Source organism: Spirosoma pomorum, from assembly GCF_054776615.1.
This window is the reverse complement of the sequence record NZ_BAAHBP010000023.1, coordinates 57672-115342: the sequence shown is the minus strand read 5'-3', so window position 1 is coordinate 115342 and position 57671 is coordinate 57672. Positions and strand designations below refer to the sequence as shown.

The window sequence follows — 57671 nt, the reverse complement described above, 5'->3', positions numbered from 1 at the left end:
AGTACATTGTTGACCTATTGCGCTTTGTTGTATTATGAAGAGCAACAGGCATCCTAACCAACTTACAGTCAACAATCTGTTCCAAAGCCAGGACTCGTTCTGGGATAATTTGCGAAACAGCGTTGTCATAATTGATTGTTTGGACGCCATATCTCCCAATTCGTCACGCTGAAAGTATCTGGTATCCTCACTTGAAGTAACTTATCGTTTGCTCTTGATTACTAATCCAATAGTTTTGTGTACTAAGTTAATTCTTCCATGACCCAAACGACGATAAACTGTTTTATTCATACTCAGGTTAACTGGTTACCCGAAAAGCTCGATTGGTCAACGAGTGAACTAGCCGTTTTTCGGTGTTATTTGCCCGACTTCGTCGCTTCCGATTCGTTCTTATTAGCTCAGTTACAGCCCGATGAATATGACCGCTCTCAGCGCTACCATCGTCCCAACGACCGACGTCGATTTGCCTATACCCGCGCGATTTTGCGTTTATTAATTGCTCGCTATAGCCAGTTGCAGCCAACATCTATTCCCCTACACATTGGCCAGCATGGTAAACCCATGCTTCCTCCCGAGCTGGGTAAGCACGTCAACGTGGCTCATTCGGGAGATTGGTCGTTGCTGGCAATCAGCCCATCAGCGGTAGGCGTTGATCTGGAGAATGCGGCAACCGAACTGACATTTAAGGACATAGCGACTCTTAGTTTCAGCCCGACGGAGCAGCATTCGCTGGACAAGGCTGTCGACCCACGAGCGACTTTTTTTCGACTCTGGACCCGTAAAGAAGCGCTAATCAAAGCGACCGGCCAGGGCATTAGTGACGCACTGGCTGACATCCCCGCCCTGGATGGTCATCATCACGTCGACTTGTCCCTACTCGGCGAGCCGGGTCCCTGGAGTATATCCAGTTTCGACGTAGCGCCCGATTATCCAGCGGGCCTTGCCTACCAGACAACAACGGCTCCTGTTCAGTTTTACACCCTTTCCGCATCCTGGCTATCCGCTCAGTAGCGCAAAAAGTTTACGAACACTCATTTTAGTAAACAAAACTGGTGACCTACCTTATCTGATTGGGTCAAATAGGATAATTGGTCCCGACAACGTATTCGTTGCGTTTTGTTTCCATTTTCCTGTTTGTTTGCCCATGCAGCGTTTCTTGCTGAAATCTCTTTACGTCGTAGCCGCTTTAAAGTACCCCCGCATCCGTCGCGATCTGCGGTACTTTGTGCGGGATAATTATTTTAGTCGCCTTAATCAGCTTCGCTTTCTGACCGACGACTACATCAGCCGGAAGCCCTATAAAGTCATTGATTATCACGGTGAGTTTGATCAGGAGCTACGTTACGTATTACCTTTTGCGTACTGGCATCACCTGAACGGGACCCTCCGCCAGACCATTTCCTGCTCGGATACTCAACCCTTTTATTTCTTCAGTCAGGATCACGTCGAAAAGTACCCGAAGCGAGTCTGGCAGGCGGGTTACGATTATTACGACGTGCCTAATATGACACACAGCCCTACGTTTGACTATAGCAAGTGGGCGCGAGTACCGCTGAAAAGCCATTACAAGAATGATTGGTTTGTGTATAACAAACCGTTGTTGATCATTGCCAATAAATACAATATCGAATGGGATCGCCCTCCCATCAACTTTCTGGACATCCCGACGCTGGACGCGATCATTTCTACCTACAAGGACCAGTATCAGATCGTTTATAATCGTCCTCTTTCGTCGCAGATTGTTCTGGACAACAGTGAAATCATGGATCTGAATGAGCATGCCTGGCTGCGGGAGCGTCATCCCGATGTACTGCTCATGCATGATCTACATGATCAGTACCGGGACCGGGTCACGAATTTCAACCACCTGCAATTGCTCGTATACGCTAACTGCGATCGGTTTATTTCGATGCATGGCGGAACAGCCGCACTAGCTAGTTACTTTGGTGGGATTAATATAGTCCTTTCTCACCCCTCGGGTGGCATGGAGCATCCGTTCAACGAATATACCACCATTTTCCCGGCCTTGTCCGGTGCGACCATTCTACACGCCAGCACCCGCGACGAGATTATGCCGTATCTGGCACAGCATTATGCCAATCCCCCAGCCACGCCGTCTGACTATTCGCCCGTAACTTCTTCCGAAGTATGATTATTACCCGAATCACGAGTGGTCTGGGCAATCAGCTCTTTCAGTATGCACTCGGACGGAGCTTGTCGTTACGGTACGGTACGGCCCTCTATTTCGACCTAAGTTATTATTTACAGACGTACGAAACGGATACGGCAAGAGCCTTTAAGCTGGATCGTTTTTCGATTGATTATCAGGTACTGAATACGTCCCCTTATTTATACGTATCAAAGTTCACCCGCTTATTACCCAATCGGAGTCTGAAGCCTGTTTTCGCTTTTGTTCAGGAGCAACAGTTTCATTATAACCCATTGGTAAGTCAGACGCAATCCCGGTTTATTACGCTGGATGGCTTCTGGCAGTCGGAGAAGTACTTTGCCGAGCATGCAGACACGATTCGTCAGGAGTTGACCTTTAAACGGACTCCCGGTCCCGCCTTCGAGGGCTATCAGGCGTCGATTGCCCAAACCCGAACGCCAATTTCTTTGCACATTCGGCGGGGAGACTACGTAAATCACCCGGAGTTCAGTCAGTCTTTTGGCTTCGTCGGTCTCGACTATTATCGCCGGGCCACGGAAAAGATGTTGGATCAGTATCCAGACGGACATTTTTTTGTCTTTAGCGACGATCCGGCCTGGGTCCAGGAAAACCTAAATCTGACGACGGCGCACACGTTCGTCAAAAACACTGGTCCAGATGCTGATGTGGATGATTTACAGCTTATGAGCCAGTGTCGGCATCATATTATTGCGAACAGCTCATTCAGTTGGTGGGGCGCCTGGTTGAATCCGGATCCGGCCAAAACGGTGCTGGCCCCCCAATCCTGGTTCCGAAATAAACCAGATTGGAACACAATCGACCTTATTCCAGCGACATGGATTCGTATGTGAGTGTTACCAAATAGCTATTTTACATTCTAAAAGGAAGTTGTAGACTGATCCTTTGTAGCCCGGGCAATTTCATTAAGCAACATGTTTTCGCCTGGGCTCCTATAGTCACTATTCACGCCTTTTTTGTTTATGGCTCCTCTTAAAAACATACTTGCTAATCCTGGTTGGCTACAGCAGCACGAACTGGCGTTTACGTCCATTGACGCTATCCCCCAATCTATTTTCGACGAGATCAACGAACGGCTGGATCAGAAGATCAGCCAACAACCGTTGGTGTCGATTATGGTCATTTCCTACAACGAAGAGATTAACGTTCTTCGCTGCATCAGTACGTTGTCAAAGTTGAAGACGACGATTCCGTTTGAGATCGTAGCTGTTAATAACAACTCCACCGATCGGACGCAGGAAACGCTGGATCGATTACATATCCGTAAATTTTTCCAGCCAATTCAGGGATGTGGCCCGGCCCGGCAGATGGGCCAGGAGATGGCCCATGGAAAATATATGCTGCTGGCGGATGCGGATTGTTTCTATCCAACCAACTGGCTGGACGAAATGATGAACGTCCTGCAGCGGCCGGGTGTAGTTTGCGTATATGGTCGGTATTCTTTTATCGCTACTCCCCAGATTCCGCGCTGGCAGTTAACGATGCACGAAACGATGAAGGACGTCATCGCGGAGTTCCGGCATTACAAGCGCCCTTACCTCAATGCATACGGCATCAGCATGGGTTATGTCCGGGAAGCGGGCCTGAAAGCAGGTTACATGATGCATAACCGAACATGGGGAGAAGATGGTCGACTCTGCTTCGATATGATGCCCTATGGGAAAGTGCGTCAGATGAAGATCTCATCGGCACGCGTCTGGACTGGTACCCGAACGTTGGCAAAAGACGGTACTTTGTGGCAGGCCATACGTAAACGGGCCAAGAAAGAATTTCGTCGGGCTTTCTCGTATTTAACTCCGCTAGCTCCCCACGACACCAAAACTTCCGCGGACTAGTTGTCTGCGTCTCTAAACCCTATTTTCTCGGCAAGGTTTGCTCGATTGATTTGGCTAGTGCCTACCACCAATCAGTTGAGCAAGCCTTGCCGTGCGGATAGATTTCTGACAAAAACGTCTTTTTTTCATATGTAACTCATCCATCAGAACGAGGACTTGCTGCTCTATTTTTATTACTTTTTTACAGATAAAGAACTGATTAGTAACCGAAAAAACCAGGCTAACTCATCTACCTAATTCTACTTACTGTCTTTTAAGTAAAAAAACTTATATAATACCAGTTATACTCTTCCATTTATGTGACGACGGCCGTAAGGCAGCGTATAAACGATAACATTGCTCACTACAGCCGTGTTATTTACCTACGCTCACCACTGACTCACGACTATGAGAGTAACTGCTTACCTCAACGCGAATCCATCTCTGAAACGTTTTGTGCATCACTTGCTCATTCCTCAGAATCAGGCTCGCCCCCGGCGTTGGGTCAATTGGTTCCTTAATCCTTTTATTCATAAACGGCATCAGTCGGCCGCTGTCAGATCCTCGGCTAGACTCGATGTATTGCCCTTCAACGATTTTTCCATTGGCGCCCGTAGTGCCATTGAAGACTTCTGCGTAATCAACAACGGCGTAGGTGACGTGCAGATTGGCAGCGATAGTTTGATCGGAATAGGTTCTGTGGTGATTGGCCCTGTCAGTATCGGCTCCGACGTGATCATTGCTCAGCACGTCGTTATCTCCGGCTTAAATCATGGCTATCAGATTAACGATACGCTCATCCGGAAGCAGCCGGTTAGCCGGAAGCAGATTGTCATCGAAGATGACTGCTGGATAGGCGCCAACGTAACGATAACGGCGGGTGTTCGGATAGGCCGCCACTCGGTCGTTGCGGGCGGAAGTGTCGTTACGCGTGATGTGCAGCCTTACTCCGTTGTCGGCGGAAACCCAGCGCGAGTCCTCAAATATTATGACGAAACAATGAATCAGTGGATTAGTACCAGCTCGACAAGTTCGATCGAAGCTGATTCAATTAAATAAGCCGGCAGTTAAGCGTTCCGGCTTATCTGTTTGGCTGGTCGACGCTTTTTACCAAGTGTGTCAATTACTTCTTCAAACTCCTGCGCCCGGTGTGCCCAGGAGTTATTTTTTGCCGTAGCCACCCGATCTTCCCGACGCTGCGGATCATCGTCAGCCAACGCCCGTTGAAGTGCCTGCGCGAACTCTTCTGGTTCTTTAGCCAGCTCAATCACTCCCTGAAAATCGTCCAGAATAGCAAATGGTGTTGATACCACTGGTAATCCGGCTGCCAGATACTCGTTTATTTTTAACGGATAAATAGTGTAGGTGTGATCGTTACGCACATAGGGAATTATAGCCGCCTTCATGCGAGCTAGTAAAGGAGGAAGCGCGTGCGGCTGGTGGGGCGGGGTAAACGTAACATTGGGGTAAGCCGACAGCTGCTGTTTAAGAGTAGGCTCGTGAACCTCACCCACAAATTGAAACAGAACGTCGGGCATCGTGCGTACGCAATGCTCAACTAAAGGTAAATCGATTCGGTCATCGGCCGTCCCTAGATAGCCCACGATTGGCTTCACGCTCGGCTTTTTTTCGAGCATCTGGTTCGCCTGGTTAAACAACTCGAAATTGACGCCATTCTTAACGCAGAAAGCGTTGGGTTGAATCCGTGACTTCGTCTGAAGCAGTGCTGTTGAGGTTGTTACTACGGCATCAACCCGGCGCAAATAATCTATCTCGTAGCGGCCACCGTGTCGCCCCATCCAACGCCCGATCGTTATTTCGTCAAAACAATAATAGATGGTAGCCCATTCGTTGAGTTTGCCCAGCATGGGTAAGCCAAAGACCGGGTTCATCCCATTGATCACCAGCGGACGTCGCATACCCAGACTGTGCATTACCTCCCGTAATTGACGCGTTAGCCGCCCTACGTTCTGTTTTAACAGCGTATCGTAAGGCGAGGCTGATAGCCAGTTGATCGGCAACATGACGGGCGGTGTCCAGACATAAACCTCTCCCCCATTCGCCATTTTTTTCGTTATCAGCGGCTGGGATCTCGACAACGTTCGGCCGGGAAGTGGTCGTCTACCCAGCAGATGCATGGCATAATCCTTCAGCGTATACTGGTAATCGACGTAAAGGACCCGATGCCGTACAGACAGCTCCGTCATGAGTTGTACAACTGCCTTCTGGAAGTCACCTTCCCAGGCAGTCTGCCCTACGCAGATAATGCAGTCAAAATTTTCCATGGACTCTTTTTCTTATCGCCCCGATTCTTCGTCTTCTACCTGACCAGGAGCCATATCCCAACGATAGCACGTAGTAAACAGAACCGCATTAATGGCCAGCATCGTGCTGGTCGGGAACTGACCTAGTGTCGGGTTCGAGTAACTCATCACCGATATACCCACGAACTCTGCGAGTATAGCCAGCATAATCGTTGTCAGCCAGGGGTCTTTAAGCTGCCATACTTTCAGCGTTCCGAGCCCAATAATAGCCAGAAGCATCAGTATATACAGCACCATACCGACGATTCCGGTTTCAATCCAGAGTTCTACGTACCAACTGTCGGGGGGAATCTGAGCAGCGCCGTGGTTGGGGGAGAAACGCGCTCCCATACCGCCCGATGTCCCTAAGCCAGCCCCAAAAGGTAGATCTTTCATGTAATTCCGTAGACGCGCCTGATTTTCCATCCGCACCATGAACGATGCATCCTCCGATGGACGTAACGCCGTACGAATCCGGTAAATCTGGTAGACCGAGTCACCAATGTGCGTGAACAGCAGAATAGCCATTATTGGCGCGGCAACAAGAGCACCTTTGATAAGCGTTGCCGAATTACGCCGGAGAACCAGATACGTCGGAAAACCTCCGAGCACGACAAACAAAGCGCTACGGGTCCCTGATACGGCGAATCCCCAGAAAAAAACAAGGGCCAGTACAAGAAAGAAGAGCTTACTCCACCAATTTTTGAATGACATCATGAATATCAGACAAATCAGCGTTACGCCGGCCATTTCCCCCCCGAATTGCGAGGCATCGCTGTAGAACGAAAAGCTACGCAACTGTCCCCAGAGCACGTGCGTTTTGGCGTTGCCCAGCGCAAACAGCCAGTGGGCTTCGGCATCGGCCAGACCAAGGTATTGCTGCTTGAACGCCCAGAGCGCGCTCATGAACGACCAGAAGAGCCAGAGTCCTAACAGCCAGCGGATTTCCCGTCGGGATATGGGTAGAACCAGAACAATGATAGTCACTAGTAGCCAGTTCACCGAGAACGAGCGTACCTTATAAAACCAGGCTTCATGATTGGGCACTTCGGGATTGAAGTACTCTAGCACCGTATAAAAAAACCAGGTCAGCAGCAGATAGAAGATTGGACTATTCAGCCGCTTCCAGACCATTCGCTTGCCATTCAGAAAAACGCTCAATAACGTCATCCATAGCAAAGCGTCCAGCGCTAGCCCTAATGGGGCCTCCGTTGGAATAAAGCGGGTAAAACCCAGAGCAAAACCCAGGGTGATAAAAACAAACAAGCCTATTTTAGGCTCGATCAGTATTCCCATCAGTATAATCAGAGCGACGGGTCCACCAATCGTAACGACTCCTCCCAGGGCGCCAAAGTTACCGATCAGCCACCCGGACGCTAAGGCCAGTACGATTCCAATCCCGCCAAGCACCCAGCCACTCAGGCGGGGCTCATCAAGACTATATGTATCCCGATCAAATACATCCATAAGTTAGAGCCTCAGTCAGCACGCCGGGATTTTTCCCAGACTCCCGATATATTCCCCCGGTTAAAACGAACAAAACCAGCCAGCACGCATCCGTTCATAAACACGAAGTAAAATGGTACGAACGTCAGTTTCCAGCGCGTCTGCCGGCTTTCCAGTATGTACCCCACGTATGCAGCGCCGTAGAACAGCACCTGACCAACTAACAATGCCCACCACAATCCAGCTTCCTCGACGGGTTGGGTGACCATGATTAGATTCAGCAAGACCAGCAGTGGTAAACAGAACGGCGTAACTGCCCACCGTAGTACCCGGTGCGATACGTACTGAAAACTTAGCCAGCCATATTTAACGATGTTCAATAGGTATGCCAATCGTTGCATCGACTGAAAGCCCCCCGTCGCGATGCGGACTTTGCGCTTGGTTTCCTCCGCCACCGAGTGCGAAGGACGTTCCAGCGCATAGGCATCCGGTGCGTAATCAACTCGATACCCCCGACCGGCAATACGTAATGAGATAATAAAATCGTCGAGTAGCGTATCTGGTTCAACGGGTTCGTATAAATCCGTACGTACCGCAAACAATTCACCGGCAGCTCCTACAATGGTATGGAGCTTGGCATCCAGTTTTTTCAGAAACGACTCATATTTCCAGTACAACCCTTCGCCACTTCCGGCCGCCGATTCTTTGCCTTGTAGACTAATGCGTTTTTCGCCCGTCACAGCGCCAACGGCTTTATCATCAAAACGTCGGGCCAGTCGCCGGACGGCTTCCTCGTTTAGCTGCGTGTTGGCATCCGTAAAAATGGTGATGGGGGTTGCTACCTGCTGCATGGCCCGGTTCATAGCCGACACTTTCCCCAGCCGCTGCGTTCCCGAGAGCATTTGCAGGCCTGGTAACTCCGCCTGACGCTGCCGAAGGTATTCTTCCGATCCATCCGTCGATCCTTCAATAACGAACAGCAAATGAAGCTTCTCGGCCGGATAGTCCTGATCTAGACAGTTCTGAAGCTTTTCAGCCAGGTAAGCCCGTTCGTTATACGCGGGCACAACCATTGTGACGTGCGGCAGCGAATCGTCGGAAAGAATTGACTGGTGTGCTGGCCCCTTTTTTCGCAGCAGTTTGACCAGAAACCAGGCAACAAGGCCGTAGCCCAGATACGTGTATAAGACGAGAAAGCTCAGCAGAAAAAATAAAAAACCAATCAGATAGTACACGGAGTCAATACGTTATCCGCCTATCGGGAATTATACCGTCGACGTACTCGTCGACGTAAAATTCCAGAAGACGCCTTTTGCAAATGCGCGAGCATGCGTCAACTTTCCCTGGAGCAGATACGAAGCCATATGCTTTGGGAAAACGCAGCCCGCAAAAAATAGATAAAAAATCAGACGCTGCGTGGGTGAACAGTGTCGTCGCATGTACAGAATCCGGTTCCGGGTCAGATAATACGTCTTCATCGGATTCTGGGGGCCGACAGACACAGATTCTTTGTGCAAAATGTAGGCCGAAGGTTGATAATAAATTAGGTAGCCTGCGTCTTTTATCCGTTGCGACCAGTCTAGCTCTTCGTAATACAGAAAAAACCGCTCGGCAAAACGGCCCACCTGGTTGATCACTTCCCGGCGAACCATCATGGCACAGCCGTGTGCGAAGTTCGTCACCCCAGGGTTATCATATTGTCCGGTATCCGGCTGATTCAGACCAACCGGCGTTGCCGTTCCGGTATACATATTCATCGAATTGTAGCCAGCATACTGGAGTACATCCGGCGAATCGTAGAACTTGATTTTGGGACAGGTAACGCCAATACGCGGATCCAGCTGAAAGGGCTCCAGTAACTTGTCGAGCAGAGTCGGCGTCAGCTCAGTATCATTATTGACAATGAAGATAAAATCGCCTTTTGCGGCTTCGATTCCCAGATTATTCCCCCCCGTGAATCCCAGATTACGTTCACTGCGAATCAGATGCAGATTATCATACTGATCAGGATCGATGCAGGTATGCAGCGCGGGTTCCGACGCATTGTCGACAACAATAATTTCGACCTCTGCATACGTCAGGGCTCGACTTGACTCCAGAAATTGACGGGTAACTTCAGCCTGATTATAGTTGATCGTAACAATCGACACCAGGGCGGGCGCATTACACACCGGACTGTCGACCATTGAGGTATTGGACACCGGAGCGCCAGCCGGTCGATCTACTTCGGCTACACGTTCTCCTTTTGCCATACACTAAAGATTGTGTTCCAGATAATGTACATATCTGTTTTGAAGGAGAAGGTTCTGGCGTATTCGATATCGAGCGCAATCCGCTCTTCATCCGACACGGGTCCTTTTCCTTTGGCCCGTTTCTTAACCTGCCACAGTCCCGTTAGCCCAGCAGGTCCCGCAAAACGCTCGGCAGCCTGACTGGTAGTCAATTGCTCAGCTTCGTAAGGGGGTAACGGCCGGTTGCCCACCAGCGACATATCACCGAAGAAGATATTGAACAACTGAGGTAGTTCGTCAATGCTGCTATTCCGCAGGAATCCACCCAGGCGAGTAATCCGTGGGTCGTTCCGAAACTTCATGAACTTGGCATTATCGTCAAGTTTAGCCTGGTAAACTTTCTCACAGATGGCTTTATCCTTGTCAAACAGTGGTTGCTGGCAAAGCACTCCTTTCAGCTTGCAATCGTCGCAACGTGTGTCTTCATCCGCTACTTCCTGAGCAGGCCGTTTGGCGTAAATATTCTGATCGCTCATCTGCGAAATCAGCTTGTCAGCCTGCACCTTCATCGTGCGAAACTTGTACATGCTGATTTCTTTATAGTTAGCCCCGATACGTACTGATTTATACAGGATCGGGCCTTTGGAATCCAGTTTAATAAAAATAGCCGCCAGAATCATGATTGGCGAGGCAAGAAGCAGCGCCGTTAATGAAACGGCCACATCAATTGAGCGTTTCCAGAGAGGCATCGTAAAGACGACAGCTGCTGAATGTTTCAACGCAGGCGGTGCCGAAAGTACGCGCTTGTTTAAATCCAGATAGTTGTTGATGGTAACGCGGATGTCCTGATCATTCTCGGTAAGCACCAGCAAGTCAGTAACCCGTGCTTTGATGGCAGCCGCAATCAGCTGTTTGTTAAGGGAGAAGCAAGCTACCAGTACAGGAACATGCTGCCAGGTAGAATTGCTGCGTACTTTAGGTAGCAGCACATTGAAGGCATTTTCTTCGACAATGATAAGGTCTACCTGTTTGGTATCACTCAGCCATCGACCAGCGTCTTTTACGTTGTTGAAGCGTACTACAGAGGTATCGCTTGGAACGAGCGCACTGAACCGGCCAGCGATTAAGGTGTCTTTCTCTACAAGCAGGATACAAAATGCGGGAGTATCGTTCACAAAACTAGGCAGGTTTACGCTTTTTCTAGCTCCGCTTTGGTACAACTCATTGGCACGCATTTTGCAACTATTTGGGTGTCTATTGAATAATAATAGGCTAAACCAAGACTGATTTGCCCCATTCATTGTAGTTATTAGGCACTCTGCCCTAACGAGTACCCTTTAAGTACCATAAATAGAATGCGTGATTTGTTTTGCCAAAACGATTCAACCTCGGGCAATAATCGGGCCGAAACTGGTCGTTCAGGTAATTCTTCTGCAACCGGCATATCGGACCGGCGTACGGTTGCCAGAAGCCGTACCTTTACTTCAGTAGGGTTAAATGGCTTGGGGATAAAGTTATCAACGCCCAATTCCAAGCATTGGATACGGGTATTGCTATCGGATTTAGCAGACAGCACAACGATAGGAGTCTGACAAAGCAACCGGTTAGACCGGATGAACTTAATCAGATCAAAACCATTGAATACGTCTAGGTCTAAGTCGGTTAGCACGCAGTCAAAGCGGTTTCCTTGGGTGAGCAATTGAGCGGCCTCCTGTCCGTTAGTGGCAACCGTTACGTCAAAATCCTTTTTCAGTGTTTGAAGAAGAATCCCAGCTACGTATGGGCTACCGTCCACTATAAGTAGGTGACGTTTCGAATTCATTATTTAAAAGCGTTTAGTAATCTCTTAACTAGCATCAATCTGAATTTTAGACTACTGGATAATCATTCGGTTACTCCCCTTTTTGTAAAAACTAATGGCACTCTTTTTGCAGAGCGGACCGTGTTCAACCCAGAAAAGCCAAGCCAATTTTACTACAGTACGAGTTTCATATGTTATCAAGTATCTAATTTACAGATAAATACGTTTTTATTAATTTTTTCTATAAGATTATAATTTCTATTACTATACCTTATGATCACCGTGTAAAATGAAAAATTAAAAACAAATTAACCTTATTTATTCATAGCAATAATTAAAATAGTCATACGATTTTATATACACAACAAACCAATTTGACTAATAAATGAGAGTTTTTTTGTCAAAAAAGGTAAATAGTTGCCTATAGGTTTATTAACAACTTAGTTAAATTGAAAAAAAATACCTGTTACTGATTCATCCTACCGGATTTGTACAATTCGCAGATAGGCTCATCCTTCCTGTCACTGTTCTTTCATCCCCCTACGTCGATACAAAACCAAGCGTTGAACTTTATACTGTATTCCACCTTCCCGGCAACGGATGGTTACAGGTTGTTTTGTATTTTTACTGTACCAATGCGTAGGCTAGCCTGTATAAACTAGCCTGCGGACGTTGTCATCCTTCTTTACTTGCTACGTATTGAGCGCATCCCTAAGCCTTCCCGCCGACCATATTCGCCTTTTATTTGGGCTGAAAATGCGACAACTTCGCCTTGACAAAGGCCTATCGGTCAGCGAATTAGCTAATAGATCAGGCTTGTCGGTTTCTTACGTTACTGAAATTGAAAAGGGGCGTAAGTATCCGAAAGCCGACAAAATATCTGCGCTGGCTACGGCAATGGATGTTGATTACGATACACTGGTATCGCTGAAACTCAGCAAAAAGCTGGAGCCAATATCAGACCTTTTACGCTCTAAGTTTTTGACCGAAATTCCACTGGAGCTGTTCGGTATCGATCCGTCTGACCTTCTCGAATTGTTAGCGGAAGCCCCCGCCAAAGTCAGTGCTATGATCCGTACGTTTATGGATATTGCCTTGAGCTACAACATGAGCGTTGAGCGGCTTTACCAAACAATGCTGCGGTCTTATCAGGAAATGCATGATAATTATTTCCCAGAAATCGAAGCTGACGCGGATCGTTTTCTGACTGCCTTTGCGGGACAGGGTCAAGCAGTTACGGAAACGTTGCTGATTAATTTACTGAAGACCCAGTATGGCACAAAAATTGACAACTTCGACCCGCTCACTCAGCCCGAGTTGATGTCACTTCGATCGGTTTACCGGCCGGAGAGTGCCACTTTGTACCTGAACGCGGGTTTATCGGCAGAGCAACGCGTGTTCATTCTGGCTCGCGAAGTTGGTTTCCAGTATCTGTCGATCAAAAGCCGGCCTTATACGTATTCCTGGGTGGAGGTAGAATCCTTCGAACAGATTTTAAACAATTACAAGGCGTCTTACTTCGCCGGTGCCATCCTGATCCGACGCGACGTTCTCATTGAAAAAATCACTGTCTTATTTGAGCAGGAAAGCTGGGATAACGATCGGTTCCTCGCCTTGATTCATGAGTTTGGCGCTACACCTGAGCGTTTCTTCTACCGACTCAGTAACATTCTACCGAGTCACTTCGGGATTGACCAGCTATTCTTCTATCGATTTAATCATACCACTGGGAAGACAACATTTCAGCTTACCAAAGAAATGCACCTGTCACGGCAACAGGGGCCTCGTCGTATCGCCGACGAACACTTTTGCCGTCGGTGGGTTGCGCTCACCATTCTACAGGAATTATCTGCTCTGCAACAAAGCAACGCAACAAACGAAACCCTTTGCCGAGCTCAGCTCTCCGAATACGCCGATTCGGGCTTGCAGTATCTGATTATCTCCGTCGCTCATCCTTTCCAAGCCGCAACGCAGCAAAATATGAGTGTGTCGATGTGCTTCGCGATGAATGACACATTGAAGAGCAAGGTGAAATTTCTGCGGACCAATCCGGCTAGCGCGCCCTTCCGCGTTGTGAATGACGCCTGCGAACGCTGCTCCCTGTTTGACTGCCGCGAACGCGTTGCCGCTCCTACGGTTCTCCAGAAAAAGCGTCAGTTTGCCAGCATGAAGCAGGTCATGGAGAAACTCCGATAAAGACGTATGGTACCAAAACAAGCAGGGCGCTCAACCAGTCTGGTCAAGCGCCCTGCTTGTTTTATCTACTATGAACCGCTTACGCGTTCTGCTTCATCCGGATGATGTTCAGCGCAGCGCCTGCCTTGAACCACTCGATCTGACCTTCGTTGTACGTATGGTTCACGGGGAATTCTTCCGTCGTGCCGTCAGCGTGCGTTAATTCGATGGTCAGTGGTTTGCCAGGGGCAAACTCCGTCAATCCTTTGATCGCGATCGTGTCGTCTTCCTGAATCTTGTCGTAGTCGGCAGGATTGGCAAACGTCAGACCCAGCATACCTTGCTTTTTCAGGTTGGTTTCGTGAATCCGGGCGAATGAACGTACCAGGATAGCCCGAACGCCCAGGAAACGAGGCTCCATGGCCGCGTGCTCACGCGACGACCCTTCGCCGTAGTTTTCGTCACCCACGACAATCGAACCGACACCAGCCGCTTTGTACGCCCGCTGTACGGCTGGTACTTCACCGTACTCACCCGTCAGCTGGTTTTTCACCGTGTTGGTTTTGTCATTGAAGTAGTTCACCGCACCGATCAACATGTTATTCGAGATGTTGTCGAGGTGACCACGGTATTTCAGCCAAGGACCGGCCATTGAGATATGGTCAGTCGTGCACTTTCCTTTCGCTTTGATCAGGAGTTTCAGACCGGTCAGATCCGTACCTTCCCAAGCTGCGAACGGTGCCAGCAATTGCAGACGATCCGACGTTGGGCTAACGATTACCTGAACGCCCGATCCATCTTCGGCGGGAGCCTGGTAACCAGCATCGTCAACGGCGTAGCCTTTAAGGGGCTGTTCGATACCCTGTGGCTCGTCGAGCATTACTTGCTCACCGGCTTCGTTGGTCAGCGTATCAGTCATTGGGTTGAACGTCAGGTCACCGGCGATAGCGAACGCCGTTACGATTTCGGGCGAAGCCACGAACGCGTGAGTGCTGGCGTTACCGTCGTTCCGCTTCGCGAAGTTCCGGTTGAACGACGTAATGATCGAGTTTTTGCGGCTTGGGTCATCCATGTGCCGCGCCCACTGGCCGATGCAGGGACCACAGGCGTTAGCCAGCACCACACCACCAATTTCTTCGAACGTATTGAGGATACCATCACGCTCAGCGGTGAACCGTACTAGTTCCGAACCCGGCGTTACGGTGAATTCAGCTTTCGCTTTCAGATTTTTTGCCGTAGCCTGCGCTGCCACCGAAGCCGACCGGGTCATGTCTTCGTAGCTGGAGTTAGTGCAGGAACCGATCAGACCAACTTCCAGTTTTTCGGGCCAGTTGTTTTCTTTAACGGCTTTAGCAAAGTTCGACAGCGGCCACGCCAGATCGGGAGTGAACGGACCGTTGATGTGCGGCTCCAATTCCGACAGATTGATTTCGATCAGTTGATCGTAGTACGTAGCTGGATCAGCGTACACTTCGTCATCCGAGCGCAGGTTTGCTTTTACAGATTCAGCTGCATCGGCGATTTCAGCGCGGCTGGTTGCCCGCAGGTAATCGCCCATTTTTTCGTCATAAGCGAAGATCGAGGTGGTTGCACCGATCTCAGCACCCATGTTACAAATGGTCCCTTTACCCGTTGCTGATAAGCTTTCAGCACCTTCGCCGAAGTATTCAACGATGCAGCCGGTACCGCCTTTTACGGTCAGGATACCCGCAACACGCAGGATAACGTCTTTTGCCGATGCCCAGCCGCTCAGTTTACCCGTCAGCTTAACACCGATCAGTTTTGGCATTTTCAGCTCCCAGGCCAGTCCCGCCATGACGTCGCAGGCATCTGCACCACCTACACCGATGGCGATCATACCCAGACCACCCGCGTTTGGCGTGTGCGAATCAGTACCGATCATCATACCGCCGGGGAAAGCGTAGTTTTCGATGACAACTTGGTGAATGATACCAGCCCCTGGCTTCCAGAAACCAATACCGTATTTATCCGAGATCGACGACAGGAAGTCGTATACCTCCTTGTTTTTATTTTTAGCCACGGTCAGGTCCGTTTCCGCACCAACCTCGGCCTGGATCAGGTGATCACAGTGAACCGTTGATGGAACAGCTACCTGGGGCCGACCAGCCTGCATGAACTGTAACAAAGCCATTTGTGCCGTTGCATCCTGCATGGCAACCCGGTCGGGTGCAAAATCTACGTACGTTTTGCCCCGCTCGAATGCCTCGGTTGGCACACCGGCAAAAAGGTGACTATACAGAATTTTTTCCGACAGGGTGAGAGGTTTTCCCACGACCCGACGGGCAGCTTCGACGCGTTCGCCCATGTTGGCATACACGCGTTGAATCATATCGACATCAAAAGCCATAATAAAACAAAATAACGGTTCTTTGTAAAAAGGTATCTATTCCTACTTAGACAACCACCCGAGCGCCGAAATGGATTCCGGATGGCGACTCAAAATTAGAAGATTCTCCTCGTTTTAGAAACAATCCTGCGAACGTACGTGTGATCCAGCGTTATTCAGAACCATTCAATCTAATTTTGCGCTCTTTCTCAACAAAAGCACCCCAAAATGGCTTACCGTTTAAGCAACTTTTATAGATTGCCTTTTCTTCTCTAAAAGAAGGCTAACACCCAACACAAACCATGATCAAGAGAAACGTATTTCTATCAGCACTTGTACTTGTACTTTTCGGAATTACCCTGACATCCTGCTGGGATGAAGAAAATCCAACGACGGTGCCTTTGACGACAACAACAATGTACACCGCGACCTTGAACGGGGCCAACGAGAAACCATCGTCTACAACCTCTCCAGCAACGGGTACGTTTATGGGTTCTTTAAATTCAACGAGCCGAGTATTGAGCTATACCGTAACGTATTCGGGCTTCCCATCATCGTCAACCGTTACTGGCGGACACCTGCACCGCGTAACGAACTCGGATGGTACTGGCCCAGTTAATATAGGATTCCCTTCGCTAACGTCGCCGATCGTGTCAACGGTAACGCTGCGGCAAACTCAGGTCGATTCGCTTAACGCTGGTCAGATGTACGCCAACATTCACACGAACAACTACCCGAACGGTGCCATTCGTGGTGATGTCAAAAGACAGTAGTTGTTGTTCTATCTTAACAAAAAGGTCCGCCTGACATCAGGCGGACCTTTTTGTTAAGGACTTCTGGTACAACTCAGTTGATACCAACCCATCCAGCTTCGGTTGAAATGCCCGTAACCGCAGCCCAAGTGCCGACATTAGTTTTTGCCAGTCAGCGAGCCCACGGGTTTCAATACCCGCCGTTACCCGGAAAAACCGGATCATCGTCCAGAGCAACATTTCCTGCCACCAGACGCCGGTTCGAACAAAGTCAGTAACCAGCCAGTAGCCCCCCTCTGCCAGTACACTATCCAACTTGGGCAGCAGTTCGTTCCTGAGCGTAGTTTCGGTAAATAAATCCAGTAGAAATGGGGTGATCACGACGTCAAAACGCTCACCTGGGCGTAACGCCGTTTCATCCCCCAGCCGAAATTCGACCGTGCCCAGCAACGCGGTTTCGGCCATGCGCCGACTGGCTCGCGCCAACATCCGGGCCGACTTCTCCAGATAGACTACCCGATCGGGCTGACAGTTCTGCATTAATGGCTCCAGAATTCTCCCGGTACCGCCCCCCACTACCAATACTGATGCACCTTTTGAAATCGATAACCGGGCATTCGGACGTAAAAAAACAGCTTGGGCTCGCTCTAACCGCCGACCGAATATTAAAAAGGCCAGTGCATCATACAAAGGAGCAACCCCGTTAAAGTTTCCCCCGGCAGCACGTAAGGAATTCATCCGATCAACGTAAAAACAACAACGGGCGCAGTCCACTAAAAAGCGCTGCGCCCGTTGTTCCTATATAAAATAAAACAAGTCGGTCATTCTAGACTGGCTGGGTTAGGGCCGCGACCGTTTGCTGGCTGTTACCAGATACCGTTACAGATTGCCCGTGGACCAGCAATGTAATGGGCGTAGTCGATGCGTTGGTAACCGTTACGTCTTGTTGCGTAGTTGTCACCTGCAACAAAGCGCCCCGGAAGCGAACTTTGAACGACAGCCCCTGCCAATGCTCAGGGCAATACGGATTCAGTACCAATTGGTTATTCTCCACGCGTAGCCCGCCAAATCCTTTCACAACCGCCAGCCAGGTACCAGCCATGGACGTAATGTGACAGCCATCTTCGGTATCATTGTTGTAGTCATCCAGGTCGAGTCGGGCCGTCCGCAGGTACATTTCGTAGGCTTTCTCTTTCATACCCAGCTTCGACGCCTGGATGCTGTGCACGCAGGGCGATAGCGACGATTCATGCACCGTCATGGGTTCGTAGAAATCAAAATTGCGCCGGAGAGTATCTGTATCAAACTCATTTTCAAAGAAGTACAACCCCTGCAACACATCAGCCTGCTTGATAAAGCACGATCGCAGAATCCGGTCCCACGACCAGTTCTGGTTAATGGGCCGCTGCCCTTCGGGAATGTCCGTTACGGGCATCAGGTCCTTGTCCAGGAACCCCTCCTGCTGGAGAAAAACAGCTTTGTCTTCGTCGTAGGGCAGGTAAATTTTTTCAACAATCTGCTCGGCCAGTGTCAGCTCTTCCGGACGAATCTGAATCCGATCCACCAGTTCGACGTACCGGTCAGCGTTCATCGCTTTCACCTTATCGATGGCTTCGAGGGTATAGCGCAACGTCCAGGCAGCAATGTAGTTGGTATACCAGTTGTTGTTGACGTTATTCTCGTATTCGTTCGGTCCCGTAACGCCCAGCATAACGTATTGCTGCTTCTCCTTCGACCAGTTAACGCGCTGGCTCCAGAAGCGGCTGATGGCCAGCAGTACTTCCAGTCCATACTCGGCCAGGTATTGCTCATCGCCCGTATACCGGACGTAATCATAAATGGCATAAGCAATTGCCCCGTTCCGGTGGATTTCCTCGAAAGTAATTTCCCATTCGTTATGGCATTCCTCGCCGTTCATGGTTACCATCGGGTACAACGCGGCCCCGTTGGTGAAGCCAAGCTTCTGGGCGTTTTCGATGGCTTTTCCGAGTTGCTTATAGCGATAGACCAGCAGGTTCTTTGCTACTTTCTGATCGGCGGTGGCCAGGTAGAATGGCAGGCAGTACGCTTCGGTATCCCAGTAGGTCGAGCCGCCGTATTTCTCGCCGGTGAAACCTTTAGGACCAATGTTCAGCCGCTCGTCCTCACCAGTATACGTCTGGTTTAACTGGAAGATATTGAACCGGATGCCCTGTTGTGCTTCGACATCGCCGTCGATAGTGATATCGTTGGTTTTCCATTTATCCGCCCAGGCCTGCTTTTGCTCATACAGCATCTTTTCAAACCCCTTGCGCGTGATACGCTGGATGTACTTGTGTGCATCCTGGATAATGGTATCGGGATCGTAATTCAGCGACGATAAGTTAACCGCGTACTTGAAGATCGCAGTTTCCTGCCCCTGGTGGCAATCGAGGCTAATCCGGTTGGCTACGTACTTCTCGTACTTGATCGGTTGCGACTGATAATCGACGCGTTGCCCGTCCTGTTCGATGGCCACGCACATGCCTGTTGCGACGTGAAAACCGGTTTTACGGGTTCGCATCTCGATGTATGCTTCGCCGTAAGCCGTTTCTTTACGTACCTCATCCCAGAACGTTTCGTCGTAGTTAGCGTCCCGGTTACGGATGGCGCCGTCTAGGTAAGGCGTAATCGTGATTTTGGCATCGAAGTTCAGGGGCGTAATGGCATACCGAATGGCGCCCGACTCGTCGTCCACGATCGAACAGAACCGCTTGGCGTTGACCCGGAGTTCTTTGCCGCTTTTCAAAACGGCTACGAATGAACGTTCGAGGTACCCCTCTTCCATGTTCAATTCCCGCCGAAAATCGCGCACCTCACAGTGATTCAGGTCCAGCGATTCGTAGTCAATATCGATATCGATGCCGATCCAGTTGGCGGCATTCAGTACTTTAGCGAAGTATTCCGGGTAGCCGTTCTTCCACCAGCCGACGCGGGTTTTATCCGGATAATAGACGCCGGCAACGTAATTTCCCTGCAGGCTTTTTCCGGTGAATTTCTCTTCAAAATTACCCCGTTGCCCCATTCGGCCGTTCCCGAGCGACATCAGACTTTCGGTAATTTCGTTGTATTCCCGGTGAAAGTCAGTCTCGACAATTCGCCAGGGATCGTTTTCTAAATAATGCTTCATTGGATAAGTGGTAACTGTGTGCTACCTCTTTTTAAACGCCGTTTTAGACAATTAGTCACCTTGGTAACATGGGTGCTCTGGCGTTGTTTACGGAGTAACCACCCTTGTGCTAGGCAGTAAAGGTACTCATTTCACTCTTTACGCGAATCGCCTGATTGATGTGGCGTTCCGTGTGTGCGACCAGCATGAGCATGGCGTCTCCCAATCGTATAGTCAGCCAGTTACCAAACAGCGTACTCATCGACTCCTGATTCCAGTCGAGGTAAACCGCTTTATTGAGCAGATCACGCAGTAGCGTCTGTAGCTCCACAAACTGGTTCAGTACATCCGTCGGATCAAGTTCACTGGCCCGACGCGGACGTAAAATACCCGGAGCGGGTAGTTTAATTTTTGTCTGGGGATCGACCATGTATAACATGGCCTTTCCAACCCAACCGGCGACAAGTGCCTGATCAGATGGACTAGTTTGTATAACCCCAAGTCGATCAACTTTATGCTGCAGATTTCGAATGTAGAACCGCTCAGCCAGATTCAGATGCTGCAAACATTCCAGAATGCTCCAGCGATCCGGCGCGGGTTTGTACCGCAACTGTTCTTCCGGTAAGGAGCGAAACTCGCGTGTTATGGTATCCAGTACACGATCGATGCGCGTTTGCATTTGACGAGCGGTCTCCAGCTTATGCATGGTCAGACGATTGAGCCAGTGAAAACATCTCCAGATCGCGTCGGGAGTTTAAATCAATTGACCCAGCTTCGAACGGCACCTCAACGCAGTCCTTCCTGTGACGACCAATTACCCATTTAACGCCTTTGTCCCCTTCCAGTTGCAGCAATTCGGTAATGTAATCACGGCTGAAGATCGCCGGAACGCTCAGCTGCGTATCGTACCGGCAGGCGACAATTGGTTTGCCCTCATCTTTATAAATTTCCAGCATATGCAGCAGCAGGCCCAGCGATACCATTGGCTGGTCAATGTGCAGCACCAGTACGGCGTCCACCTCTTTGAGTGTCAAATACAGCGCGGCCAGGCCAGTTTTTAACGACGAAGCCTGTCCTGTTGGCCAACTTGGGTTATCGACTAACGTAACCGGAAGACCGGCCAGCTCGGCCAAAACGGGCTCCCGGTTCGCGCCCAGTACGACCACAACCGGTCCACGCTGCAAGGCAATAGCACTTTCGGTAATGCGTTGGATAAGCGACTGTCCTTTATAGGTAATCAGCTGTTTATTCAGTCCGCCCATGCGCGACGAATCGCCAGCCGCCAGTATGATTGTTCCTATTTTCAATATCTTTTGATCGTTAGCTACTAGTAAAACACGTTATAGTGCGGGTGGGTTCTGCCGCCCGGAAAACACCTCGGCAGGATAACCAACTTCGACCAGCGAGAGCCCTTCAGCCGGTGCCGCCCGCCCCGCCCGCTTCCGATTTCGAGCTAAAATAATATTCTCAAAGTCAGCAACACTTAGTCGCCCCTGCCCTACTGCCAGCAACGTTCCTACGATCGCCCGAACCATACCGCGCAGAAATCGATCGGCCTTGATGTGAAACATCAGGCTCCCATTTGATTGCTCTTCCCAGTACGCAAAATCGATCCGACAGTTAAACGTACGCACGTCGGTTTTGACCTTACTAAAACTTTCAAAATCCGTGTGGTTCAGCAGCAGACTGGCCGCTTCATTCATGAGTTTTACGTCCAGAGGATGCGTGAAAACGTACGCCAGGTCGGTGCGGAACGGGTCTTTCCGGCGAATGAGCGTGTATTGGTAGTAGCGATACGTAGCGGTGTAACGAGCATGGTCATCGGCCCGTACGTGAAAGCACTCATAAACGGCAATATCGTTCGAAACCAGCCCGTTCAGCGAGCGAATCAACGTTTCCGGCAAGGGTCGTTCGGTTTCAAAATGAGCAAATTGCTGTCCGGCATGAACGCCCGTGTCCGTCCGTCCACTGCCTACAATCGTAATTGGCTCCCGCAGCACCGTGGTCAGCGCCGTTTCCAGCACCTCCTGCACACTGATGCCGTTCGGCTGTCGCTGCCAGCCGTGGAAGGCCGTTCCCCGGTAAGCCAGTTCAAGAAAATAACGCATAATACAACAGGACGCCGATGGTATTTGTAAGTTCACGAACGACGAAACATCGTCATACTCCTGCTTGAATGGCTATGGATTTATACCGTAATAGTCAGAAGAGATCAAGCCCTTTTACAGTCCGTAACCCTTCAATTTTAAATCTGGGTTGTGAACTTTGTCCATCGAGTAAAGTATCCGATCAGACAATTCAAACGGGATATTACGTAGGTTGCAGGATTCTTTCAACCGTTTCAGATAATCAAGGTAAAGGTCAATTTGTTTCTTTACATTGGTAGAATAAGGCAACTCCTCACCGTAAACAAACCGGTACACGCGCTGATCGATAATTTGATAGATCGCGGGATTTTTAAACCTCAGCATCGTTGACGCCATCGGCAGTCTAATACCTTTCTGTTGCAACAAACAGCCTAGGATTTCCCTAGTTAGTTCAATGTTTATAGTGCTATCGCTTTTGTTTATCAGGTTGAATATACTAAGCGTACCATCATCCAGAGCAACGTAACGATTGACTTTCCACAGCACAATCTCATTGATGGTCTCCTGAGTAAAAACGTCGTCCAGATCGTCTAATTTGACGGTCAATTCCTTCTGGTAATTATAGCCTGGATTTAAAAGCTCCTCTTCAGTGGGCGTTAGTTGATCAATCGTTTTCATCTGATAGTATGGATCGTTCGAGTTGCGTTGAATAGGTTATCACTTCTGTTAGCCGACCGGGATACCACTGATCGTCCTTTACAATCGCTCTACTTCGAACCGTAATTCTTCGATGAGCTGACGCAGGCGGTCGGTACTCGGTGAAGGGGGCGGCAATTGCTGGCTAACAAAGGCTTTTATTTCCCATACCTCCAGCACATCCTTGAGCGCCACTTCCTGATTGGGCACGTCAGGACGATCAGCCGTTAGCAGCAGTGTTCCTTTCACTTTCACCTGGTTGTAGATCCGGCGGCAGCAGATTGGCCGTACGCCGTCGGCTCGCTGGAGCAGCAATACGTACATCTGCCCGTCGGCAATATCGAACCAGTTGCGCACGAATTGTCCAACCAGCAAGGCCCCTGGAAACGTAAAATCCTCCCCCGCTTCGAAAGCCCGGTAACTGCCTTCCGACAGCGTCGGTAGCTGCATCGTTGGCAACCGATGCAGAAAATCAGACTGCTGGCGCTGGTGTCCGTATTCAGTGGAGTAGGCAAGCATCACCACTGGAATCATGGGAGCAGCCGGATGACTCACCGAGCGTGGTTGCGCCATGGGCGTCTCGCCCTCGAACACATTATTGAAGGATAAAACTTCGGGTTGAACGCGCTCACTCGTTGGCCGTACGGGGGGCGTGATAACGGGGGGCGCGGGCGCGGGCCGTGACTCGCGCACGGGTTCCTGGGGCCGGTAGTATTTATTCAGTACTGACGACAGCGGTTGGGGCTCCGGGGTGGCCGACGCTTTTGGATCGGGCTGAGCAAAAATATCCGGAAAGTCCGGGTGCTGAAACGGATCGTCCGCTTCGGCGTCGATTAATCCATCTGACCGGATAGCGCTCGTTGACTGGATACGTTCGGGCGCTGACGCCTTCTGGCCCAGCGGAATACTAAGCGTGGGAGTCTCACGCAGTTTGCGCAGATCCTGCCGGGTTAGCAGTTCAACCGTGGTATTGAACGCTTTGGCAATGGCCTGCATATTTTGCTGGTTCGGATTCGCCCGCGCTTCTTCGTAGGCCCCTAACAGCGACCGTTTTATGTTTATTTTTCGGGAAAACTGTTCCTGCGTCAGACCATTCAGTTTACGCAGATAGCGGATATTATCGCTGACGAGTGACATCAGAGGTGGATTTACTAAAGTTTCAGCTAATATAGCCAATTCGGTTTCTAAATGCCAAAAGTGCCATTTCAGACTGTTTTATCCACATTTACGCACTCTTTCTTTTACGTCTGATGCCACAAAAAAACCGCATCAACACTAGGCTAACGCGGTTTATGCTAAAGTTTGCTAACGATTACTCATGATCCAGCAGGACGCCAACCTGTTGGCCCTGCCGACTCTTATACCCCTGTAGCGGTGAGTAATCCTGCGTTTTCTTTCCGTAATAGCCCGTACCATCGTAAGGGCGTAGCTGCGGATCGTTCTTGCAGGCATCGGTGCAGGTTCCACCGTGCTCATTACCACAGTCCTCACAGAGCGTTACGTGGTTGTTACAGGTCGGACTAGCGCAGTTAATCATCTTGCTCGTAGGCGTGCCACACCGATGACAGGTCGACAAAGTTTCGGGATTGACGTGGTTGACCGGAACTGTCACGCGGTTGTCAAACACGTAGCACTGGCCGTCAAAATCTTCCCCACCCGCTTCCATACCGTATTTGATGATCCCACCGTGGAGCTGGTAGACATTCTCAAATCCACGGGCCAGCAGATAAGCACTGGCCTTCTCGCATTTGATTCCGCCGGTGCAATACGTAATAATCTTCTTGTCTTTCAGGTGCTCGATTTCGTGGACGTGCTCCGGCAGTTCGCGCAGATTATCCATGTCAAACGTAATAGCGCCCTTGAATTTACCAACCGCGTGCTCGTAATTGGATCGCATGTCAACCAGCACGACATCCGGATCATTCTTCATATCTCGAAACGCGTCAGCATCCAGATGAATCCCCGTCTGGCGAAGTGGGTCAACCGGCAGATCCGAGTGAACAATCTCCTTTTTCACCCGCACATGCAGCTTCTGAAACGTATGTTCATCGGCTTCGTCCACTTTGAAATCGATACCGGCAAAGCGAGGATCGGCATGCAGGGCCGCCATGTAAGCCTCACAATCAGCTGTCAGTCCGGACACGGTCCCGTTCAGTCCTTCGGGAGCGACAATAACCCGACCCAACAGATTCAGGTTCAGGCATAGTAGGTGATGTTCCTCGCGGTATTGTTCCGAATTTTCAATTGGCGAGTAGACGTAGTAAAGAAGAACGCGGTACGGTTTCATAGCACAAAAATAAACCCATTTGCCCAAAGTTGGTTCCATAGAACAGTAGGCTGGCACGACAACATTCCGGCGCCTTTTGTGTTCCTTTCCTCCATTCTCCTCTTTGTATGCATATTGCGATTACGGGAAATATTGGCGCTGGTAAAACGACACTGGCAGAATTACTGGCTGCTCATTACGGCTGGGAAGTTCTTTATGAGGCTGTTGACGGCAACCCCTACCTGGCCGATTTCTACGACGATATGCCGCGCTGGGCGTTCCAACTACAGGTTTATTTCCTGAATAGTCGATTTGCTCAGATCCGTCGGATTAGTCAGGTACAAGCCACGAACCAGTTTAATCCAGATCAGCAGCAAACGATCATCCAGGACCGGACGATCTACGAAGACTCCGCTATTTTCGCCCGTAATCTGTACCAGAGCGGGCAGATGACCGAGCGCGATTATCAGACGTATCTGGGTTTGTTCACAAACATGCTCAGCCTGGTTCGGCCACCTGACCTGATGATTTACCTACGCGCTGATCTGCCTAAGCTGCGGGAGCAGATTCTTAAGCGAGGGCGCTCCTTTGAGCAATCGATCAGCGACGAATACCTGCTCCAGCTGAATCAACTTTACGAAGAATTTATCCGTTCCTATCAGGCAGGACCAGTCCTGATTCTCGATGTCAACACCCTGGACTACGCCGAACACCCGGCCGATTTTGCAACTGTCGTTCAGCACATAAACGAACTATTAGCCACGATCAATCCTAAAAACGCAAATGAGCCACGACGTTAGCGTCGTGGCTCATTTGTTTTACGTTACGTCCTCCTAATCTTACCTGGTTATCTTCTGCAAAACAACCGGCAGACAAGTCGGATCTGGACAGCAGTTGGCCGGTGTTAGCGCCACTTGCACGTCCGTAAAGCAACCCGTTGCGTTGTAGATTCGAACCGTGTATACCTGTGGCACTGACGGATCTGGAAGCCCGGTGAACGTAACGGTCCCGTTAACGACCGCAACCGTTCCAGTTGCTCCGAAGGCAGGACCACCGGTGTACGTAGAACCAGCGATGATTCCCGCACTCTGAGCGTTTTGTAGACCAGCCAATACGATCCGTGCATCGTTATTTGCGTTTCCGTTCGTACAGGTCGATGCTGTAGCCGTGATACTGCTTGGTACGTACGTTGGCGCTGGTGTTACGGTTACTGTCGTCGAGATTGTGCTCGCGCAACTGGTGCTGGAGCCAAACGTACAGGTAGCCGAGTAGGTAGCAGTTGCCAGCGGAGCAACGACCAGCGAACTGGTATTGTCACCCGTCGACCAGAGTAATGTACCACCTTCGCAACCAGCAATCGTCAGCGTTGTCGATTGTCCCTGGCACAAGGTTGGGGAAGCCGGTGTCACGGCTAGAACTGGTGTTGGGTTAACTGTCACCGTTGTTGATGCCACACCAGCGCAACCATTACCGTTCGTTACCGTCACCGAGTAAGCGGTGGTTGAAGCCGGCGATACGATGATGGCTGGACTGGTTGATCCCGTACTCCATAGGTAGCTCTGACCCGTGCCCGTGCCTGTATCTGAGGCCGTCAGGGTGGTCGAGGTGCCATTACAGATGGTCAGGTTGCCCGCAATCGTCGCCGTCACTGCTGGGTTCACCGTCACCGTCGCCGAGGTCACCCCCGAACAACCGTTCCCGTTAGTCACCGTCACCGAGTAGGTAGTTGTGGCTATTGGCGAGAACGTCCGAACAGCTCCCGTGAGACCGTCATTCCACAGGTAGCTCGTGCCACCACTAGCTGTCAGGGTGGTGCTCGTACCGTTACAAATCGTGAGGTTGCCCGCGATCGTCGCCGTCACCGCGGGGTTCACCGTCACCGTCGCCGAGGTCACCCCCGAACAACCATTACCGTTGGTCACCGTCACCGAGTAGGCCGTCGTCGAGGTCGGCGTGACCGAGATGGCCGCCGTAGTCTGACCGTTACTCCACAGGTAAGCCGTGCCGCCACTAGCCGTCAGGGTGGTGCTCGTACCGTTACAGATGGTCAGATTGCCCGCAATCGTCGCCGTCACCGCTGGATTCACCGTCACCGTTGCCGAGGTCACCCCCGAACAACCGTTCCCGTTGGTCACCGTCACTGAGTAAGCCGTCGTCGAGGTCGGCGTAACCGAGATGGCCGCCGTAGTCTGACCGTTACTCCACAGGTAAGCCGTGCCACCACTAGCCGTCAGGGTGGTGCTCGTACCGTTACAAATCGTGAGGTTGCCCGCAATCGTCGCCGTCACTGCTGGGTTCACCGTCACCGTCGCCGAGGTCACCCCCGAACAACCGTTCCCGTTAGTCACCGTCACCGAGTAGGTAGTTGTGGCTATTGGCGAGAACGTCCGAACAGCTCCCGTGAGACCGTCATTCCACAGGTAGCTCGTGCCACCACTAGCCGTCAGGGTGGTGCTCGTACCGTTACAAATCGTGAGGTTGCCCGCGATCGTCGCCGTCACCGCGGGGTTCACCGTCACCGTCGCTGAGGTCACCCCCGAACAACCGTTCCCGTTGGTCACCGTCACCGAGTAGGCCGTCGTCGAGGTCGGCGTGACCGAGATGGCCGCCGTGGTCTGACCGTTACTCCACAGGTAAGCCGTGCCACCACTGGCCGTCAGGGTGGTGCTTGTGCCATTACAGATGGTCAGGTTGCCCGCAATCGTCGCCGTCACCGCGGGGTTCACCGTCACCGTCGCTGAGGTCACCCCCGAACAACCGTTCCCGTTAGTCACCGTCACCGAGTAGGCCGTCGTCGAGGTCGGCGTGACCGAGATGGCCGCCGTGGTCTGACCGTTACTCCACAGGTAAGCCGTGCCACCACTAGCCGTCAGGGTGGTGCTCGTGCCATTACAGATGGTCAGGTTGCCCGCAATCGTCGCCGTCACCGCCGGGTTCACCGTCACCGTCGCTGAGGTCACCCCCGAACAACCGTTCCCGTTGGTCACCGTCACTGAGTAAGCCGTCGTCGAGGTCGGCGTAACCGAGATGGCCGCCGTAGTCTGACCGTTACTCCACAGGTAAGCCGTGCCACCACTAGCCGTCAGGGTGGTGCTCGTACCGTTACAAATCGTGAGGTTGCCCGCGATCGTCGCCGTCACCGCTGGATTCACCGTCACCGTTGCCGAAGTACTGGCAGGACAACTACTCGTACTAGCTGGTGTAAAAGTGACGGAGTAAGCTGTCGTGGAGGTTGGGCTCACGGTAATGCCAGCTGTCGTCGCTCCCGTATTCCAGAGGTATGTTCCTGTCCCAGTAGCCGAGGCTGTCAGCGTGGTCGACGTACCATTACAGATAGCTGGATTGGCGGGCGTAATGGCCAAGGAAGGGACTGTACCTTGATAAATGACAATTGGGCTACATCCGTTAACGGGGCAGCCTACACTCGATGTCGTAGTAAAACTATAGCTACCAGCCGCCGTAATAGTGAAGCTGTTTCCGGAGGCAACAAGCGTTGAGCCATTATACCACTGTACGTTTGAGTAGGAAGCAGGCAGACTTGCCACATAAGCTTCTCCCGCGCAAATCTTAACCGGCACCGTGAAGGTTGATCGGCTAACATTATTACTTAAGTTCGGATCTGTGTCAGTTGTTGATACATATGCTGTATTATACAGTACCCCTTCACCCGTTACTGTTACGTTCAGCGTAATGGTTGACGTTGCCCCTGCTGCCACTGTTCCTATATTCCACGCAAGAATATTCCCGGACGTAACCGTCGCGGCAGGAGACGACGATGTGTACGTTAATCCCGACTGGACGGTATCGCGTACGACAACACCTGCCGCCGAGCTTTCACCAATATTCGTTACGGTAATTGTATACGTAACGGCACTACCCGTTGTCGTCTGACTGGTATTGGCTACTTTGGTAATCCGGAGATCAGGTGGACCAGCGACGAAGCCCACGTCATAACCGCTAATGAAGCTGCCAGCGCTTCCCGTAGTGAATGGAATAACCGCAATGTTCCCTACAAGATCGGCATCACTATCGAGCGTGGGATTTCCTCCCTGGCGACTTAGCGTCAGATTTTGTCCAGCCGGAAAGTCAGTGGAGAGAATACGAATTTCGTACGGTGTATTCGGTTTGACACCGCCCGTCACCGTTGCGTCATCGAACGAGTATTGCCCTGCCGCATTCGACGTTGTCAGGGCACGTTGGATACCACTCTGGTACAACCGAACCGTTACGCCACCTAAATTAGAATCGCCGGCATCCTGAATACCGTTTCGATTAGCATCCTGAAAAATGCGACTTCCTATCGCAACAGTAGCGGCTTTGTTGGGGGAGTCTTCAGCGTACCCAGGCCCCCACCCAAGCAGATTCATGACCAGTAGCAGACACCATCGTCGGAAAAAGCGGTACCGCGATGGTAGGTCGGTAAAAACGTTCATAGGCTAACTGACTTATTACGGATTGATTGAATAAATAATGCACCTTACGGCTCTCAGTTTACAGGCAGTCAGCTCCTGAATTCGGGCGACGCGCTTACTGATCAACTGCATTTCTCCATTCGGCAAAACTCAATAATTATGCCGCCGTAATAAATAAAATCAACCTATAGATTAACTATACATATATTTTCGTATACTTATCTAAAATAATTGTAAAAATTAGTAACTCAAATGCAAAAGCAGGCAACAAGTAGCCATAAAGGCCACTGGGTGCCTGCTTTTGCACTGTCTATATTGACCTAAATTGTTTAAGCGGTTGGAGAAAAATTATTTCGTGTAGATTATTCGTGTGCATTGAACCAGTGCTATAAAGCAAAAGTGGCTCAAAATCCGCTTCACAAACTTTGTGCCAGGCAGGAAGAGAATAACTGGCTTTGATCGTCGTACGTACACGAATCTTGTCGCTTACATGACAGCCTTTTTTCTTGTTTATTCGGAGCAAGCTGGCTTACGAAAAAGGCTGGTCAACGGGACCAGCCTTTTAGGATACATATTAGAGAAACAAAGCGATTATTCGACTGGCTAACCCCACGGAGATAGCTGTTACGGTTAGCCAAGTAACAAGATTGGTTACATCAACCGACTGAGAGCGATTCACTGAATTCATATCTTACAAGTTTACGGAACTAATTTAATGAAAACACTTTACAATAAGTCTATGACGAGTAGCTTTTGAATAGTCACTGCTCAACATAAACTCACGCTATTATTTTTCGTCTTCTTTAAAATGAGCATAAATACTGCCAGATATAATACGTTTTGTATACTCCAGTTATTTTTTTCTTACACCATTTAGTAATCGGCAGATTGTTATTTATTTTCAGCTTTTAACGGTAAACTCAATTCTTCATTCCTATGATTCGCAGGCGTCAACCAAAGACACCTAACCGGATACTTATCCATTTTCTTTTGTCTCTGACGAGTTTTTCGCTATTAATATGCTCTTTAGCGAACGCACAGCCTGCCATTCGGGCGACTCCTAGTTTACCAGGGACATTCCAGTTTGGTGGCACGACCCGAACCTACGTAATTCATTTACCGGCTACGTATGGAAAACATAAACAACGGGTGCCGCTTGTGCTTGCTTTTCATGGTGGCGGTGGACGTAGCGGCCGTTTCGAAACGCTATCTCGTCTGAGTGAGAAGGCCGACAAAGAAGGGTTCATTGTTGTTTATCCAGACGGCATGTTATCCCAGGGTGCGTTGTCGATTCGGACCTGGAATGCAGGAAAATGCTGCAATCCCAAAGCATCGCTGGGTCGTCAGGCAGACGACGTTGGCTTTGTTAGCGCCCTGATTGACGACCTGGCCAAGACCTATCGAATTGATACCAAACGAGTGTATGCCACCGGACACTCTAATGGAGCGATGTTCTGTTATCGACTAGCCTGTGAGCTTTCCAGTAAAATTGCGGCAATTGCTCCTAACGCCGGTACTATTCAGTTGCAGCAACCTTGCCAGCCTGCGCGCGTGGTACCAGTCATACACTTTCATTCAAAACTAGATAAAAATGTACCTTACCAGGGCGGATTTGGCACACGAGGAATCAGCAACCAATGGAATCCTTCGGTAGATAGTACATTATCTGTTTTTGCGAATCTGACTCCTGGTAAATCCAACCGACAAACTGTTGAAACAACGCCGGTCTACACACACTATCGTTGGGCGAAGAGTGATCAAGAGACCTCTTCTACTGAGTGCTATCTGACCGAAGACGGTGGACATTCCTGGCCCGGTGGTAATCAGGGAGCAGTTTTATCCAGCGATCCGCCGAGTGTTCTGTCCGCGAATGATCTGATGTGGGCCTTTTTCAAACGCTACTCAACACCATAAAAAAAAGCCTGCCGGATCGGCGGGCTTTTTTCTTAGATAAGTATCATATTAGTTTACCGCGACGAAAGTTCAACGGGCTTCATGGTAGGTGTCAGCAGGTGCATCACCAGCCAGGCCAGCAAATAAGCAGAACCGCAGATCAGAAAGATAATCCCATAGCCATCCTGCACGTTACCCGCTCGTTTGTAGGTGTCCAGTATGCGACCGACGATCTCAGGGAAGATAATCCCGCCCACTGAACCGGCCATACTACCAATTCCCACCACCGAGCTCACGGCCCGTTTGGGAAACATGTCCGAAGCCGTCGTAAAAATGTTGGCACTCCAGGCCTGGTGCGCAGCTCCGGCCAGGCCAATCAAGGCAACGGCGGTCCAGATGCCAGGACCAAATCGTACAGCGATGACCGGCACTACCAGTAGCGCAAACATCAGCATAGCCGTTTTCCGGGCCTTCCATACGCTCCACCCCCGGGCAATTAGCCAGGACGACAGGTACCCTCCCCCGATACTCCCTATACTGACGAGGGTGTACAATACCGCCAGATACAGGTTTGGTTTTTTGGTATCCAGATGGAATGTTGTCGCAAAATAATCCTGGAGCCAGAACAGGAAAAACCACCAGACCGGATCTGTCAGCATTTTTCCAAAGATAAACGCCCACGTCTGACGCTTACTCAGCAATTCACTCCAGGATACCGGCGATCCATGATCAGCGACCTCGTCGGGTGTCGTTGCGTTATCGCTATGAATATAGGCCCGTTCTTCGCTCGACAGTTTGGGCTGATTCGCCGGCAGTTCGTAACCAAAGTACCAGAAGCCTAGCCAGATGAAGCCCAGCGCTCCCGTAACGATAAATGCCATTTCCCAGCCGTAGGCTCCCAACAACCAGGGCACCAGAATCGGGGCGATTACGGCACCAATGTTTGCTCCAGAGTTAAAAATACCCGTTGCCAAAGCCCGTTCCCGTTTGGGAAACCACTCCGCTACGGTCTTGATAGCCGCCGGAAAATTCCCAGCCTCTCCCAGCCCCAGCCCGATCCGGGCAACAATAAACCCGAACGTACCCGTAGCCAGGGCGTGTGCCATAGCAGCCAGACTCCAGAAAATAATTGCAATGGTATAGCCTAGCTTGGTACCGATATAATCAATGAACCGGCCGAAGAGCAGCAGACCGACTGCATAAGCCGCCGAAAATACCTGCACGATCCGGCTATAATCCAGCTCCGACCAGTTGAATTCTTTTTCCAGCGTTGGTTTTAGCAAACCAACAACCTGACGATCAAGGTAGTTGATTGTTGTAGCGAAGAATAGTAGGGCTACAATTGTCCAACGGTAATTTCCGACGGCTTTACTCATGCAGTTTAAACGGTAAGAGAGGTGGTGTGTTGAACCAACGCTGCGATTCGGTCACGCAGCGCTGTGGGATCGGCACTCGGGCCGGAGAATAGTTGCGAGCCAATACCAACCGCCGTTACGCCCGCCTTGAACCAGGTCGTCAGGCTCTCCGCGTTCGGCTCAACGCCCCCCGTTACCATAAGTTTCAGGTGTGGCATGGGGCCCAGAATGGCTTTGATGAAACCAGGACCGACTACGTTGCCAGGAAATACTTTTACAACATCGGCGCCCAGTTGAGTAGCCTGGTATATTTCGTTTAGCGTCGAACCCGCCGGAATCCAGGGTACCCCCCGTGTCCGACAAAGCTTTCCGATTAATTCAGTTGTTACGGGCTGCACCACAAAATCGGCCCCAGCATCCATGAAGCGCTCGGCATCTTCAGGCGTCAGAATCGTCCCAATACCCAGTGCCATTCCGGGACAGTTAGTCCGAACGTACTCGATTAATCCCGAAAATACGTCGAACGCCTTGTCGCCCCGGTTTGTGAACTCAAACAGACGCAGCCCCCCGTCGTAGCAGGCCTGCACAATGGTTTGCGCCTGTTGACTATCGGCATTATAGTATACAGGAACGATTGGGTGTTCTCGGAGAAGAGTGAGGAGCTGCTCGGACGAAAAAGAAGGCATGATGAACTAAAATTTCAGATGATTAGTGGGCAAAGCGTATGGGATTCCTGCCTGGATTCATCACAAACGAGCGAGGATGTATCCGGTAACGGCTAACCTGGCCGTTGGCGTAATAATACAAGGGGTATACTTATCTACTCACGAAAAGCGCACAATTTCCCAAGCTAACTGGTAATCAAATAATCTACCAGTTAGCTGTGTTAAAGGGTGTGGGCTACTTTTTACCACTTCGTTTGATGGGTCGACCGTACTTCTGCATCTTCTCGGCCGCGTGGTTTCGACGAATGTTGACTTTCTTATTCTTGTCAATTTTATCGTGGAAGGCTCCCCCACCCGACTCGGGTTTTGGCCCGGTCAGGTCAATACTCTTCATTCGAATCTGGGGTTTCTCCTCGTCCAGCAATTCATCGGAGATAACTAATTTTTCGGGCAGGGCCTGCACGGGGATCGTGTAGTTCATCAATTCCTCGATGGAGGCAAGGTATTCCTGCTCATTGTCGGCAACGAACGTAATAGCAATCCCCTTCTGATCGGCACGGCCGGTACGACCAATCCGGTGAATGTAATTTTCGGGAGTGTCGGGCGTGTCAAAGTTGATGACGTGCGATACACCTGATACGTCCAGACCACGAGCAATTACGTCAGTCGCAATCAGGACGCGGTACGTACCAGCTTTGAACTGATTGACGCTGTTGAACCGGTAGTTCTGTGCTTTGTTGGCATGGATAATACCCACACGGTCCGGACACTCATCGGCCAGTTCGTCAAACAGTAAGTCTGCCTGCTGGCGAGTCGCAGCAAATAGCAGGACTTTTGTCATGCTTGTGTCCCGGCCCAGCAGCAAGTTCAGCAGGTTTAATTTGGTATTGATATTGGGGACCCGGTACATCAGCTGGCTGATATTTTCTAATGGCGTACCCACTGGTGCCGCTTCAACGTAAACCGGGCTATTAAAATACGTATCGAGCAGGGCTTCGACCTCTGCAGTGAGTGTTGCCGAAAAAAGCAGGTTCTGGCGACGAGGGGGCAATAAGTCCAGAATTATCTTTAGCTGTGGCCGGAACCCCAGATCAAGCATTTCATCCACCTCATCAATGACCAGTTTCTTGATGCTTTTTGCTTTATACACGCCACTGGACAAGATGTCGACCATCCGGCCGGGCGTAGCTACCAGAATATCAGCTCCTTGTTGTACTTCGGCCAGTTGCGGTTTCAGGTTGACGCCCCCGTACACCCCAACCGTCGTCAGGCTCATATAGGCTGTAAGCTGCTTCGCCATTTCGACTACCTGGACAACCAGTTCCCGGGTCGGCACCAGAATCAGCATCTGCGTCAGGCGCTCTTTCGAATACTGCAACTGGCGCAAACAGGGTAACAAATAGGCCAAAGTTTTCCCCGTACCGGTCTGCGCAATTCCGCATACATCCTGACCCGACATCGCGACCGAAAAAACCTTTTCCTGAATCGTCGTTGGGGTCGTATAATTCAGGTCTTCCAGAGCGCGAAGTAGTGGTTTGCTCAGATTCAGATCGTCAAAAGTCATGGTCGTATTGTCTAAAAGCCTACAAAGGTACAGCGAATTGGTCAGCGTTACTGATTCTTCAGTACGCCTTTCTGGTTCCTGCTGGCTACCTACACGACGATAACATATATTTTATCAATATTTGTCAACTGCCCGCCTTGGGGAATCCCAAAAAAGCCGTTGAGCCCAAGAATGTCCAAGTTAATCGTTACCAGAAACCGTTTTGTGTATGGTGCGCTCATGCTCAGCGCAATGCTGCTCGGCCTGGCTTCCCGGCGTTTTCTGGGTGACTGGCTTTTCGTAAAATTATACGTAGGGGATGTATTTTGGCTTCGCCCTTCTTTTCCGTCGATGGTCAATCCGGGCCGTTGCAGCAGTCGCTTTTAGCTTCTCGGTGTGTATTGAACTCGGCCAATTATACCATGCTCCCTGGATCGACAGTCTGCGGGCGACGCGGTTGGGGGGACTGGTCCTCGGATTCAGTTTCGTCTGGAGCGATCTGCTGTGTTACGCCGTGGGTGTGAGCTTAGGGGCTCTAATTGAAACCTATTGTATTCCGGCGCGGTATAAACAGAACTGATAGCGATCCTATACTTCTGTAAGGTAAGTCACACACGAGCGTTTAGTGAGCCAGAGTCATTTGTATTTCGTGTGATGCTTGATGTACAGTTTGTTATTGTACTCAATACCACCGGTTGACGGGCTTAGTCACGGCAAGCCTGCGGAGAAGGCCAATAAATACGCCAGAGGCAATCACAATACCATAATGACAAAGCCTGCCTGATCACGGCGTGATCAGGCAGGCTTTGTCTATGCTGTAAGCAGTCCGTCGGTTAGAATTTGTATGACAGGGTCGCTACAACCTGACGAGGTGCAATGGGCATGATGCTGTACCGGTCGTGAATCAGGTAGTTTAGCTCATTGGTGATGTTCGACAACTTTACCAGCAGCGATACTTTTTGATACGTATACCCGGCGGTCAGGTCAATCGTTGTGAAACCAGTCAGCGGGATCAGGCGATTATACGCGGGCGTCTGCCCTACGGTGTTGTTCAATCCACCGTTACGGGCACCCGTGTAGAAAGCCGACGCACCCAGTTTCAGGCCACGCAACTGTGGCAAATCGAAGGTGTAAAATAGCGTAGCATTGGCCGTGTGAGCAGGGTTATTGATTAGGCGCTCCCCCAGAACGGGGGCGCCAACACCGGGTACCGTCGACGCTTTGGTGTACCGCATGTAGTTATAGCCGTAGCCCGTAATGAAATACACGTTCTTGGAAAGGTTACCTGCCAGGTCAATTTCCAATCCATCGCTGGTAGTTTCGCCGGTAAACTCTTTTACGTTCGTATCCGTGTTGGGTGTACCGTCGGCTCTGGTCAGTGCCGTCTGAGCAAAATCGCTGTTGCGAATGCGGTAAACGCCCACGTTTGCCGTCAGGCGACCATCGAACAGTTCGTTTTTGACACCAACTTCGTACTGATCGATAATCGACGGACGTAATTGCTGGCCAAAAATATCAACACCGCTGTTCGTCGAGAAATTATTGGAGTAACTCGCAAATACCGAAGTCGTCCGGATCGGCTGGTAGATCAGGGCTACTTTGGGCGAGAATGCCCGGTCGTAACGAGTCGCTGCTGTTCCGCGCGTTTCAGCATCCGTGAGCAGATTCAACATCTGCGTCTGTAACGTCTTTTGGTACGACCAGCGAATACCGGCCAGCACTTTGATTTTATCCGTCAGACTAATCAGGTCCTGTACGTACACCCCCGAACGGTAAAGCGGAGAAGTCGTCCGGCTGGTAGCCCGTGAGTCCGGAATGTACGTCTGCTGCTGGTATTTGGCTGGGTCGAGGATGTTAATTCGGTCATAGGTCGTTACGCCAACGCCATTATTAGTAATCGTGAACGAGTTAGTGACGCTACTGACACCGACCAGATCAGTACCAACCAAAAGCTGGTGGGCAATCGGTCCTGTAGTAAAGCGCCCGTTCAGGTTTAGTTGCCCGGTATAATCGTTTTCCGAGGTCAGCGTCCGGCTCAATGTCCGGCTCCAGTCGCCATTAACCGCAATATTGTTGTTAGGAACCCCGGCGCTGAAGGCCGTTACGTTCGTTTTCTGCGCCGAGGCAATAAACGTCAGCTTCCAGTTATCCGTGAATGCATGATCCACGTTCAGGGTAGCCGTTTTCTGATCGAGGTTGTTGTAAGCCCAGACGGTATTGATAAAACGCGAGCGGGGTATGGTCGTGGGAATCTCAGCATCCCGGTTGGCGTTCAGCGAGCCGATACCGTTGTCGGGCGTCAGATTCGATTTCAGATAGTCGGCCTGTAACAGCACGGTCGTTTTATCCCCAATTTTATAGAGCAGCGACGGGTTCACGTACACCCGCTCCGTTTTGACCACGTCGCGGTAGCTTTTCGCGTTTTCGTACGTACCGACCACCCGGAACGCCAGGTTTTTGGCGATGGGTCCATAGATATCAATGATTGGTTTGTACAGGCTGTAGCTGCCCGCGCGCATCGACACTTCGCCCCCCCAGTTAAACTTCGGCTTTTTGGTGACCAGATTGATGATCAGGCCACCCGATACCGTACCATACAGCAGAGCCGCGCTTCCTTTCAGCACCTCAACTGATTCCAGCGTACTGGCGTCCGGGAAACCAGCTGAGTTAGAAATTACACCGTTCTTAAAAATGCTGCCGCTGCTGCCAGCGCCGGCAATACCAATGCTATACCCACGGGCGGTGAAGGTTTCAGCAACGCCACCCCGCTGTTGCGTGAGCGAAACCCCACTCACGTTACGTAGCGCATCACCCAGGCGGTTGATTTGCTGATCTTCAATAACCACGTTGCTCACAACACCGGTCATCTGCGGCAGATCCAATGGCGCAATACCCGCCTTGCCAAGGGTCACCACGCTGTTGGTCCCCGTTACTTCAACCTCATTGAGCTGCGACGAACTTTCGGCCAGCGTAATATCCTGTTTGGCGGCCTGCCCGGCCCGAACCGTTACTAACTTCTCCTGGGGTTCCAACCCTACAAAGCTGATCTTCAGGGTGTAGGTCCCTTCAGCAATACCTTTGATCTGGAACGAACCATCCTCGGCCGTTACCGCGCCTTTGCGAACTTCTTTCAAGCCAACATTCACAAAGGATGCCGGACGACCATCACGCGTAGTTACGGTTCCACTAATTGAACCGAGTGTCTGCGCGACAAGCTGATTACTCAGCAGGATAAGCAGTAGTGAGCAAAAAATACCTGTACGGAAACGTATATTCATTTATTTAGACTGATTACATTTTACGCAAAAGTATAACAGCCTAAACAGGTTCGGTTGGTTTAGCGAGCCAATCTGGCCTTTTTAATCCTAGTTTAATATCTACCCGACTCTAGACTACCAGCCCTGCCAACAAAAAGCTCCTGTCTGGCTATGCCAGACAGGAGCTTTTTGTTCGGAGAGAAAGCGCGATTTCACTCCCTCTATCGTGATCCAACCCCAATCAGTTTAAGTCGAGTTGTTGGTAAATACGCCGGACTTTATCCCGGCTCCGCTTCAACCGCATCTTGATGGCCCCGCTTCCTACAGCGTATTTTCCGGCCAGCTCATCAATGCTCAAGTCGTCTTCGTACTTCAATTTCAGCAATGCCACTTCTTCAGCGGAAAGAGCGGCCAGGGCCCGGCTTAATTGCTGGTAGACCACCTCTATCATATCGTCATTACTACTGTCGGGCACAGCCGCGCCCTGTTCGTCCAGACTAATGGCGTTGACCCGTTGTATCCGTTCCAGTTGGCTAATGCAGTAATTATAGGAAATAGCGTAGAGCCAGGTCGAAAAACTCGATCGCCCCTGAAAGGCGTTCAGTTTGGAAAACGCTCTTATGAAGATGTCGTGGGTAAAATCCTCAGCTGTTTCAACGTGGCGCGTCAACGATAGGCAGCGTCGGTATACTTTGTTCACGTAACGGCTGTAGAGCGTATTGAAACAGTCGTCGGGATTAGTTTCGAGATACAAACGGATTACTTCCTCATCAGTGATGGATGACGCGTGCATAGATTCGTTCGGTTGAAAATGGGTTAGTAGCGTAATGTCAGCCACGTAGAAACGACGTTTCAACGTAGCCCTTCAACACAGCTTATAACATCCTAAAAGACTTACGTTTCCTCAAAAATCACCCTATCAGGTGGACTGCTGAGTAGCTGATTGATAAATATAAGTATTTACCGCCCTTTCGGTGACTAAATGAGGTGAGTGGCAGGATTCTGTATGTGAAACCCCGAAATTTGGCTGAGAACAGTTTATCGACCGCGAAACTGTTGCAGAAAAGAGTCTTTGTAACTACGCCCCAGCGGTAGGGCACAACCACCGGCTACAATTTCGGTATCACTGAAGGATGACACCTGCTGAACGTTGACGGCATACGACCGATGGATACGAATTAGCTGAGGTAGTCGGATCAAATCCAGTACCCCGCCCAGTGATAAACGCAGTACGTATTTCCGGTTGATTGTTACCAGCGTAGTGTACACATTCTCGGCCTCCAGATACAGCAGTTCGTCCAGGCTTATTTTAACAAACTGGTAATTCTGTTTAATGAACACGGAATTACCCATCCGCAGGATCGATTCGTGCCCCAGGCTTTCCCGATCAATAATTGGCTGACTGATTTCAGCGGATGCGGGTTGACGCTGCAAGAAGTTATGAATGGCTAGTTCGATGGCCGTGCGCAAACTGTTGAGTTGATAGGGCTTGTTCAGATAGGCCGCCGGATGAGTTTGTTTTGCCCGATTCAGGGTTTCCCGATCGGTCAGGGCCGTCAGGTAGACAACCGCGACTGGGCGTTCGCTGGTTAACTGCCGAACCGTTTCGATACCATCCCAATCCCCTTTGATGGTAATATCACACAAGACAAGATCAACCCGTTGCTGCTGAAATATTTCCAGCGCTCGACGCCCGCTGGCGGCTCTCCCTACTACGAGATATCCCTCCTGTTCTAACGAGTCCGACAATTCCATCGCTAGGATGGCCTCATCTTCCACAATTAGAATCTGCATCCGTTCATCAGCGGTCATACGAACCCCGAAAATAGCCTTGTTTATTATTCGAACGGCTAATGTAGCATACTCTTGTAGGATACTCTAGTTTTATCGATGGTAGCTCTTAATAATTTTCAACTAAACCGAGTTTGCGGAATATACAGCCGGAACAGGGCGCCATTCTTTTTGTAGAGTTCCAGTTTTCCTTCCAGTTGCTCCGTCAGAGACGTAACGAGCCGTTTACCGAATGAGGTCCGGTTGCTTCGTTGCTGCCAGTCGACGACTTCGATACCGGGTCCGTTATCCTGCACCTCCAGCGTAATCGTTGGTTCCGCTGATCGACCTGCCTTGTGGAGACTAATGCGAAGAAAAGGCTTCTGCACCGTATTATAGGCGTACTTGAATGCGTTCGTTACGAGTTCATTCACGATCAACCCCAGGGGAATGGCCACGTCGACATCAAGTTCTTTCTGCGTAATATCCAGGTGCAGGTCGAACTCGTGAGGCTGGTACCCATAGGCGCGCATCAAACTCACCGCCAGATCGGTCAGGTACTCCTTCATGTTAATCACGGTAAGCCGGTCGGTCTGATAAAGCCGTTGGTGGATAAGCGACATGGCTTCGACGCGCTGCTGACCAATACGCACAGCGTGCGCCATGTTTTCATCCTCCAACCCATTAGCCTGTAACGTCAGTAGCCCCGACACGATAGCCAGGTTGTTTTTTACGCGGTGATGCAATTCTTTCATCAGAGTCCGTAGCTGATCGGCCTGCTCAGCCAGCAACGTACTCTTTGTACTGATGACTTTGTTTTGAATGGATAACCGGCGGTTGGCTAGCCGAAGAGCGCGATACTGGTAAACCAGCAGGCAGAGTAATACGACCAGCACGCCCAGCCCCCCCGACATGTAGTTAACCTGACGCGTCTGCAAATGAGTTAGTTCGTCCAGCTCCGAAATCCGCTGCAATCGTTTCTGATTCTCGTATTTGGCTTCGACCTCGGCCACCGCACGCGTTTTTTCGACATCAGCGGCTGTTTGCAGATCAGCCAGATGCGTGCGCTCTTCAGCCTGAATGGCCGCTATTTCCAATGTCTTTTCGGCTTCGATTTGCGCAATTTCCCGGGCTTTATCCAGCTGCATTTTGGCTTCTATGGCCGCTATTTCGGTGGCTTTCCGGGTATCGTACTGCGCCTGTATTCGCGTGATAACCTGCGCCTTCTGGATATTCATGAGCGAATCTTCCAGTTTCTTTCCTTTCAATAAGTACAGATAGGCTTTCTCGTACTGCTTGGCCTCAGCGTACGAAGCCGATAACCCCCGATAAACGGACTGGGACAAAGCTGTACTCTTGCTCTGCTCGACCAGTTGACGAGCTTCCTCGCCATAGTCCAGCGCTTTGTCCAATTGGTTCAGCCCCCGGTAGGACGTAGCCAAATTACGGTAGTTGTGAGCCAGGCTGGATATACGGTTCAGGCGGAGGTTAATAGCCAACGCTTTGTCGAGGTAACCAATCGCGGTTTCGTATTCCCCCCGCACGTTGTAATTTTTTCCCAGGTCGTTGTAGATAACCCGGTACGAATCGTCGTCGGCCTTGGTTTCGTCGTTGATCGCTAACGCTTTCAGGAAACAATCCCGGCCAGAGTCGTATTCGTGCATGTCCTCGTACGTAATGCCGAGGTTGATGTAGTTGTCGACAAGCTGGTCAGGCAGCTTCAACCGCTGATTGATCGCAATTGCTTTAGTCAGGTACGCAATTCCTTGTTTCAGCAACGCATCAACCCGCTGATTATCCTGGCCCATCGTTTTGTACAGCAGCCCCAAACTACTGTACGTTCTGGCCACGTATTTTATCCTGTTAGCCTTGGCAAAATTATCAGCCGCAGTATGCAGGTGTTGCATGGCATCATCAAACCGCCCCTGCTGGGTATACATGATCCCCTTCAGTCGATTGTAATGGCCCAGGCCCAACCAGTAATTTGATCGGCGGCAGTAGCGCGGCATCTGATCAACATACACATGCGCCGAATCATAATTTGTCTGCTTATAAAACGCATTGGCAATGTCGTAGTAGGTATTCGCCCGCGTCGTGTCCGGTAGTTTCTGGGTCAGGTTTCGCTGCAAACTATCAATTAACCGCCGTTGCGACCAGGCAGGTGTGTCGACAATAAGAGCAATCAGCAATACAGTAACGTACCAGTACTGATGTTTCATAAAGGGAGGCAATAAGATCTACGGCTGGTTGTATTCACGCCTGTTCGGGTGCGTGCTGGAGAACGAAAGTATAAGCTTACTGGCACAATTCGCTTATTTTCCGGAAATAATCTATCAGAATTTTCGTCGCGATAAGACAGGTGACTTACTTGACCGCAACAGCAGGCTATCAAACACTTAGCAACTGGTTCGGCCTGACAACTCGCTGGGTAGGCTGTTGTAGTATTGTTTGTAGGCGGCCGTAAAGTGAGCGTGATTTTTGTACCCAACACAGTGAGCTATTTCGCCAATGGATTGGTTGCCTTCCAGCAGCCAGTGTCGCGCCTGTTCCATCCGTAGTTTAACGACGTAACTGTATATTGGGCAACCCACCAACCACTTAAAACCTTTCTTGAGTTTGAATTCATTTAGCCCAACTAGCCGGGCTAGCTCACTGATCGTTGGTGGATCGGCAAATCGACTTTCCAGAATAATTCGGGCTTCCTGGACTTTCTGCTGATCAGGCAGCATGAGCTTACCATCCTTGAGCAACAGTTGCTGATACTGTTCGAGCTGAAGCATGAGCAACTCGACTAGTTTAGCCTGGATGTATAGCCGCTTTAGTTCGCTTTCCCGCTGGCACTGCCGAATGGCGTCGATCAATCGATTCATGGCCGGGGTGATGGGCAGATTCTGATCGGCGATGTAGGCAAACTGGTTTTCTTTTATGCGCTGGGCAAAGCCTGCATGTAGTGTGCTGGTAGGAGGAATCAACTGGAAGTACAACTCACGAGCTACATACACGGTAAAACAGTCAACGATTCCGGCTTGAGCAGTTAATCCAATCGTGGCTTTTGCCAAAGCATGATAACCAATGGTATGCTGCCCTTCGGTTAATGAACGGGTTACTCCTTCTTCCCCCCACTCCTGCCAGGCTTCACCACGCAAAAGAAAATGCAACTGTATCAGATCTTCTTCGCCGGAGTAGACCAACTGAATGGGTCGATGAAGTTGCCCCTGTAAATCGCTGAGCAGAAAGCCCCCCGCCCGCGTCTGCCTGCTGATGAAATAACTCTTATCAGGAAAGTCCAGCCGGGCTTCATCGGTCACATCGTTATCCGTTGTTGGCTGCTGATGTAGCCAGTTTCCCGTTTCGCTGAACTTTATCCTAATATTCATACCCGCTTTGTTCGCTATCTGGCGACTACCTCTCCTTTGTGCAGTGTCATCACAGCACCAAAGATCTTATTTTAAAATTAGTCTAAATAATGAGTAGCTGTATTTTTCGTAACTTATCGTTCGATTCACTTTAAGCTGTTCGTTCATCCAGCCAGAAAAACGAAAAGCCCACCGGTTACACCGGTGGGCTTTTCGTAAAGATTATTGCCTCTACATCTTTGTCAGGTTGCTGGCGGCTTTCTCGTCTACCATCCAGATTAGGTCGCCGTCGGTAGGTTTGATGACCTGCGACGGATACGTATCGGGTTGGTAAGCACCTTCCAGCACTTCGTGTAGCGGCTCTGCTTTCTTAGGTCCAGCGACCAGGAATGCGACACAGGACGCCCGGTTCACGATGGGAGCCGTCAGCGTCAGGCGGTACATGTCCTGTTTTTCCAGAAAATACGCTTTCGTCCACGCGTTCGCTTCGTGCACGACGTCCGTTCCGGGAAATAGCGACAGCGTATGCCCGTCGTCGCCCATGCCCAGTAGTACCAGATCGAAAGTAGGACCGCTTTCTCCAAAGTACTCATGCAAAACCCGGTCGTAGTCGACGGCAGCAGCCTCTGGCTCCAAATCCGTTTTCCAGACGTGAATCTGTTCTTCGGGGGTGTAAATGTGACCCAGCAACGTATCATAGGCCATGCCCGCGTTGCTTTGCTCATCATCAATGGGAACGTAACGTTCATCACCCCAGAAAAAATGCAGTTGTAACCAGGGGATCTGCTCGAGGTAGGGCGAATGAGCCAGCAGTTCATGCAGCGCTTTGGGCGTACTACCACCCGACAGTGCAATCGTAAACCGATCCTGAGTCTTCAGTACATCCTTAATCCGTTTGGCGATGAAATCAGCCGCGGCTTTAGCCAGATCGGTTGGGTTCTTTTTAATAATTAGTTGCATCGCGTTGGGTCGTTGGCCGACCTGTAACAGCTTTAAACAAAATCTTCGCGCATGGGCGAGAAGATATCGATCAGTATCCCGGCTTCCTGGCACTGGGCTCCGTGCCAAATATTGGACGGTACGTAAAACGAATCCCCTGTATGCAGAATCCGGGTTTCGTCGGCGATAGTAATAGCAAACGTACCGCTTTCGACGTAGCTCATCTGGGTGTGTACGTGCTGATGTATAGCCCCAACCCCACCCGTCTCGAACGCTACTTTCACCAGCATCAGATTGGCATCGTAAACCAGTATTTTACGCCTTACCCCCTCGCCCATGTCTTCCCAGGGAATGTTCTGTTCGGCAATAAAGTTGGGCGTCGACCAGGGAGCCGATGAATTGGTGGTCATGGTGTTATTCCGTCATCCAGTGAAACCCGTCATTCTCGATCAGGTCCATAGCCGCCTGTGGCCCCCACGAACCGGGTGTATAATTCGGAAAATCGGCTGGCTTTTCGCTGCCCCATGCCTCCAGAATAGGCGTTACAACTTCCCAGGCTGCCTCTACCTGATCGGCACGCATGAACAGGGTAGCATCGCCCAGCATCACATCCAGCAGCAGCGTTTCGTACGCTTCGGGCTCCTGGCCTTCGTAGGCTGTTTTATAACTGAACACCATTTCAACGGGATCCAGGATCATCGACTGGCCAGGGCGTTTAGCCTGAAAACGCAGGCGGATGTCCATGTCCGGCTGAATACCGATAATCAGGCGGTTCGACTGCCAGTGTTGTCCAGCTTCTTCCGGGAAGGCGTAATCCGGCGCTTTTTTGAATTGAATGGTAATGGTCGTCGTTTTTTCGGGGAGGGTTTTGCCGGTCCGCAGATAAAACGGTACGTTTTCCCAACGCCAGTTATCAACGTATAGCTTGACCGCAGCGAAGGTTTCGGTAGCCGATTCGGGGTCAACACCTTTCTCTTCGCGGTAACCCGGAATTTCTTTGTCCCCATGTTTGCCGGGACCATACTGGCCACGTACCGCTACGTTGTTGACCTGATCGGGCGCAATCCGGCGGATCGCGTGCAGCACGTCGGCCGTTTTGTTACGTACTTCGTTGGCTTCAAAGGTTGTCGGCACTTCGGTAGCCACCATGCAGAGCACCTGTAGCAGGTGGTTCTGGATCATGTCACGTAACGCGCCTGATTCTTCGTAGTAACCGCCCCGGCCTTCCAGTCCGACGGTTTCGGCGGCCGTGATCTGAATATGCTCAACGTATTGCCGGTTCCAGATCGGCTCGAACAGCGAGTTGGCGAAACGAAGTGCCAGAATATTCTGTACCGTCTGTTTCCCGAGATAATGGTCAATGCGGTAAATCTGCTCTTCGGCGAAAAGATTTCGCAGCAGGGTATTCAGCTCTTTGGCTGTTTTCAGGTCGTGACCAAACGGTTTTTCGACCACCACCCGAACGTGCGACGTATCGCCACACCATTCCAGCTTACCCAGACTCGTAGCAATTTCAGGTACGAGCTGAGGGGCAACGGCTAGATAGAATATAACGTTCGGCATACCGCCCCACTCCTGTTCTTTCGCTTTCACGAAATCAGTCAGCATTGGGTATGACCCCGCATCGCCAGCGTCCATTTTCATGTACGTAATGGCGGGCGAGAATTTTTTCCAGGCATCGTCGGGTCCATTTTTCCGGCGGGAAAACGACTGTACACCTTCTAACAGCCGCTCCCGGAACGACTCATCGGAGTAATCACTACGGCCAAGCCCAACCACGGCAAACTGCTCGGGCATGTACTCGTCGATAAACAGGTTATATAAAGCAGGAGTTAGCTTGCGTAAGTTCAGGTCTCCGCTGCCCCCGAAGATGAATAACACCGTCGCTGGTGGGCGATGATTGGATGATGGAATCATAACTTGGTTGTATAGAGGTCGCAAATTATCGAGCACCTCTGTTCTGAACAAGTTTACTACGCTAAGGTTTCATCTTCGTAGTCGATTCTGCTACTTTTGAGCCTCACTAATTTCAGTCTGTGTACCCATGAAAATTGCTATCGGCTCCGACCACGCCGGTTTCCGTTACAAAGAAGCCATCAAAGAACTGCTGACCAGCCTCGGCCATGAGGTAGTGGACAAAGGAACCTATTCGGAAGAACCGGTCGATTATCCATTGTTTATTCGTCCCGTTGCCGAAGCAGTCGCTGATGGTGACGTAGAACGCGGAGTTGTGCTGGGTGGCTCTGGCAACGGTGAGGCTATGATGGCCAACCGGATCAAGGGTGTTCGTTGCGGTCTGTGCTGGAACGAAGAATCGGCTCAACTATGCCGCAAGCATAACGACGCTAACGTAATTTCCATCGGTGAGCGGATGATGAGCCAGGAGACGGCCCTTAACATCATTAAAATCTGGCTCGACACACCTTTTGAAGGCGGTCGCCACATCGCTCGTATCCAAGAGCTGGACGCGTAGTGTCGCGTTCGGCCTCTACGTTTCAGTGGGTCAGAAGCGCTCACTGATATGAGTCCGACCTGTGTAGACTTGGCACGTGCTAAGCCTGTACAGGTCGTTTTCCATCAACACCCATGAACAAACGTGCCCGGCAGGTCAGCTATTTTCTCTCCAGCCAGTATTTCTCGGATGGGCTACGTATCACGCTGTCCATTCTACTCCCTTCGTTGCTGCTGGATCAGTTTGGGCAGCTGACCACGGGTATGGCCATGTCGCTGGGGGCACTGACCGTCAGCATCAGCGACGCCCCGGGACCGGTACTCCACCGCCGGAACAGTATGCTGGCCACGATCGGGCTAAGTTTTCTTGTCACCATGGTTACGGGCTTTGCCCGAATGAACGACTATGTGCTGGGCGTGGAAGTCGTTGTCTTCTCCTTCGTCTTTTCCATGTTTGCCGTTTACGGCACCCGAGCTACTTCAGTAGGTAATGCGGCCTCCCTGATCATGATTCTGATGCTCGACCGGCCACTGGACGCGGCCGGGGTTCTCAAGGAAAGTCTGCTGGTTTTAGCGGGGGGGAGCTGGTACATGGGCATTAGCCTGCTGGCTTCCCGCCTGCAACCGTACCGGTTGGGACAACAGGCGCTGGGACAGTGCATTCACGAAATTGCCAAGTTTATGCAGATCAAAGCCGATTTCTACTCCATGTCGACCCGGCTGGAAGACGATTACCGGCGTTTGGTCGCGCAGCAGGTAGCCGTCAGCGAAAAGCAGGACGCTGTGCGGGAAGTTCTCTTTAAAAGTCGGCGTTTTGTGGCCGAAACTACTCGCACGGGTCGCGTTTTATTGTTAACCTTCGTGGACGTAGTGGATCTGTACGAGCAGATCGTCGCTATGTATTACGATTACTCAGCCATTCGGGAGCGATTCGGACCAACGGGCATTCTGGATGACATCTCCCGCCTAATCCGCCGACTAGCCATCGAACTGGATCACATTGGACTCGCTATTCAGTCGCCGGTACTAAGCCACTCCTCAGCCGATTTTGTGCCGGAACTAGAAGCCCTCAAACAACGTATCGATGCGTTGGGCGATCAGGAAGGCAGCGTACTGGTCCTGAAAAAAGTGCTTGTCAGCCTGCGCAACCTGAGCCAGCGGCTGACCGCGATTCAGAACAATTTAGTGGCCCCCGCCCCGAAACAGACAACCCGCGAAGAACTGGAATTTGGTCGTTTCGTTTCCCATCAGGCCATCAGTTCAAAATCCCTGGTCGACAATCTAACGCTCGAATCGCTGGCTTTTCGATATGCCATTCGGGTGTCCCTGGCCATGCTGTTTGGCTATGTACTCACGAAACTCCTCCCCTACGGCCACCACAGTTACTGGGTACTGCTGACAATCTCTGTTATTCTGAAACCGGCTTTTAGCCTGACCAAGCAACGTAATATTGAGCGGATCAGCGGTACACTGGCTGGGGGGGCGGTTGGCCTGCTGATTCTGACGTTCATTCCCGACAAGCACATCCAGTTTGCGCTTATGGTCCTGTTCATGATTGGCGCTTACAGCACCCAGCGCACAAACTACATCGTGATGGTTTTCTGCCTGACGCCCTTCGTGCTGATTGTTTTCAGCTTTTCGGGAGTCAACTACATCGGTGCCGCCGAAGAACGGTTTTTGGATACCATCTTTGGCGGTCTCATTGCTTTAGTAACCGGCTATCTTTTGTTTCCCCGCTGGGAATCAGAACAGCTTATCACGCCCATGCGGGATATTCTCACCGCCAACATCCGGTACCTGACTCTCTTGCTGGATGGTTTACGAGGAAAACGTATTCAGTCGGTAGATTATAAACTAGCGCGCAAGGAAGTGTACGTTACGTCGGCCAACCTGTCGGCTTCGTTCGAACGTATGGTTTCGGAACCAAAACACACGCAGCGAAATGAGAAACTAATTCATGAATTCGTCGTGCTGAATCACATTCTGTCGGCCAACATCGCCACGATTATGTCGGGGTTGGTTCTCAGCGATCCTAAAATGTACACGGCCTCCGTTATTCGTCCCATCAAACGGGCCTTGTTCAGCCTGACGGAGGGGTTACGGCGATTCGGCGTTTCGGTTGACCGTGTCAGCCCGGACATCAACGGCAATGAGGCCGGGACGGCCATTTCGGATGATCCGTTGCTGGAAGAACAACTGAAGTTTATTCAGCAGGTCAGCAGTGATATTGGAAAACTAATCGAGCGAGTGACTGAACCCGCGGAAGCTAAGAAACGGATAGCGCCCGCTCTGCTTACTGAAAATGAAAATCCCCAGCCTTGAGTGGCCAGGGATACTGCTTGCGGTAGTTGATAGTAAAACGAGCACAGGTAGAGAATAGTTTATAGCTTGAAAAATTGTAAGATTATTTTTCATATTCTTTTTCACTCAATCTGTCCAGTTAACAAAATAAAAAATCAGTTAACATTTTGACGTATGCCATACCTTGTCCTTGACTTGGAAATGACCGGTCCGGAGCCGGACTACAATGAAATTATTCAGATTGGTGCGGTTCTTTTCGACGACAACTGGGTTGAAAAAGGGCAATACCTGACGAACGTTTACCCCGAGAATAAAGATGCCTTCTCATCCTCTTCCGAAAAAATCCATAATCTGTCGCTATCGGATCTGGAGGATGCGCCAATGATCTACGACGTATTACCCGAACTGGAAGAATGGGTTTGTCAACATCTGGTCATTCGCGTACCTAAAGGCCAACTGGACCGCACGCCTTTCCTCCGCGATGTTATCATCTGCGGACAGAGTGTGATCAATGACATCAATTTTCTGAAAGAAGCGTACCGCTATGAAAAACAGAAGTGGCCTTACTCGCGAGTGCTTCTCGATCTGCACACGCTCAGTTATTTTACGTTCCGGATGTTGAAAGCTAACGGGCGTAAATCCCCCGATCGGTTAAGTTTGACGGCCATCGCCAGTTATTTTGGCTTTGCCCGCGAGGATGGATTTCACAATGCGCTGGAAGACGCCGTTCTGACGGCCAAATGCCTGAAAGAAGTGTTTAAGCTGGCCGAACAAGCTAAGCTTCCGTAACTGAGTTCGACAGCAACGCCTGCGCTGGAAGCTCGACAACTAACGGACACTGAAAACAAGCGGTAGTTCCCAGGCCGGGCTCTGTAGTTATGCGTAGTTCGCCGTTGAGCGCATTGGCGCGCTGCTGCATACTTCGGAGCCCGTTGCCGGTCTGGCCATTATTTTCTAACTGCGAGAAACCGTGCCCATCGTCGCGAACGATTAAGTACAGTGTCTGCTTCTCGACATGCATGCTAACGTACACGTTACGGGCTTCGGCATGGCGGATGACGTTGTGCATCATCTCCTTAGTCATCAGGAACAAATCCCGACGACCTTCGGCGGGTAACAGCCAGTCGTCGTCAATATCCAGCGATAGGTGGAGCTTGGTTGGCTGGTGTTCGAACAGAATCCGGGCCGTTTCGCGAAGGCGGTAACTAAAACTCTCCAGCGACGTCTGAGCAGCATTCAGACTCCAGACAATTTCGCGCATGGTAGCCACCACCTGACGCGCCGTCTGACCAATGGTTTGAATGGTATCAGTAGCCAGATCTGGTCTGGTTTTTAGCTGCCGGGTAGCGACCTGACTTAATACGTTCAGACTGTTCAGGTCGCCACCAATATCGTCTCGAATACGCTTTAGTTTCTCTTGTTTCTGTTCGTTATCCCGCAGTTGCTCAATCAGTTGTGCCTGATACTGAATCTTTTCCTGCTCATTCCGACGGTGACGTAACGACATACCCAGGGTAAAACAAAGTACTTCGCCGACAACGCCAATCTGAAGGGCTACAACGGGATACCGCATAGCATCGACCGAGGTCATCTGCCTGGCAAAGGGCATATAGTTGGCGAGCAGCGCGGCAATGGAGCCAATCACCAGCAGGAGCGACCCCGCAACAAAGTAGGAAACGACAGGATTACGGAGTTGAAAAATACGCGGTATTAGCACCAGCCCCACCCCGCATATGAGCAGCCGACTCCCCATGTAGACGTTGCTTCGTACCGAGATCGACACGTTTGCCAGCCACAGCGTGGTATCGATTGCCAAAGCGATGGCAAAGCCAACCATCAGCATCTTCATCAACCGATACGTCAATGGATCCTGTTGAGCCGGGTTGATAAACAGGATAGCGAAACGAACGTAAAGTATGTATGCCAGCGACTCAACGAATGTCTCAGGGTAATACGCTCCTGGCTGGTAGTCGGCCTGGCCATAGCCATTGTCACTGAACTGCAGATCGAGGATCATGCAGGCGATGTAAAGGGCATACTGCCAGTAAATCGGTTTACGCAGCTGCACGAAGCTGAGCAGGGCGTATAACGCCATCATGCAAAGCATACCGTCCAGAAAAAGCCGTAAACTGGTATAAGTTGACAGGATTACCATGCCGAAGAACCGCCGAAAACCGACCGAATAGAAAACAAACGTACGGGTTTCTACGAGTATTTCCAGCACATTGTGCTGACAAAACTACGCAGATTATCAACTTATTAGTCGTACCAGAATAAGGTGTGTATCCAGGGCACCCTATTTTACTGGCATTTTCACGGGGCACCCGCACGTCTTCATTTTTCATTTATATTGTAATGGGAGCACCAGGTTACTGAATCGCTGAATTGAGTACTAAATCCTCGTCAATCGCCGGCTATGAAGAAGTTGATTACCCTTATCGTTTTAAGCATAACCTGCTTACTTTTCACCCAGTCCAAATCGATAGAACCAGTAGCCAACTATTATTTCTGCTACTCCAAAGAGGTTCCTCTGCAGAAAGGTTCAGGTAAATCGAAACTGGTATATACGGATGTGCGAACTGCCACCGGAAACGAAGAGAGCGAGCTACAGACAGTACTCCAGAAGTTTGGCCGCTTTATCAGTAGGAATTGCAGCTCTACCAATGACGTGTGCACCAGCGACCTTAACAGGTATTACACGGCAGAACAGGCGGAACAACGTCGCCAGGAGCTACTAAACAAGTATAAGAAGCTCGGTACTTACGAGTTATCACGAATTGAGTTTAGCTCGTTTGAGTAAGCTCACCTATTTTTTATCTTAAAAACCGGTCTGGCCTATGTCTTCGTTAGACAGTAACCAGACCGATTTTGTCATTTCTCTCATCCTGCTCAGATAGCCTGGAACGGCTGCGGACTAAAGCTCAAGATAAAGACCACCAGCGCCAGCCAACCCAGTAATTTTCGTTTGGTGTCCAGCGGTTCCTGTAACGTTGTCTCGGGATGGTAGACACCCAGTATCCGACCCAGGATGAAGGCAAAGGCGACAAAACCAGCGTATCCTTGCAACGTTGGCCAAATCCAGGTTAGTACCAGTTGTACAACGATGATACTGAGTGCGATCAGCAGTGACGTTGTCCGGTTGGTGCTAAGTCGCGAACAGGCAAGCACAACAAATCCAATGTATAGCGCAAAATTCCCCAGCATTTCGAAAAAAGCGCTGTCGGTAGGTACCGCAAAATCGGTTGGTTTGAACAGGCCCAACCCCGCGTAGAATACGAACAGAATAAACAGGGCCGGAGCAACCCACCGAAACGTCTTCCGGCCAATAAGCGCGTAGAGAATATGGCCACCATCAAGCTGACCAATGGGAATCAGGTTCAGCGACGTAAAGAACAGCCCCATGTACCCTGCCATCAGGTACGGATAGTGAATGATTTCAAAGGGGTTAGGCACCCGTGCGGGATCAGCAATGTACTCCTTGAAAAAGCCAAACAACAGGTTGTCACCCAGTTTGATTACCGCTACGTTAGGCGGTATATTCTGATAGGCGTATTTCCCGTAGTCGAGTCCCCACTTCTGGTATTCGGGGTGAATGGTAAAAATGAACTCCGCAGGGGGCAGGTGCGTAAAGCCGTACCAGAGCACCCCCAATGCCACGACAAAACCGGCCAGCGGCCCGGCAATTCCAATATCGAAATACTGCCGCCGACTGTCAATGTATTCTTTAATTCGAATGAAGGCCCCCAGCGTACCGATAGTCTGTACGATTCCGATCCAGAAGGGAATATAATAGGGTAACGTAACGCGGACGTTGTTGAGTCGTGCTACGATGTAGTGCCCGAATTCGTGAACCGTCAGAATGGCCAGAAACGGTATCGAAAACCGGAACCCGGCCTGAAACTGCGTCCAGCCGAGCTGGTGTCCTCCTTCAATTGGCAAAAACGTTCCGCCAAACATCCACTCAGCCCCGGCCATGGTGGTGGTGATCAGGGTAACTATAAAAAGACCTCCCTGAAGGAGGTACGTTTTGGTCGACTCACTCATAAATCTGCGGTGTACTCCAGGATAGTTTTGGGGGCTTGTACGTGAACCGCCTGAATACCTAACGTAGCAGCCGACTGGATGTTTGCGGCATTATCATCCAGAAACATCGTCTCCTCGGCCACAAGCTTGGCCTCGGTCAGTACATGCTGGTAGATTTCCGGCGACGGTTTGGCCAGACGCACCTCGTACGAATAAAACACACGCTCGAAGATATCCTCCAACGTTGGTTCGCCCATGCTCGTTAGTGCATTGTTAACCTGCCGGATGTGAATAGGGCTGGTATTGCTGAGTAGAAACAAACGGTATTTTTTGCCCAGTTCTTTTACCCGTTCGATGCGATTAATAGGTAGGTCGAGCAGGATTGTATTCCAGGCGGTATCGATCACTTCGTCGGCCCAGCCTTCCGGGGCTTTTTTATCCTGCCGGAATAACTCACGAATGTGGTTTCGGAACCCGTCGTCATCGACTAATCCTGTTTCATACTGATTGACAAGGTTATGCTCCTGCCACAGCGCCCGCACCTCTTCTTCGGGTAGGTTAGCCAGCATGGCGAAGTTGCGCATCGGAGCCGTAAGGTCGATAGGAATAATGACGTCGCCCAGATCGAAGATTATGCTTTTAAGCGACGTAGTGTTTACGGAGGCATTCATGTAAAGCAACCGGTTGAGTAATCCATGAACTGAAAGCCAAAGATACCGTTAGATTCCGACTAGCAGGTAATATTATACGCGCATTTAGGGACGGAGAAGTTTATCTATTTTCGCTGATGACCGATACCCGAAGCGCTATTCGTCTGGGTAATTATGCTCGTAGAATAAAGTCCGTAAACCGCAAGGCAGCAAAAAATAAATAAACTCAGCCTGTACGTCTTTTTTATAGAGCACGGTAGACAGCCGATACATATAAATAGTAGTAACGGCGACGCGGACTTGCTCCTCCCCTTTGTTCAGCAGTTCGTCTGCCATAGCTAAACACTGCTTAACCACTCTAAACTGGCGTTTATTGACCATTAGGATGGTCACATCAAATAACTTGTCCAGTATCTCGCTGATGCTTGTTTGCTCGGGAAGCAGCCAAAACAGCTTACGTGCTTCCGGAATTCGATCCGAGCATACTTGAAGTAAATTCTCTTTGTTTATTTCACCGTTCGTCATCCCACGATTTTATCATGGGATGGCTACTTCCTAAATCTGTGCCATCCTAGCCTAGCAAACTTTTACTTGCTGTCCATCAACGCATTACCATTTCCGTTAACGCCTGAAACTTTACCATTCTGGAATGCTTATTACTCAAAATGGTAATGCCGTAGCTCATCTCAACCGTTCATGGCTATTGCGTCAGTACGAACCGTTACACAAAAGAAGCGGCTCGACTACTAGTAGTCGAGCCGCTGACAGAACAGTCAATCAACGTCGTTTTACATACTGTTTTTACGTGTAATAACGCGTGACGAACGTAACCTTACATATGTATCGATTCTGGTTAACTCTTGTGTTCTTCGCACCACACCCGCGCGTTCACGAAGGCTTCCAGCCAGGGGCTGACTTCGTCCTGGCGTTCCTGCGGGTAATTCGCCCAGTTCCACTGGAAAATAGAGCGTTCTATGTGCGGCATGGTTACCAGGTGGCGACCAGTCGCGTCGCATAGCATCGCCGTATTGAAGGCTGATCCATTGGGATTGTGTGGGTAGCCCTCGTAAGCGTATTTCGCCACGATGTTATACTGATCTTCGGTGTTGGGCAAGTTGAATTTTCCTTCCCCGTGCGAAATCCAGACTCCCAGCGTTGATCCGGCCAGCGTTTTCAACATAATCGAGTTATTCGCCTGCACGCTGACGGAGGCAAAGCTCGATTCGTGTTTACCGGACGTATTGTGGTGCAGTTTTCCATGCTCCGCGTGGTCGGGGTTGATCAGCTCCAGTTCCATGAACAGCTGGCAGCCGTTGCAGATACCTACCGACAACGTATCCGGACGGGCAAAGAAGTTGTCCAGTGCCTTTTTCGCTTTCTCGTTGTACAGGAACGCCCCCGCCCAGCCTTTCGCCGAGCCCAGCACGTCTGAATTAGAGAAACCGCCCACGGCACCAATGAACTGAATAGCCTCCAGTGTTTCCCGACCGGAAATCAGGTCGGTCATGTGTACGTCTTTTACGTCAAAACCAGCCAGGTACATGGCATTGGCCATTTCCCGTTCGGAATTCGATCCTTTCTCGCGAATGATAGCTGCTTTGGGACGTGGTTTCAACGCATCAATAACTGGTTTCTTCCCGTCGAACTGGGCGGGGAAGTTGTACTGCAGCGGTTGTACTTTGTAGTTGTTGAACCGCTCCTGCGCCATGCCGTTCTTCGACTGCTTCTGATCCAACAGGAACGAAGTTTTGTACCAGGTATCGCGCGTTTCGGCCACGTTGAACGTGAACGTATCCGCGTTGTTTTTGACGGTCACCTCGTTACCATCCAGAACCGAGCCGATTTTCACGGCGTCGATACCAGCGTTTGTCAACGCCCGTTCGAAGGCCGCGTCATCGTTCGCCTGTAGTACAACTGCGATGTTCTCGTTGAAGAAAGCTTTGACAGTATCCGTTTCGTTCAAACCACTCAGGTCATAGTTCGCGGCCAGATTGACATCGGCAAAACACATCTCCAGTAAGGTCGTGATCAAACCACCCGAACCAACATCGTGGCCAGCCGCTAGCTGATTCGTCTTGATCAACTCCTGAATGGTATTGAACGCATTCGCGAAGTAGTCGGCGTCCTGAACGTTCGGCACATCGGGCCCAATCTTGTTGTTGATCTGGGCAAACGACGAACCACCCAGCTTGAGCGCGTCCTTCGACAGGTTAATGTAGTATACCGATCCCGCGTTTTTCTGCAACACAGGCTCTATGACGTTCCGGATATTCGTACAGTTGCCAGCCGCCGAGATAATCACCGTACCCGGTGCAATCACGTTGCCATCCGGGTACTTCTGCTTCATCGACAGCGAGTCTTTCCCGGTTGGAATGTTGATACCCAACGCAATAGCAAAGTCGGAGCAGGCTTGTACGGCTTCGTACAGCCGCGCGTCTTCGCCTTCGTTGTTACAGGCCCACATCCAGTTGGCCGACAGCGAAATCCCTTTCAAACCATCTTTAATCGGCGCAAAAACGATGTTCGATAAGGCTTCGGCGATGGCGTTGCGCGAACCGGCGGCCGGATCGACCAGCGCCGTTAGGGGCGAATGACCAACCGTCGTGGCAATCCCTTCGGTCGATTTATAATCCAGCGCCATGACGCCCACGTTGTTCAGGGGCAACTGCAACGGACCAGCGCATTGCTGTTTCGCGACGCGGCCTCCCACGCAACGATCTACTTTGTTGGTTAACCAGTCCTTACAGGCAACGGCTTCCAGTTGCAGTACCTGATTCAGATAGGCAGGAATATTTTGCACGTCATAAGAAAGATCCGCGTACGTACGGTTCATTTTCTTATCGTTCATCACGGTCTTGGGTGACGAACCGAAGAAGTCTTCCAGGGCATAGTCCATGGGTTTCTCGCCCGTCGATTTGGACTGGAAGGTAAACCGGTGATCGCCCGTTACGTCCCCTACAGTGTACATAGGCGCACGTTCCCGATCGGCCACTTTCTGCAACGTATCGAGATCCTTCTCACCAATCACCAGGCCCATCCGTTCCTGCGACTCGTTACCGATGATTTCTTTGGCCGACAACGTAGGATCGCCCACCGGTAATTTATCCAGGTCGATCAAACCGCCGGTTTCTTCTACCAGCTCTGACAAACAGTTGAGGTGTCCACCCGCGCCGTGGTCGTGGATCGAAACGATGGGATTGTTATCCGATTCAACGAAGCCGCGAATGGCGTTGGCTGCCCGTTTCTGCATTTCGGGGTTCGAGCGTTGAATGGCGTTCAACTCGATCCCCGAACCAAAGGCACCGGTGTCAGCCGATGAGACCGCAGCGCCCCCCATCCCGATCCGGTAGTTCTCACCACCCAGCACAACGATCTTGTCGCCTTCTTTCGGCGTATGTTTTTTCGCCTGACTCAGTTTACCGTAGCCAATACCCCCGGCCTGCATGATCACTTTATCGTAACCTAGTTTCCGGCCATTTTCTTCGTGTTCGAAGGTCAGGACCGAACCGGTGATCAGCGGCTGGCCAAACTTGTTTCCAAAGTCAGTAGCGCCGTTCGACGCCTTGATCAGGATATCCATTGGCGTCTGATACAGCCATTTCCGCTCCTCCATGGCTTTTTCCCAGGGGCGATCTTCGAGCAGCCGGGAATACGCCGTCATGTAAATGGCCGTTCCCGCCAGCGGCAAAGCCCCCTGACCACCCGCCAGCCGGTCGCGAATCTCACCACCCGAGCCGGTAGCAGCCCCAGCAAATGGCTCTACCGTAGTTGGGAAGTTGTGCGTTTCGGCTTTCAGCGACAGCACGGACTCAAATTCTTTCTC

46 protein-coding genes (2 of these 46 cut by a window edge) are annotated in these 57671 nt (G+C 50.6%); 13 read left to right on the top strand and 33 right to left on the bottom strand.

Annotated features, from left to right (window positions below):
• Positions 1-129, bottom strand: partial view of a T9SS type B sorting domain-containing protein gene (locus tag ACYVAD_RS13225; protein WP_461139972.1) — the start only. It extends 873 nt beyond the left edge of the window; only the first 129 of its 1002 coding nucleotides appear in the window; the start codon lies at positions 127-129; its stop codon lies off the left edge, out of view.
• Positions 130-258: 129 nt separating this feature from the next.
• Between ACYVAD_RS13225 and ACYVAD_RS13220 the strand changes: the two genes are divergently transcribed.
• From ACYVAD_RS13220 to ACYVAD_RS13200, 5 genes are all read left to right on the top strand, one after another.
• On the top strand, positions 259-1011 hold the full coding sequence (locus tag ACYVAD_RS13220) for a 4'-phosphopantetheinyl transferase family protein (RefSeq protein ID WP_461139971.1): 753 nt from the start codon (positions 259-261) through the stop codon (positions 1009-1011).
• Between the two features lie 133 nt (positions 1012-1144).
• Positions 1145-2152, top strand: coding sequence for a hypothetical protein (locus ACYVAD_RS13215; RefSeq protein WP_461139970.1), 1008 nt, complete (start codon positions 1145-1147; stop codon positions 2150-2152).
• Entirely contained in the window at positions 2149-3021 is an 873-nt protein-coding gene (locus ACYVAD_RS13210; protein WP_461139969.1) for an alpha-1,2-fucosyltransferase, read from the top strand. The genes ACYVAD_RS13215 and ACYVAD_RS13210 overlap by 4 nt, the downstream gene beginning before the upstream one ends.
• 129 nt (positions 3022-3150) lie before the next feature.
• Complete coding sequence (locus ACYVAD_RS13205) at positions 3151-4023, top strand: glycosyltransferase family 2 protein (RefSeq protein ID WP_461139968.1); 873 nt, start codon at positions 3151-3153, stop codon at positions 4021-4023.
• Between the two features lie 387 nt (positions 4024-4410).
• On the top strand, positions 4411-5061 hold the full coding sequence (locus ACYVAD_RS13200; protein ID WP_461139967.1) for an acyltransferase: 651 nt from the start codon (positions 4411-4413) through the stop codon (positions 5059-5061).
• An 8-nt stretch (positions 5062-5069) separates the two neighbouring features.
• On the opposite strand, the gene ACYVAD_RS13195 is transcribed toward ACYVAD_RS13200, so the two are convergent.
• The 6 genes from ACYVAD_RS13195 to ACYVAD_RS13170 all read right to left on the bottom strand — a co-directional run bounded on the left by ACYVAD_RS13195 (position 5070) and on the right by ACYVAD_RS13170 (position 11804).
• Positions 5070-6287, bottom strand: a complete 1218-nt coding sequence (locus ACYVAD_RS13195; RefSeq protein ID WP_461139966.1) for a glycosyltransferase — start codon at positions 6285-6287, stop codon at positions 5070-5072.
• Positions 6288-6299: 12 nt separating this feature from the next.
• The gene (locus tag ACYVAD_RS13190; protein WP_461139965.1) at positions 6300-7772 is read right to left on the bottom strand and encodes an O-antigen ligase family protein; all 1473 of its coding nucleotides are present in this window, start codon (positions 7770-7772) and stop codon (positions 6300-6302) included.
• Positions 7773-7783: 11 nt separating this feature from the next.
• On the bottom strand, positions 7784-8986 hold the full coding sequence (locus ACYVAD_RS13185) for a glycosyltransferase family 2 protein (protein ID WP_461139964.1): 1203 nt from the start codon (positions 8984-8986) through the stop codon (positions 7784-7786).
• A gap of 30 nt (positions 8987-9016) precedes the next feature.
• Positions 9017-10003 carry a glycosyltransferase family 2 protein gene (locus ACYVAD_RS13180; protein ID WP_461139963.1) on the bottom strand — a complete coding sequence of 329 codons (987 nt, stop codon included), beginning with the start codon at positions 10001-10003 and terminating at the stop codon, positions 9017-9019.
• Positions 9982-11157, bottom strand: coding sequence for a sugar transferase (locus ACYVAD_RS13175; RefSeq protein ID WP_461139962.1), 1176 nt, complete (start codon positions 11155-11157; stop codon positions 9982-9984). The genes ACYVAD_RS13180 and ACYVAD_RS13175 overlap by 22 nt, the downstream gene beginning before the upstream one ends.
• A 134-nt stretch (positions 11158-11291) precedes the next feature.
• Complete coding sequence (locus tag ACYVAD_RS13170) at positions 11292-11804, bottom strand: response regulator (protein WP_461139961.1); 513 nt, start codon at positions 11802-11804, stop codon at positions 11292-11294.
• A 735-nt stretch (positions 11805-12539) separates the two neighbouring features.
• Here ACYVAD_RS13170 and ACYVAD_RS13165 point away from each other — a divergent pair.
• Positions 12540-13979: a helix-turn-helix domain-containing protein gene (locus tag ACYVAD_RS13165; protein ID WP_461139960.1), complete on the top strand. Its 1440-nt coding sequence runs from the start codon at positions 12540-12542 to the stop codon at positions 13977-13979.
• Positions 13980-14058: 79 nt separating this feature from the next.
• Here ACYVAD_RS13165 and ACYVAD_RS13160 read toward each other — a convergent pair whose 3' ends face one another.
• Complete coding sequence (locus tag ACYVAD_RS13160) at positions 14059-16326, bottom strand: aconitate hydratase (RefSeq protein ID WP_461139959.1); 2268 nt, start codon at positions 16324-16326, stop codon at positions 14059-14061.
• A gap of 281 nt (positions 16327-16607) precedes the next feature.
• Between ACYVAD_RS13160 and ACYVAD_RS13155 the strand changes: the two genes are divergently transcribed.
• Positions 16608-17078 carry a CHRD domain-containing protein gene (locus tag ACYVAD_RS13155; protein ID WP_461139958.1) on the top strand — a complete coding sequence of 157 codons (471 nt, stop codon included), beginning with the start codon at positions 16608-16610 and terminating at the stop codon, positions 17076-17078.
• A 36-nt stretch (positions 17079-17114) separates the two neighbouring features.
• Here ACYVAD_RS13155 and ACYVAD_RS13150 read toward each other — a convergent pair whose 3' ends face one another.
• The 8 genes from ACYVAD_RS13150 to trhO form a co-directional block, all read right to left on the bottom strand.
• Positions 17115-17795, bottom strand: coding sequence for a class I SAM-dependent methyltransferase (locus ACYVAD_RS13150; RefSeq protein ID WP_461139957.1), 681 nt, complete (start codon positions 17793-17795; stop codon positions 17115-17117).
• A gap of 88 nt (positions 17796-17883) precedes the next feature.
• Positions 17884-20205 (bottom strand): glycoside hydrolase family 65 protein, encoded by a 2322-nt coding sequence (locus ACYVAD_RS13145; protein ID WP_461139956.1) that lies wholly within the window; start codon positions 20203-20205, stop codon positions 17884-17886.
• Between the two features lie 109 nt (positions 20206-20314).
• A complete protein-coding gene (locus ACYVAD_RS13140) occupies positions 20315-20890 on the bottom strand; it encodes a DinB family protein (RefSeq protein ID WP_461139955.1) in 576 nt (191 codons plus the stop codon).
• Positions 20883-21491 (bottom strand): nucleotidyltransferase family protein, encoded by a 609-nt coding sequence (locus ACYVAD_RS13135; protein ID WP_461139954.1) that lies wholly within the window; start codon positions 21489-21491, stop codon positions 20883-20885. Before ACYVAD_RS13135 ends, ACYVAD_RS13140 begins: the two co-directional genes overlap by 8 nt.
• Positions 21492-21524: 33 nt before the next feature.
• The gene (truA, locus tag ACYVAD_RS13130) at positions 21525-22292 is read right to left on the bottom strand and encodes a tRNA pseudouridine(38-40) synthase TruA (protein WP_461139953.1); all 768 of its coding nucleotides are present in this window, start codon (positions 22290-22292) and stop codon (positions 21525-21527) included.
• A 114-nt stretch (positions 22293-22406) separates the two neighbouring features.
• Positions 22407-22949: a hypothetical protein gene (locus tag ACYVAD_RS13125; protein ID WP_461139952.1), complete on the bottom strand. Its 543-nt coding sequence runs from the start codon at positions 22947-22949 to the stop codon at positions 22407-22409.
• A gap of 78 nt (positions 22950-23027) precedes the next feature.
• Complete coding sequence (locus ACYVAD_RS13120; protein WP_461139951.1) at positions 23028-24104, bottom strand: helix-turn-helix domain-containing protein; 1077 nt, start codon at positions 24102-24104, stop codon at positions 23028-23030.
• A 175-nt stretch (positions 24105-24279) separates the two neighbouring features.
• Positions 24280-25254 carry an oxygen-dependent tRNA uridine(34) hydroxylase TrhO gene (gene trhO / locus ACYVAD_RS13115; protein WP_461139950.1) on the bottom strand — a complete coding sequence of 325 codons (975 nt, stop codon included), beginning with the start codon at positions 25252-25254 and terminating at the stop codon, positions 24280-24282.
• Positions 25255-25361: 107 nt separating this feature from the next.
• Here trhO and ACYVAD_RS13110 point away from each other — a divergent pair, with 107 nt between their 5' ends.
• The gene (locus ACYVAD_RS13110) at positions 25362-26033 is read left to right on the top strand and encodes a deoxynucleoside kinase (protein WP_461139949.1); all 672 of its coding nucleotides are present in this window, start codon (positions 25362-25364) and stop codon (positions 26031-26033) included.
• 39 nt (positions 26034-26072) lie between these two features.
• Here the strand turns inward: ACYVAD_RS13110 and ACYVAD_RS13105 are convergent, their stop codons facing one another.
• The gene (locus ACYVAD_RS13105; protein ID WP_461139948.1) at positions 26073-29666 is read right to left on the bottom strand and encodes an SdrD B-like domain-containing protein; all 3594 of its coding nucleotides are present in this window, start codon (positions 29664-29666) and stop codon (positions 26073-26075) included.
• 915 nt (positions 29667-30581) lie between these two features.
• Between ACYVAD_RS13105 and ACYVAD_RS13100 the strand changes: the two genes are divergently transcribed.
• Positions 30582-31559 (top strand): extracellular catalytic domain type 1 short-chain-length polyhydroxyalkanoate depolymerase, encoded by a 978-nt coding sequence (locus ACYVAD_RS13100; protein WP_461139947.1) that lies wholly within the window; start codon positions 30582-30584, stop codon positions 31557-31559.
• A 53-nt stretch (positions 31560-31612) separates the two neighbouring features.
• On the opposite strand, the gene ACYVAD_RS13095 is transcribed toward ACYVAD_RS13100, so the two are convergent.
• From ACYVAD_RS13095 to ACYVAD_RS13085, 3 genes are all read right to left on the bottom strand, one after another.
• Positions 31613-32914 carry an MFS transporter gene (locus ACYVAD_RS13095; protein WP_461139946.1) on the bottom strand — a complete coding sequence of 434 codons (1302 nt, stop codon included), beginning with the start codon at positions 32912-32914 and terminating at the stop codon, positions 31613-31615.
• A gap of 5 nt (positions 32915-32919) precedes the next feature.
• On the bottom strand, positions 32920-33579 hold the full coding sequence (locus ACYVAD_RS13090) for a beta/alpha barrel domain-containing protein (protein WP_461139945.1): 660 nt from the start codon (positions 33577-33579) through the stop codon (positions 32920-32922).
• A gap of 214 nt (positions 33580-33793) precedes the next feature.
• Positions 33794-35122 carry a DEAD/DEAH box helicase gene (locus tag ACYVAD_RS13085; protein ID WP_461139944.1) on the bottom strand — a complete coding sequence of 443 codons (1329 nt, stop codon included), beginning with the start codon at positions 35120-35122 and terminating at the stop codon, positions 33794-33796.
• 298 nt (positions 35123-35420) lie between these two features.
• Between ACYVAD_RS13085 and ACYVAD_RS13080 the strand changes: the two genes are divergently transcribed.
• Positions 35421-35681: a ribosomal maturation YjgA family protein gene (locus ACYVAD_RS13080; RefSeq protein ID WP_461139943.1), complete on the top strand. Its 261-nt coding sequence runs from the start codon at positions 35421-35423 to the stop codon at positions 35679-35681.
• A gap of 253 nt (positions 35682-35934) precedes the next feature.
• Here ACYVAD_RS13080 and ACYVAD_RS13075 read toward each other — a convergent pair whose 3' ends face one another.
• The 8 genes from ACYVAD_RS13075 to zwf form a co-directional block, all read right to left on the bottom strand.
• Positions 35935-38379 carry a TonB-dependent siderophore receptor gene (locus tag ACYVAD_RS13075; RefSeq protein WP_461139942.1) on the bottom strand — a complete coding sequence of 815 codons (2445 nt, stop codon included), beginning with the start codon at positions 38377-38379 and terminating at the stop codon, positions 35935-35937.
• 220 nt (positions 38380-38599) lie between these two features.
• Positions 38600-39214 carry an RNA polymerase sigma factor gene (locus ACYVAD_RS13070; RefSeq protein WP_461139941.1) on the bottom strand — a complete coding sequence of 205 codons (615 nt, stop codon included), beginning with the start codon at positions 39212-39214 and terminating at the stop codon, positions 38600-38602.
• A gap of 182 nt (positions 39215-39396) precedes the next feature.
• Complete coding sequence (locus ACYVAD_RS13065) at positions 39397-40170, bottom strand: response regulator (RefSeq protein WP_461139940.1); 774 nt, start codon at positions 40168-40170, stop codon at positions 39397-39399.
• Positions 40171-40268: 98 nt separating this feature from the next.
• Positions 40269-42347, bottom strand: a complete 2079-nt coding sequence (locus ACYVAD_RS13060) for a tetratricopeptide repeat-containing sensor histidine kinase (RefSeq protein WP_461139939.1) — start codon at positions 42345-42347, stop codon at positions 40269-40271.
• A gap of 177 nt (positions 42348-42524) precedes the next feature.
• Complete coding sequence (locus ACYVAD_RS13055) at positions 42525-43505, bottom strand: helix-turn-helix transcriptional regulator (RefSeq protein WP_461139938.1); 981 nt, start codon at positions 43503-43505, stop codon at positions 42525-42527.
• A gap of 210 nt (positions 43506-43715) precedes the next feature.
• Complete coding sequence (pgl, locus tag ACYVAD_RS13050) at positions 43716-44444, bottom strand: 6-phosphogluconolactonase (protein WP_461139937.1); 729 nt, start codon at positions 44442-44444, stop codon at positions 43716-43718.
• 32 nt (positions 44445-44476) lie between these two features.
• On the bottom strand, positions 44477-44833 hold the full coding sequence (locus tag ACYVAD_RS13045; protein WP_461139936.1) for a cupin domain-containing protein: 357 nt from the start codon (positions 44831-44833) through the stop codon (positions 44477-44479).
• Between the two features lie 4 nt (positions 44834-44837).
• Positions 44838-46340, bottom strand: coding sequence for a glucose-6-phosphate dehydrogenase (gene zwf / locus ACYVAD_RS13040; protein ID WP_461139935.1), 1503 nt, complete (start codon positions 46338-46340; stop codon positions 44838-44840).
• A gap of 127 nt (positions 46341-46467) precedes the next feature.
• Between zwf and rpiB the strand changes: the two genes are divergently transcribed.
• From rpiB to ACYVAD_RS13025, 3 genes are all read left to right on the top strand, one after another.
• Positions 46468-46896, top strand: a complete 429-nt coding sequence (gene rpiB / locus ACYVAD_RS13035; RefSeq protein ID WP_461139934.1) for a ribose 5-phosphate isomerase B — start codon at positions 46468-46470, stop codon at positions 46894-46896.
• 113 nt (positions 46897-47009) lie between these two features.
• On the top strand, positions 47010-49196 hold the full coding sequence (locus ACYVAD_RS13030) for an FUSC family protein (RefSeq protein ID WP_461139933.1): 2187 nt from the start codon (positions 47010-47012) through the stop codon (positions 49194-49196).
• A 153-nt stretch (positions 49197-49349) separates the two neighbouring features.
• Positions 49350-49964 (top strand): 3'-5' exonuclease, encoded by a 615-nt coding sequence (locus ACYVAD_RS13025; protein WP_461139932.1) that lies wholly within the window; start codon positions 49350-49352, stop codon positions 49962-49964.
• Here the strand turns inward: ACYVAD_RS13025 and ACYVAD_RS13020 are convergent.
• The 5 genes from ACYVAD_RS13020 to purL form a co-directional block, all read right to left on the bottom strand.
• Positions 49951-51399: a sensor histidine kinase gene (locus ACYVAD_RS13020; protein WP_461139931.1), complete on the bottom strand. Its 1449-nt coding sequence runs from the start codon at positions 51397-51399 to the stop codon at positions 49951-49953. The genes ACYVAD_RS13025 and ACYVAD_RS13020 overlap by 14 nt on opposite strands.
• Before the next feature lie 665 nt (positions 51400-52064).
• A complete protein-coding gene (locus ACYVAD_RS13015) occupies positions 52065-53219 on the bottom strand; it encodes a site-2 protease family protein (RefSeq protein WP_461139930.1) in 1155 nt (384 codons plus the stop codon).
• Positions 53216-53869: an HAD family hydrolase gene (locus tag ACYVAD_RS13010; RefSeq protein WP_461139929.1), complete on the bottom strand. Its 654-nt coding sequence runs from the start codon at positions 53867-53869 to the stop codon at positions 53216-53218. Before ACYVAD_RS13010 ends, ACYVAD_RS13015 begins: the two co-directional genes overlap by 4 nt.
• A gap of 135 nt (positions 53870-54004) precedes the next feature.
• Complete coding sequence (locus ACYVAD_RS13005; RefSeq protein WP_461139928.1) at positions 54005-54373, bottom strand: DUF7674 family protein; 369 nt, start codon at positions 54371-54373, stop codon at positions 54005-54007.
• Between the two features lie 328 nt (positions 54374-54701).
• On the bottom strand, positions 54702-57671 hold the 3' portion of the coding sequence (gene purL, locus ACYVAD_RS13000; protein ID WP_461139927.1) for a phosphoribosylformylglycinamidine synthase. The gene runs 702 nt beyond the window's last position; only the last 2970 of its 3672 coding nucleotides appear in the window; the start codon falls outside the window, past its right edge; it ends in the stop codon at positions 54702-54704.

Coding starts and splice junctions, on each gene's coding strand:
- zwf (WP_461139935.1), bottom strand. CDS start 46,340: ATGATTCCATCATCCAATCATCGCCCACCAGCGACGGTGTTATTCATC.
- ACYVAD_RS13045 (WP_461139936.1), bottom strand. CDS start 44,833: ATGACCACCAATTCATCGGCTCCCTGGTCGACGCCCAACTTTATTGCC.
- ACYVAD_RS13110 (WP_461139949.1), top strand. CDS start 25,362: ATGCATATTGCGATTACGGGAAATATTGGCGCTGGTAAAACGACACTG.
- ACYVAD_RS13075 (WP_461139942.1), bottom strand. CDS start 38,379: ATGAATATACGTTTCCGTACAGGTATTTTTTGCTCACTACTGCTTATC.
- ACYVAD_RS13005 (WP_461139928.1), bottom strand. CDS start 54,373: ATGACGAACGGTGAAATAAACAAAGAGAATTTACTTCAAGTATGCTCG.
- truA (WP_461139953.1), bottom strand. CDS start 22,292: ATGCGTTATTTTCTTGAACTGGCTTACCGGGGAACGGCCTTCCACGGC.
- ACYVAD_RS13120 (WP_461139951.1), bottom strand. CDS start 24,104: ATGTCACTCGTCAGCGATAATATCCGCTATCTGCGTAAACTGAATGGT.
- ACYVAD_RS13025 (WP_461139932.1), top strand. CDS start 49,350: ATGCCATACCTTGTCCTTGACTTGGAAATGACCGGTCCGGAGCCGGAC.
- ACYVAD_RS13220 (WP_461139971.1), top strand. CDS start 259: ATGACCCAAACGACGATAAACTGTTTTATTCATACTCAGGTTAACTGG.
- rpiB (WP_461139934.1), top strand. CDS start 46,468: ATGAAAATTGCTATCGGCTCCGACCACGCCGGTTTCCGTTACAAAGAA.
- ACYVAD_RS13100 (WP_461139947.1), top strand. CDS start 30,582: ATGATTCGCAGGCGTCAACCAAAGACACCTAACCGGATACTTATCCAT.
- ACYVAD_RS13205 (WP_461139968.1), top strand. CDS start 3,151: ATGGCTCCTCTTAAAAACATACTTGCTAATCCTGGTTGGCTACAGCAG.
- ACYVAD_RS13210 (WP_461139969.1), top strand. CDS start 2,149: ATGATTATTACCCGAATCACGAGTGGTCTGGGCAATCAGCTCTTTCAG.
- ACYVAD_RS13065 (WP_461139940.1), bottom strand. CDS start 40,170: ATGACCGCTGATGAACGGATGCAGATTCTAATTGTGGAAGATGAGGCC.
- ACYVAD_RS13165 (WP_461139960.1), top strand. CDS start 12,540: ATGCGACAACTTCGCCTTGACAAAGGCCTATCGGTCAGCGAATTAGCT.
- ACYVAD_RS13090 (WP_461139945.1), bottom strand. CDS start 33,579: ATGCCTTCTTTTTCGTCCGAGCAGCTCCTCACTCTTCTCCGAGAACAC.
- ACYVAD_RS13095 (WP_461139946.1), bottom strand. CDS start 32,914: ATGAGTAAAGCCGTCGGAAATTACCGTTGGACAATTGTAGCCCTACTA.
- ACYVAD_RS13060 (WP_461139939.1), bottom strand. CDS start 42,347: ATGAAACATCAGTACTGGTACGTTACTGTATTGCTGATTGCTCTTATT.
- trhO (WP_461139950.1), bottom strand. CDS start 25,254: ATGAAACCGTACCGCGTTCTTCTTTACTACGTCTACTCGCCAATTGAA.
- ACYVAD_RS13080 (WP_461139943.1), top strand. CDS start 35,421: ATGTATTTTGGCTTCGCCCTTCTTTTCCGTCGATGGTCAATCCGGGCC.
- ACYVAD_RS13190 (WP_461139965.1), bottom strand. CDS start 7,772: ATGGATGTATTTGATCGGGATACATATAGTCTTGATGAGCCCCGCCTG.
- ACYVAD_RS13155 (WP_461139958.1), top strand. CDS start 16,608: ATGATCAAGAGAAACGTATTTCTATCAGCACTTGTACTTGTACTTTTC.
- ACYVAD_RS13160 (WP_461139959.1), bottom strand. CDS start 16,326: ATGGCTTTTGATGTCGATATGATTCAACGCGTGTATGCCAACATGGGC.
- ACYVAD_RS13105 (WP_461139948.1), bottom strand. CDS start 29,666: ATGAACGTTTTTACCGACCTACCATCGCGGTACCGCTTTTTCCGACGA.
- ACYVAD_RS13030 (WP_461139933.1), top strand. CDS start 47,010: ATGAACAAACGTGCCCGGCAGGTCAGCTATTTTCTCTCCAGCCAGTAT.
- ACYVAD_RS13195 (WP_461139966.1), bottom strand. CDS start 6,287: ATGGAAAATTTTGACTGCATTATCTGCGTAGGGCAGACTGCCTGGGAA.
- ACYVAD_RS13145 (WP_461139956.1), bottom strand. CDS start 20,205: ATGAAGCATTATTTAGAAAACGATCCCTGGCGAATTGTCGAGACTGAC.
- ACYVAD_RS13055 (WP_461139938.1), bottom strand. CDS start 43,505: ATGAATATTAGGATAAAGTTCAGCGAAACGGGAAACTGGCTACATCAG.
- ACYVAD_RS13200 (WP_461139967.1), top strand. CDS start 4,411: ATGAGAGTAACTGCTTACCTCAACGCGAATCCATCTCTGAAACGTTTT.
- ACYVAD_RS13140 (WP_461139955.1), bottom strand. CDS start 20,890: ATGCATAAGCTGGAGACCGCTCGTCAAATGCAAACGCGCATCGATCGT.
- ACYVAD_RS13015 (WP_461139930.1), bottom strand. CDS start 53,219: ATGAGTGAGTCGACCAAAACGTACCTCCTTCAGGGAGGTCTTTTTATA.
- ACYVAD_RS13010 (WP_461139929.1), bottom strand. CDS start 53,869: ATGAATGCCTCCGTAAACACTACGTCGCTTAAAAGCATAATCTTCGAT.
- ACYVAD_RS13170 (WP_461139961.1), bottom strand. CDS start 11,804: ATGAATTCGAAACGTCACCTACTTATAGTGGACGGTAGCCCATACGTA.
- ACYVAD_RS13125 (WP_461139952.1), bottom strand. CDS start 22,949: ATGAAAACGATTGATCAACTAACGCCCACTGAAGAGGAGCTTTTAAAT.
- ACYVAD_RS13085 (WP_461139944.1), bottom strand. CDS start 35,122: ATGACTTTTGACGATCTGAATCTGAGCAAACCACTACTTCGCGCTCTG.
- ACYVAD_RS13150 (WP_461139957.1), bottom strand. CDS start 17,795: ATGAATTCCTTACGTGCTGCCGGGGGAAACTTTAACGGGGTTGCTCCT.
- pgl (WP_461139937.1), bottom strand. CDS start 44,444: ATGCAACTAATTATTAAAAAGAACCCAACCGATCTGGCTAAAGCCGCG.
- ACYVAD_RS13215 (WP_461139970.1), top strand. CDS start 1,145: ATGCAGCGTTTCTTGCTGAAATCTCTTTACGTCGTAGCCGCTTTAAAG.
- ACYVAD_RS13180 (WP_461139963.1), bottom strand. CDS start 10,003: ATGGCAAAAGGAGAACGTGTAGCCGAAGTAGATCGACCGGCTGGCGCT.